Source organism: Pseudomonas sp. MWU13-2517, assembly GCF_023242545.1.
GTDB lineage: Bacteria > Pseudomonadota > Gammaproteobacteria > Pseudomonadales > Pseudomonadaceae > Aquipseudomonas.
Genome location: NZ_JALMFA010000004.1, coordinates 229,445 through 287,115, shown reverse-complemented (window position 1 = coordinate 287,115; position 57,671 = coordinate 229,445). Strand labels below are relative to the sequence as shown.

Genomic DNA, 57,671 nt, shown 5'->3' with positions numbered 1-57,671 from the left:
GGTGACCTCACCAGTGAACCCAAGGGCATGTTGCGCATGACCTGCGCGGTGGCTTACGGCGAGCGGTTCATCGTGCCGCTGGTGACACGGTTCATGGCGCTGTATCCGCAATTGCGCGTGGATATCGAACTGACCAACCGCCAACTGGACCTGGTGCACGAAGGGCTCGACCTGGCAATTCGACTGGGGCGTCTGCAAGACTCGCGCATGGTCGCCAGCCGGCTGGCACCCCGCCGCATGTACCTGTGCGCGTCGCCGTCCTACCTTGCCAGGTATGGCAGGCCACATAGTTTGTCGGAATTGAGTCGGCATAACTGCCTGATCGGCAGCTCGGATATCTGGCAACTGGCTCAGGACGGGCGGGAATTTTCTCAACGTGTACAGGGTAACTGGCGTTGCAACAGTGGCCAGGCGGTGCTGGATGCGGCACTGCAAGGGGTTGGGTTATGCCAGTTGCCGGATTACTACGTGCTTGAGCATTTGCACAATGGCGCGCTGGTGTCGTTGCTGGAGGCGCATCAGCCGCCGAACACAGCGGTGTGGGCGTTGTATCCGCAGCAGCGGCATTTGTCGCCAAAGGTCAGGAAGCTGGTGGATTTCTTGAAGGCGGGGCTGGCCGAAAGGCTGGAGTACATCAGTTGATGGAGCAGCGGTTGAATCTACCGCTATCGAGAGCAAGTTCCCGATAGCGTCGATGCGTTGTCATTGGCTACCTGCGATTCGCCCAGCGCAACCGCAACCACTCCAAATCCTCTGGACGGGTTACCTTGATATTGTCCGAACGCCCTTCAATCAAGCGTGGCGCCTGGCCGGACCATTCCATGGCCGAGGCTTCGTCGGTGATCACAGCGTCGGCCACCAGGCTGTCGGCCAGGGCACGGTGCAACGCCCCCAGGCGAAACATCTGCGGCGTGTAGGCCTGCCAGATCAGGCTGCGGTCGACGGTTTCCATCACCCGGCCATGCTTGTCGACACGCTTGAGGGTGTCCCGGGCCGGTACGGCCAGCAGGCCGCCAACCGGGTCATCCGCCAGTTCAATCAAGAGTTTGTCGAGGTCGTCACGGCTCAGGTTGGGACGCGCGGCATCGTGCACCAACACCCAATCGTCGTCGCCGGCGCCCAGGGCATTGAGTTGCAACAGTGCATTGAGCACCGAACCCGAACGCTCCAGGCCACCGTCCGCACGATGGATACGAGCGTCAGCAGCACACGCCAGCTCGGGCCAATAAGGATCATCAGAAGCAAGACTGACCACCAGGCCCTTGAGCGATGGATGGTCGAGAAAACAGCCAAGGCTGTGTTCGAGAATTGTGCGCCCGCCCAGTTGCAGGTATTGCTTCGGACGGTCAGCGGCCATACGGGCACCGACGCCCGCGGCAGGAATCACGGCCCAGAAGGCCGGTAAACAGTAACTCATTGGGCCAACTGGTAGAGGGTTTCACCCTCCTTGACCATGCCCAACTCATGACGAGCCCGTTCTTCAACGGTCTCCGTACCTTTTTTCAGCTCAAGCACTTCGGCATCCAGGACGCGATTACGCTCCAGCAGACGTTCGTTTTCGGCGTGCTGGTCGGCAATCTGCTGGGTCAGTTCTTCTACCTGTGCAAAGCTGCCATTACCCACCCATAGGCGGTACTGCAGGCCAGCCAGCAACAAGAGCAAGACGAGGAACAACCAATTGGGACTGCGCATCGAAATCCGGGTATCCAGTGAAAAAAGCCAGCCATGTAGAACTTTTGCAGCAACTGATAGCACGAAGCCTGGAAGAACCAGGCTTGTGCTAGATAGCCATCAGATTAGCGTCGAAATACACACTGTCGTATTTTTTCCGACGCAACCCGACGACTTTTTACCATGCTTTAGCATCAAGTAGCGATCAGCCGCGAAACTCACCGCGACCGTTGTACTTGGCTTTACCTGCCAGTTGCTCTTCGATACGCAGCAATTGGTTGTACTTGGAAACACGGTCGGAGCGGCACAGGGAACCGGTCTTGATCTGGCCCGCCGAGGTGCCCACAGCCAGGTCGGCAATGGTCGAATCTTCGGTTTCGCCGGAGCGGTGGGAGATCACGGCGGTATAGCCTGCCGCCTTGGCCATCTGGATGGCTTCCAGGGTTTCGGTCAGGGTGCCGATCTGGTTGAACTTGATCAGGATCGAGTTGGCGATCTTTTTGTCGATGCCTTCTTTGAGGATCTTGGTGTTGGTCACGAACAGGTCGTCGCCCACCAGTTGGATTTTCTCGCCGATCTTGTCGGTGAGGACTTTCCAGCCAGCCCAGTCGGACTCATCCAGGCCGTCTTCGATCGAGATGATCGGATAGCGCTCGGTCAGGCCTTTGAGGTAGTCGGCAAAACCTTCGGAAGTGAATACGTGACCTTCGCCGGACAGGTTGTATTTACCGTCCTCATAGAACTCGCTGGCCGCGCAGTCCAGGGCCAGGGTCACGTCGGTGCCCAGTTTGTAGCCAGCGTTGGCCACGGCTTCGGAGATCACTTTCAGTGCATCTTCGTTGGACGCCAGGTTCGGTGCGAAACCACCTTCGTCACCCACGGCAGTGCTCAGGCCACGGGCCTTCAGTACAGCTTTCAGGTGATGAAAAATCTCGGTGCCCATGCGCAGGCCTTCGGAGAACGTCTTGGCGCCAACCGGCTGAACCATGAACTCCTGAATATCGACGTTGTTATCGGCATGCTCACCACCGTTGATGATGTTCATCATCGGCACTGGCATCGAATACACGCCCGGCGTGCCATTCAGGTTGGCGATATGGGCGTACAGCGGAAGATCCTGGTCCTGGGCGGCAGCCTTGGCAGCAGCCAGGGACACGGCGAGGATGGCGTTGGCGCCCAGGCTGCCTTTGTTTTCAGTGCCGTCGAGCTTGATCATCGCGTGGTCCAGGGCTTTCTGGTCCAGCGGATCCTTACCCAGCAACAGGTCACGGATCGGGCCGTTGATGTTGGCTACAGCCTTCAGTACACCTTTGCCCAGGTAACGGCTCTTGTCGCCATCACGCAGTTCCAGCGCTTCGCGCGAACCGGTGGAAGCACCGGACGGCGCGCAGGCGCTACCGATGATGCCGTTATCGAGAAGCACGTCGGCCTCGACGGTGGGGTTGCCACGGGAGTCGAGAACTTCACGACCTTTGATGTCGACGATTTTTGCCATTGTTGTAAACACTCCAAAGTTGACGAAAACGACGCAGCTGAAGGAAAACTTTTGACCGACCGCAAGGGTGGAACAACGGGGCAGGCTTGCAGACGACAAGGCTCAGGCCCGCAGGCCTGAGCATAAAACGAGGGAAAGTCTACCGGAGAAACGACGCTTACGCGGTTTCTACTGTCGGAAAACTCTTGACCAGTTCGTCCAATTGCTTGAGCTGGGCCAGAAACGGCTCCAGTTTGTCCAGGCGCAGGGCGCAAGGACCATCGCACTTGGCGTTGTCCGGGTCCGGGTGGGCTTCCAGGAACAGGCCGGCCAGGGACTGGCTCATGCCCGCCTTGGCCAGGTCGGTGACCTGGGCACGACGCCCACCGGCGGAGTCGGAGCGCCCACCAGGCATTTGCAGCGCGTGGGTCACGTCGAAGAACACCGGGTATTCGAACTGCTTCATGATGCCGAAACCCAGCATGTCCACCACGAGGTTGTTGTAGCCGAAGCTCGAACCACGCTCGCAGAGGATTAACTGGTCGTTACCCGCTTCCACGCACTTGCTCAGGATGTGTTTCATTTCCTGGGGCGCGAGGAACTGGGCTTTCTTGATGTTGATCACGGCACCGGTCTTCGCCATCGCGACGACCAGGTCGGTCTGGCGCGACAGGAAGGCCGGCAACTGGATGATGTCGCACACTTCGGCGACCACGGCAGCCTGTTCAGGCTCGTGGACGTCGGTGATGATCGGCACGCCGAAGGCTTGCTTGATGTCCTGGAAGATCCGCATGCCTTCTTCAAGGCCCGGGCCGCGGTAGGAGGTCACGGACGAACGGTTGGCCTTGTCGAAGCTGGCCTTGAACACATAGGGGATACCCAGTTTCTGGGTGACCCGCACATACTCTTCACAAACCTGCATCGCCATGTCGCGGCTTTCCAGCACGTTCATGCCGCCAAACAACACCATGGGCTTGTCGTTGGCAATCTCGATGTCGCCTACGCGAATGATCTTCTGGGCCATCAGGGTTACGCCTTCTTCTGATGTTGCGTCAGTGCCGCCTTGACGAAACCGCTGAACAACGGGTGACCGTCGCGCGGGGTCGACGTGAACTCAGGGTGGAACTGGCAAGCGACGAACCATGGATGATCCGGAGCTTCCACCACTTCAACCAGCGCGCCGTCACCGGAACGACCGGAGATTTTCAGGCCGGCTTCCTTGATCTGCGGCAGCAGGTTGTTGTTCACCTCGTAGCGGTGACGGTGACGCTCGACGATCACGTCCTTGCCATAGCAGTCGTGAACCAGGGAACCCGGCTCCAGCAGGCAGTCTTGCGCGCCAAGGCGCATGGTGCCGCCCAGGTCGGACGTTTCGGTACGGGTTTCAACGGCGCCGGTGGCATCCGCCCACTCGGTGATCAGGCCGACAACCGGATGGCCGCTGGTGTGATCGAACTCGGTGGAGTTAGCGTCTTTCCAGCCCAGCACGTTACGGGCGAACTCGATAACGGCCACTTGCATGCCCAGGCAGATGCCCAGGTACGGCACCTTGTTCTCACGAGCATATTGCACGGCGGTGATCTTGCCTTCCACGCCACGCAGGCCGAAACCGCCTGGAACGAGGATCGCATCAACACCTTCGAGCAGCGCGGTGCCCTGATTCTCGATGTCTTCGGAATCGATGTAGCGCAGGTTGACCTTGGTACGGTTGCTGATACCGGCGTGGCTCATCGCTTCGATCAGCGACTTGTACGCGTCCAGCAGTTCCATGTACTTGCCGACCATCGCGATGGTGACTTCGTGCTCAGGGTTGAGCTTGGCGTCAACCACCGCGTCCCACTCGGACAGGTCCGCGCCGCCGCACTGCAAGCCGAAACGCTCGACCACAAAGTCATCCAGGCCTTGCGAATGCAGGATGCCCGGGATCTTGTAGATGGTGTCGGCGTCTTCCAGGGCAATCACCGCACGTTCTTCAACGTTGGTGAATTGCGCGATCTTGCGACGCGAGGAAATGTCGATCGGGTGATCGGAACGGCATACCAGCACGTCCGGCTGCAGGCCGATGGAGCGCAGTTCCTTGACCGAATGCTGGGTAGGCTTGGTTTTGGTTTCGCCGGCAGTGGCGATGTACGGCACCAGGGTGAGGTGCATCAGCATCGCACGCTTGGCGCCGACTTCGAAACGCAGCTGGCGGATGGCTTCGAGGAACGGCTGGGATTCGATGTCACCCACGGTGCCACCGATCTCGACCATCGCCACGTCGGCATCGCCTGCACCCTTGATGATGCGGCGCTTGATTTCGTCGGTGATGTGCGGGATCACCTGGATGGTTGCACCCAGGTAGTCACCACGGCGCTCCTTGCGCAGCACGTGCTCGTAGACACGGCCGGTGGTGAAGTTGTTGTTCTGGGTCATGGTCGTGCGGATGAACCGCTCGTAGTGGCCCAGGTCCAGGTCGGTCTCGGCGCCGTCGTGGGTAACGAACACTTCACCGTGCTGGAACGGGCTCATGGTGCCCGGGTCAACGTTGATGTACGGGTCCAGCTTGAGCATGGTGACCTTAAGTCCCCGCGCCTCCAGGATGGCCGCCAATGAAGCGGAGGCAATGCCTTTCCCCAATGAAGAAACAACACCGCCCGTGACGAATATGTAGCGCGTCATGAAAAACCCTAGAAGTCTGCGTTAAAGCGGTCCGAGCCGCCGGGGAAAGCGAAGGAAGGCCGAAGCCCCCGATCACCTGCATTAATCACAGTGCACCTTTCAAAAAAACCGCCGCGTGGTGACAGACCAGTAATGAAACACCGGTACGTTGATCGCTACACATTTTTTGGAATCGCCCAGCAAAGACTGCTTGGTAATCGGCAACTCCTGCGATTCAGGCGAATCCACAGAAGTTGTATCAAGAAGGGAGCGTAGTCTACCGGAAAGGCTCTATCAGCTCAAACCTTGATCGCAGTTCTGTGGCAACCAATGTAATTGCCAGCCGTCCACCGGGCTGGACCATAGCCCCGCAAGGGTTGGGACAGCCAGCAATTGCTCACCCCGATACAGCAGCGGCAATCTGCCACGCACGAACTCCGGCAAACCACTTTCGTTAAGCAGGCGCTTCAGGTCACGCCGACCGCGACCTGGCACTTCCATGATTTCACCGCCGCGCCGATAGCGGACCTCCAACAGGCCTTCAGGCACCGCGCCAATAAATGTCAGCTGACCGTTGCCGGGTAACTCTAGTGGGTTTTGCGGGTGTGACCACCTCACCGTTGCATCGGAAAAAGCCTGCCAAGCGACGGGCAACCACCAGACGCGTTCACCACAGCGGCGAAGTTGGCCGTCGGCCAGGCGCCACAACGGCTGTGCGTCGCCCTTGGCATCGCGCAAGGAGCACCAGCCGGCCCAATGATCGCTATCGGGCAAGCGGGTCAGCGGCGCCAGCCAGTGGCGCAGGGCGTTGCGTTGACGAGCGTCGGACAGCTCACGAAGTGGCGCCAGGGCCAGTGATGGCAAGGGCAGCCAGGGAAATGCCGAAGGCTGGTCGGCAGCCTGCAGGTCCATCTGCGCCAACTCATCCAGCAAGCCTTGCGCTTCATCAAGATGCTCGGCGGTGCGGGCCAAGCTTGAAACGGCTTGCGGCCAACGCTCTGTCAGCGTCGGAAATACGCGGTGGCGCAGGTAATTACGGGAAAACCGCGAATCCGCATTGGAGGGATCGTCGATCCACTTGAGCTGCTGATCATGGGCATAGGCTTCCAACGTCTCACGCGAAACACCCAGCAGCGGCCGTAACAAATACCCCTTCGCCAATGGACGCTGGACGGGCATGGCCGCCAACCCTCGCACCCCGGCCCCACGCAACAGGCGAAACAACAGGGTTTCAGCCTGGTCGTCGCGGTGCTGCCCCGTGAGCAGCACCTCCCCTGCCCCAGTCACTTCGGCAAACGCCTGGTAACGCGCATCGCGGGCGGCACGCTCAAGGCTCGCGCCGGGCTGGACGTGCACGCGCATGACACGCAAGGGTACGCCAAGGCTGTCACACACCGATTGGCAATGGCTGGGCCAGGTGTCGGCGGCAGCCTGCAAGCCGTGGTGGACATGGATGGCATGGAGCGGCGGGAACGTTTCGGTTTTTGCCAGAGCGGCCAAAAGGTGCAGCAGAACGGTGGAATCAAGCCCACCTGAGAAGGCGACGTGCCAGGCCGGGGCGTTGCGCCATGGGGCCAGGATTTGCAGAAGTTCAGCGGCCAGCGTTGCTTTCATCACAGGTTACCGCCGCACATCTGGAATACGTTCGGCAAGAATACACAAAGCAAAAGTGGGAGGGGCGTGCTCCCGATTGCCGAGTATCGGTCAACGCATCGGGTGACCGACCCACCGCTATCGGGAGCAAGCTCCCTCCCACATTTTCAGTATTACGGCGACTTTTAGAGACCGTAGCTCATCAGACGCTCATAACGACGGGTCAGCAGCGCTTCGTTATCCAGCTTCTTGAGCATCGCCAGTTGCGAACCCAGTTCGGCGCGGATGGTCGCAGCGGCGGCAGCCGGGTCGCGGTGAGCGCCGCCCAATGGCTCGGCGATCACTTTATCCACGATCCCCAGACCTTTGAGGCGATCGGCGGTAATGCCCATGGCTTCGGCAGCGTCCGGCGCCTTTTCTGCAGTTTTCCACAGGATCGAGGCGCAACCTTCCGGCGAGATCACCGCGTAGGTCGAATACTGCAGCATGTTCAGTTGGTCGCAGACACCAATGGCCAGTGCGCCGCCGGAACCGCCTTCGCCAATCACGGTAGCGATGATCGGGGTTTTCAGGCGAGCCATGACACGCAGGTTCCACGCAATCGCTTCGCTCTGGTTGCGCTCTTCAGCGTCGATACCCGGATAGGCGCCCGGTGTGTCGATGAAGGTCAGGATCGGCATTTTGAAGCGCTCGGCCATTTCCATCAGGCGGCAAGCCTTGCGGTAGCCTTCCGGACGCGGCATGCCGAAGTTGCGGCGTACTTTCTCGCGCACTTCACGGCCTTTCTGGTGACCGATCACCATGACCGGCTGATCGTCCAGGCGAGCGATACCGCCAACAATCGCGGCGTCATCCGAGAAGTGGCGGTCGCCATGCAGCTCGTCGAACTCGGTGAAGATGTGCTGGATGTAGTCCAGGGTATACGGGCGGCGCGGATGGCGAGCCAGGCGCGCGATCTGCCAGCTGGTCAGCTTGCCGAAGATGTCTTCGGTCAGCGTCTTGCTCTTGTCTTGCAGGCGGGAGATCTCATCGCCGATATTCAGCGAATTGTCATTGCCGACCAGGCGCAGTTCTTCAATCTTGGCTTGCAGGTCAGCGATCGGCTGTTCGAAATCAAGAAAATTCGGGTTCATAAGCGTCCGTCTTGGGTCGACGGCCAAGGAGTGCCTGGCCAGCCGGTTGTCTATTCGCGCCCTACCTTAAGGGAGAGGCGCGTTTAGGTCGAGATTAAATGTTCAGCCGAGGTCAGGTGTTCTGACCGTCAGCGGTATTGGAGGAAGACGTTGTCTCGCCCGAACTGGTCACGCAAAGCTTGAATCAAGCCATCCGCGGGATCAATTCGCCACGTCTCGCCGAATTGCAACATCGCCTTGGCGTCATTGCCGGTGTATTCCATGGTCACAGGGCAAGCGCCACGGTGACGCTTGAGCAGGTCCCCCAACCAGCGTAGCTGATCACCCTTGAGCGCCTCGGTCTTGACCTTCAAACGCAGGCTTTCCGCCAGGTTGGTGCGGGCATCTTCCATACTCATGACCCGTTTGATCCGCAAGCGCAGGCCACCGGAGAAGTCATCGTTGCTGACCTCCCCTTCCACCACCACCATGGCATCGGTCTGCAGCAGCGATTGCGCAGAGTGGAACGCATCGGCAAACAGCGACGCCTCGATCCGCCCCGAACGGTCGTCGAGGGTGATGAAGCCCATCTTGTCACCCTTCTTATTCTTCATCACCCGCAGGGCGATGATCATGCCGGCAACGGTCTGGGTGTCGCGCGCCGGCTTCAGGTCGATGATGCGCTGACGGGCAAAACGACGGATTTCCCCTTCGTATTCGTCAATCGGGTGACCGGTAAGGTACAAGCCCAACGTGTCTTTCTCACCCTTGAGACGTTCCTTGAGGGTCAACTCTTTGGCCTTGCGATGGTTCGCGTACACATCCGCGTCCGCTTCGACGAACAGCCCACCAAACAGGTCCGCGTGCCCGCTGTCGTGCGTGCGGGCCGTCTGTTCGGCGGCTTTGATCGCCTCTTCCATGGCGGCCAGCAGCACCGCACGGTTACGGTCGATATTGGCCTGGTAAGCCTTCGGCTCATCATGGAAATACGGGCCGAGACGGTCAAGTGCGCCACTGCGGATCAGGCCGTCGAGGGTGCGTTTGTTGATGCGCTTGAGGTCAACCCGGGCGCAGAAGTCGAACAGGTCCTTGAATGGCCCATCCTGACGCGCTTCGGTGATCGCTTCCACCGGGCCTTCGCCGACTCCCTTGATCGCGCCCAGGCCATAGATGATGCGCCCTTCGTCGTTTACCGTGAACTTGAACTCCGAAGCGTTCACGTCCGGTGCGTCGAGGCGCAGCTTCATGGTGCGCACTTCCTCGATCAAGGTCACGACCTTGTCGGTGTTGTGCATGTCCGCCGAGAGTACCGCAGCCATGAACGGCGCCGGGTAGTGGGCTTTCAGCCAGGCGGTCTGGTACGACACCAGGCCGTAGGCAGCGGAGTGGGATTTGTTGAAACCATAACCGGCGAATTTTTCCACCAGGTCGAAAATGTTACCGGCCAGGTCGGCATCGATATTGTTGGTGGCGCAACCTTCAATGAAACCACCGCGCTGCTTGGCCATTTCCTCGGGCTTTTTCTTACCCATGGCCCGACGCAGCATATCCGCACCACCGAGGGTGTAACCGGCCATTACCTGAGCAATCTGCATCACCTGTTCCTGATACAGGATGATGCCGTAGGTCGGTGCCAGTACTGGCTTGAGGCCCTCGTACTGATAATCGGAGTGCGGGTATGCCAGCTCGGCACGCCCGTGCTTGCGGTTGATGAAGTCATCCACCATGCCCGATTGCAACGGGCCCGGGCGGAACAGGGCCACCAGTGCGATCAAGTCTTCCAGGCAGTCGGGCTTGAGCTTTTTGATCAGCTCTTTCATGCCCCGGGATTCAAGCTGGAATACCGCCGTGGTTTCGGCTTTTTGCAGCAACGAATAGGTCGGTTTGTCATCCAGCGGGATGAACGCGATATCCAGCGGCTCTTCGCCAGCCTTGGCGCGGTCGCGGTTGATCGTCTTGAGCGCCCAATCGATGATCGTCAGGGTCCGCAGGCCCAGGAAGTCGAACTTCACAAGGCCGGCCGCTTCCACGTCATCCTTGTCGAACTGAGTAACCAGGCCGTCGCCTTCTTCATCGCAGTAGATCGGCGAAAAGTCGGTGAGCTTGGTCGGCGCGATAACCACGCCACCGGCATGTTTACCAACGTTACGCACCACACCTTCGAGCTTGCGGGCCATGTCCCAGATTTCGGCGGCTTCTTCGTCGACCTTGATAAAGTCGCGCAGGATTTCTTCCTGCTCGTAGGCTTTTTCCAGGGTCATGCCGACTTCGAACGGGATCATCTTCGACAGGCGATCCGCCAGGCCATAGGACTTGCCCTGAACCCGCGCCACGTCGCGGATTACAGCCTTTGCCGCCATGGAACCGAAAGTGATGATCTGGCTTACCGCGTTGCGGCCATATTTCTCGGCCACGTACTCGATCACGCGGTCTCGGCCGTCCATGCAGAAGTCGACGTCGAAGTCGGGCATGGAGACCCGTTCCGGGTTCAGGAACCGCTCGAACAGCAGGTCATATTCCAACGGGTCAAGGTCGGTGATCTTCTGTACATAGGCTACCAGCGAGCCGGCACCCGACCCCCGGCCAGGGCCAACCGGTACGCCGTTGTTTTTGGCCCACTGGATAAAGTCCATCACGATCAGGAAGTAGCCCGGGAACCCCATCTGGATAATGATATCCAGCTCGAAATTCAGCCGATCCACGTAGACCTGACGCTTGGCGTCGTAATCCTCGGTGGTGTCCTTGGGCAGCAGAACAGCCAATCGCTCCTCAAGGCCATCGAACGACACCTTGCGGAAATACTCATCGATGGTCATGCCATCGGGAATCGGGAAGTTGGGCAGGAAGTGCTTGCCCAGTTTCACTTCAATGTTGCAGCGCTTGGCGATCTCGACGGAGTTTTCCAGGGCCTCGGGCAGGTCGCTGAACAGCTCGGCCATCTCCTCGGCGCTTTTGAGGTATTGCTCTTCGCTGTAGTTTTTCGAGCGGCGCGGGTCATCCAGGGCCCGGCCTTCGCCGATGCACACGCGCGTTTCGTGGGCCTCGAAATCTTCTTTCTTGATGAAGCGCACATCATTGGTCGCCACCAAAGGTGCGCCCAACTTGTCGGCCAGTGCCACTGCGGCGTGCAGATGCTCTTCGTCGTTTGCTCGATTGGTACGCTGGACTTCCAGGTAAAAACGGTCAGGAAAGACCTTCATCCACTCACTGGCCAGCACTTCGGCTTCCTGGGGATTGCCCCCCAACAACGCAATGCCGATCTCGCCTTCTTTGGCGGCCGACAGCATTATCAGCCCTTCGCTGGCCTCCGCCACCCACTCGCGCTCGATAATGATCGAGCCATTGCGCTGGCCGTCGATAAAACCACGGGAAATCAGTTCGGTGAGGTTGCGATAGCCCACGCCGTTCATCGCCAACAGGCTGATGCGGCTCAGGGGATTATCCGGGTCCTTGTTGGCCAGCCACAGGTCGGCACCGCAGATCGGCTTGATGCCGGCGCCCATGGCGTTCTTGTAGAACTTGACCAGGGAACACATGTTGTTCTGGTCGGTAACCGCCACCGCAGGCATGTTCATGCCTACCAGGGTTTTGACCAGCGGTTTGATCCGTACCAGGCCGTCGACCAGGGAGTATTCAGTGTGCAGGCGTAGGTGAACGAATGAAGCCGGCATAGTGATCCTGTCTAGATACGTGGAAACAACAAGGCCCGGATTGTACCGGGCCTTGAGCAAAACATCAGCCTCACGACTACACCTCGGTGAGGCTCTCCCGTGCCTCGTAAGCCAGGCGCACCGGGGCGAACGAGCGACGGTGGATCGGCGTGGGGCCGAGACGGGCCAAGGCTTCCAGATGAACGGGGGTGGGGTAGCCCTTGTGACCACCCATGCCGTAGCCGGGGTAGATCAATTCGAAGGCCGCCATTTCACGGTCGCGACTGACCTTGGCCAGGATTGAAGCCGCTGCAATAGCAGGCACCTTGCTATCACCCTTCACCACCGCTTCCGACGGCATCGCCAATTTCGGGCAGCGATTACCATCAATCATCGCCATCTTGGGCGTGATGTGCAGGCCTTCTACCGCACGCTGCATGGCGAGCATGGTGGCGTGCAGGATGTTCAGCTCGTCGATTTCTTCGACCTCGGCACGGGCGATATACCAGCTCAGGGCTTTCTCACAGATCTCGTCGTAGAGTTTTTCGCGGCGCGCTTCGGTCAGTTTCTTCGAGTCATCAAGCCCGAGAATCGGACGGTTCGGGTCAAGAATGACTGCCGCCGTAACGACTGCGCCGCACAGCGGCCCGCGTCCTACTTCATCAACACCGGCCACCAGCTCATGAGCTTGGGCAACCAGGCTGAAGTCCAGACCCATCTGTGTGGTCATAGGTTTTCCTGTTTGTGGCCGATCAAGGAGAGTACGGCATCAGCCGCCTGGTTCGACGCATCACGGCGCAACGTGCGGTGAATATCGTCAAAGCCACGGGTCTGCTCTTCGCCGCCATCGATCAAGGGCAGCAAGGTTTGCGCCAGGGCTTCAGGGGTCGCATCGTCCTGTAACAACTCCGGCACCAACAGACGCTGGGCCAGCAGATTGGGCAAGGAGATGTAGGGGCTTTTGACCATGCGCTTGAGAATCCAGAACGTCAGCGGCGCAAGACGATAGGCCACGACCATTGGTCGCTTGTACAGCAAGGCTTCAAGAGTCGCTGTGCCCGAGGCAATCAGCACCGCATCACAGGCCGCGAGCGCCAGGTGCGACTGGCCATCCAGCAGCGTCACCGGCAAGTTACGGCCGACAAGCAGTGCCTCGACCTGAGCACGACGTTGCGGGCTGGCGCACGGCAGTACGAAACGCACACCGGGTTTCAGGACCATCAAACGCTCGGCGGCATCAAAAAACAGCGCGCCCAACCGCCCGACTTCACCGCCGCGGCTGCCTGGCATCAATGCCACCAGCGGGCCATCGGCCAGGCCCAACTCGGCACGCGCCGCTGCGCGATCGGCTTGCAGAGGGATGGTGTCGGCCAATGTGTGACCCACAAAGCGTACCGGCACGCCCTTCTCTTCATAGAATCGGGCTTCGAATGGCAGCAAGGTCAGCATCAAGTCGCAGCCTTCGCGGATCTTCAGCACGCGCTTCTGCCGCCACGCCCACACGGACGGGCTGACGTAGTGCACGGTCTTGATGCCGGCCTGACGCAATTTGAGTTCGATGTTGAGGGTGAAGTCCGGAGCGTCGATGCCGATAAAGACGTCGGGCTTTTCTTCAATAAGTGTCTGGATCAGCAGTTTGCGGCGAGCCAGCAGCTCTCGAAGTCGCCCCAGCACTTCCACCAACCCCATGACGGACAAACGCTCCATGGGGAAATAGGACGTGAGGCCCTCGGCCTGCATCAACGGCCCACCCACTCCAATAAACTCCACGGCAGGGTGCCGGACCTTGAGCGCACGCATCAGGCCAGCCCCCAGAATATCGCCGGAAGCTTCTCCGGCCACCAGCGCTACACGCAGATTGGCCATGATTAACGGGTGATGCCGCGAGTCGACGCCTGGATCGAGTCCCGGAACACCGCCACTTCCGGAAACTGGGCAGCCGACTCGGCCAGTTCGATCAACGCCTGTTCAACCGTCAGCCCTTGGCGGTATACCACTTTGTAGGCGCGACGCAGGGCATGAATCTGGTCTTCGCTGAAACCACGACGGCGCATGCCTTCGAAGTTCATGCTGCGAGCCTCGGCCGGGTTGCCGAATACCGTGACGAATGCCGGAACGTCCTTGCCGATCGCAGTACCCATGCCGGAAAAGCTATGGGCGCCGATGTGGCAGTACTGATGGACCAGTGTGAATCCGGACAGAATCGCCCAGTCGCCAACATGCACATGGCCCGCCAACGCAGTGTTGTTGACCAGGATGCAGTGGTTGCCGATCACACTGTCATGGCCGATGTGCGCATAGGCCATGATCAGATTGTGATCACCCAACGTGGTCTCGGCACGATCCTGCACGGTGCCACGGTGAATGGTCACACCTTCACGGATGATGTTGTGGTCACCGATTACCAGGCGTGTCTCTTCACCCTTGTACTTCATGTCAGGGGTGTCTTCGCCTACCGAAGAAAACTGGTAGATACGATTGTGCTTACCAATGCGGGTCGGACCTTTAAGGATCACGTGCGGCCCGATGACAGTCCCCTCGCCGATTTCAACACCTGCGCCGACGATCGACCAAGGGCCAACCTCAACGTCGGCGGCCAGGACGGCCGACGGATCGATGATTGCGCGAGGGTCAATCAAACTCATAGTTTGCGTTCCGCACAGATGATCTCAGCCGAGCACACCGGCTTGCCATCCACCGAGGCCTGGCATTCGAACTTCCAGATCTGGCGCTTGCAGCTGATGAACTTGGCTTCCAGGATCAACTGGTCGCCCGGCGTGACCGGATTGCGGAAACGCAGTTTGTCGGAGCCCACGAAATAGTAGAGCGTGCCATCGGCAGGCTTGAGGTCGAGCATTTTGAAACCAAGGATACCGGCAGCCTGGGCCATAGCTTCAATGATCAGCACGCCTGGCATGATTGGATGCGCGGGAAAGTGGCCGTTGAAGAAAGGTTCGTTGATGCTGACATTCTTGTAGGCACGAATGCGCTTTTCCTCGACATTGAGGTCCACTACGCGATCCACCAGCAGGAACGGGTAACGGTGAGGCAGGTATTCGCGAATCTCGTTGATGTCCATCATTTCGGGGGGAAGCCTGTAATAAAGATTGGGGGCGGGCGAACTAAAAGCACGCCCCGCTAGCAAATCAAGGAGGCCGTCCAACGGCTGCGCACACTTGATATGGAAATGGTATCAGCCTTCTGATGAAGCATTACCGTCAGGGGTCACGTCCCCAACACGCTTTTCAAGCTGTTTGAGGCGTCGGGCCATGTCGTCAAGCTGCCTCAAGCGCGCTGCACTTTTACGCCACTCAGCCGCCGGCTGCATGGCGGTACCGGAAGAGTAGGCACCTGGCTCGGTAATCGAGTGGGTAACCATGGTCATGCCGGTGATGAAAACGTTGTCGCAAATGTCGATATGCCCGACCAGCCCTACGCCACCGGCGAGCATGCAATGCTTGCCGATCCTGGTGCTACCGGAGATACCGACGCACGCCGCCATGGCGGTGTGATCACCAATCTGCACGTTGTGGGCAATCTGGATCTGGTTGTCGAGCTTCACCCCGTTACCGATCACGGTATCGGCGAGCGCCCCGCGGTCCACGGCGGTATTGACGCCGATTTCCACGTCATCACCAATCAAAACGCCGCCAACCTGGGCGATCTTGTGCCAAACACCCTTGGAATTGGCAAAGCCAAAACCTTCACCGCCGAGCACGGCACCCGATTGAATAACCACGCGCTCACCGATGCGCACGTCGTGGTAAAGGGTGACACGCGGAGCCAGCCATCCATCGGCACCGATTTCACTGCGCGCACCGATAAAGCAATGGGCGCCCACGGTGACGCCCGCGGCAATGCGCGCGCCACTCTCGATCACGGCAAAAGCACCAATGTTGGCCGCGGGGTCAACCCGGGCATCATCGGCAATCACGGCGGTGGGATGAATACCACCGGCCGCCTTGGGTTTTGGATCGAACAGGTGCGACGCCTTCGCATACGACAGGTACGGGTCGGCCACTACCAGCGCATCCCCGGCGTAACCCTCAGCATCAGCAGCCTTCAGCAACACTGCTGCGGCCTGGCAACCGACCAGGTATTTACGGTATTGAGGATTTGCGAGGAAGCTCAACTGAGCTGGGCCAGCCTCCTGCAAGGTGGCTAGCCCAGTGATTTCCTTCTCCGGGGAGCCGTGCAAGACGGCCCCCAGGAACTCGGCCAACTCGCCGAGCTTGATAGTCGCGGTCATGGCTTACTTCAGCTGGTTCATGCGCTCGATCACCTGGCGGGTGATGTCGTATTGAGGCTTGACGTCGATTACAGCGCCACGCTCGAACACCAGGTCAAAGGCACCTTTCTTGATGACTTCTTCCACAGCGCTGTCGAGTTTCGGCTTGAGCTGCTTGAGCATTTCACGGTCAGCAACGGCCTTGGCTTCGTTCAATTCCTTGGACTGGAACTGGTAGTCACGGGCCTTTTGCTTGAACTCAAGCTCCAGGCGCTCGCGCTCGCCCTGCTGCATCTTGTCGCCACCGGCTACCAGACGATCCTGAATGCCCTTGGCACTGCTTTCCAGGGTCTTGAGCTTGGTCAGTTGCGGACCGAATTTTTTCTCGGCATCCACTGCGTACTTCTTGGCCGCATCGGATTCCAACAGGGCCATCTGATAGTTCAGGACGGCGATTTTCATTTCGGCGAAGGCCGGGGTGGTTACCAGCACAGTTGCCAGCAGGACCAATTGAGTCAACTTACGCACGATGCACTCCTACAGAATCCGTTGTCGTTATCTTGGGTCAGACGCTTAGAACGTCTGGCCGAGGGAGAATTGGAAAATCTGGGTTTCAGCGTTATCCGGTTTCTTGACCGGCATGGCCAGAGCAAAGCTCAACGGGCCCAGTGCAGTCACCCATGTCACGCCAACACCAACGGAGCTCGCCAGGTTGCTGAAGCTCACGTCGTTACACTGCGTATTGGACTTCGAACCATTCGGGTTGGAGACCTGCTCGCACTTGGAGTCGAACACGTTACCCACATCCCAGAAAACCGAGGTACGCAGGGAACGCTGGTCCTTGACGAACGGCAGCGGGAACAGAATCTCCGCACCACCCTGGATCAGTACGTTACCACCGAATGGCAGCGCCTTAGTGTCCGTGTCGGCGATAGTGCCCTGGTTACCCGTAAACGCTTCACCGCGGCTCGGCGTACCACGCGGACCCAAGGTACTGTCCTTGAAGCCGCGAACCGAGTTGAAACCACCTGCATAGTAGTTCTCGTAGAACGGCAGACCACTGGTGGAACCATAACCATCGCCATAACCCAGCTCAGTGTGCAGGCGCATGGTGTAGTTATCGCTCAGCGGCTGGAACAACTGGCCACGGTAGTCGAGCTTGAAGAACGACAGGTCGCTGCCCGGTGTAGTGGCTTCCAGCGTCAAGCTCTGGGAGTGACCACGGGTCGCCAGCACGCCTTTGTTCAGGGTCGACTCGGACCAGCCGGCCGACGCCTTGAAGTTCAGGAACTGGTCGCCTTCGTTACGCACGAAGTTGAAGATTTCGTCCACGGTGTACACACCGGTCTTGATCTTGTCCTGTTGCGCGGTCAGGCCGAATGTCAGACGCGAAGTCTCACTGATCGGGTAGCCAATGTTGGCACCAACACCCATGCTGTCGATTGCATAGCTTGCAACGTCGACGTCGAGGTCTTTGTAGTCGGTGGTACGGTAGAAGGCGTTGTAGCCCAGGCTCACACCATCAGCGGTCCAGTAGGGGTCGGTATAACTGAAGTTATAACGGCTCTGGTATTCGCTTCGGGTCAGGCCGACAGACACACGGTTACCCGTACCGAGGAAGTTGTTCTGCGTGATCGAGCCACCCAGGATCAGACCGGCGCTCTGTGCAAAACCGACGCTGGCGGTAATCGAACCCGAAGCTTGCTCTTCAACGGCGTAGTTCACGTCAACCTGGTCGTCCACACCTGGGACAGCCGGGGTTTCGACGTTGACTTCCTTGAAAAAGCCCAGACGTTCAAGACGGGTCTTGGACTGGTCGATCAGGTAGGTCGACGCCCAGCCACCTTCCATCTGACGCATTTCACGACGTAGCACTTCGTCCGCAGACTTGGTGTTGCCGCGGAAGTTGATGCGGTTCACGTAGGCGCGCTTACCCGGGTCGACCACGAAGGTAATGTCCACGGTATGGTCATCATCATGCGGGGTCGGTACGCCGTTGACGTTGGCAAAGGTATAGCCTTCGTTACCCAGGCGACGGGTAATCAGTTCGGAAGTGGTGGTCATCAGCTTGCGCGAGAACACCTGGTCTTTCTGCACCAGCAACAGGGACTTCACCTGGTCTTCAGGCACTTTCAGGTCGCCGCTGAGCTTGACGTCGCGAACCTTGTATTTTTCGCCTTCGTTGACGTTGACGGTGATGTAGACGTGCTTCTTGTCCGGGGTGATGGACACCTGGGTGGAAGCGATGTCCATGTTGATATAGCCACGGTCCAGGTAGTAGGAACGCAGACGCTCCAGGTCACCGGACAGTTTTTCACGGGCGTATTTGTCATCGTTCTTGAAGAACGACAACCAGTTGGTGGTTTTGAGTTCGAACAGGTCGATCAGGTCGTCGTCAGCAAACTTGGTGTTGCCCACCACGTTGATGTGCTGAATGGCCGCCACCGTGCCTTCGTTGATGTTGACCTTCAGGCCGACACGGTTACGAGGCTGGGGGATGACTTCGGTTTCCACGGTCGCGGAGTAGCGGCCCTGGGCAACGTACTGACGTTGCAGTTCGTTACGCACACCCTCGAGGGTTGCGCGCTGGAAGATCTCGCCCTCGGCCAGGCCGGACTGCTTGAGGCCTTTCATCAGGTCTTCAGTGGAAATCGCCTTGTTACCCTCGATCGCGATGCTGGCGACGGAAGGTCGTTCGACGACCGTGATAACCAGGACGTTGCCTTCGCGACCCAGCTGGATATCTTGAAAGAACCCGGTTTTGAACAGCGCACGAGTGGATTCCACCAGGCGACGATCATCAGCCTGTTCCCCGACGTTCAACGGCAAGGCACCAAAGACGCTACCTGCGGAAACCCGCTGGAGGCCGTTGACGCGAATATCGGAGATAGTGAAGGACTCGGCGTGAACTTCGGCGATCATCAATACGGTGAGAACCGCAGTTAGCAGCAGACGTTTCATGAAGTCCTTTCTTATTCCAACTGGCAATAAACAAACTGCCGCAAAATGCGGCAGATTCGCAATTCAGCGAAGCGTTACAGACGTCCCAGATCGTTGACCAGAGCTAACAACATCACTCCAACCACCAAGCTGATACCGATCTGTATCCCCCAACCCTGCACCCGATCCGACAAGGGGCGACCACGCACCCACTCGACCAGATAAAACAACAGATGCCCCCCATCCAATACAGGAATAGGCAGCAAATTCAGAACCCCAAGGCTAATACTCAGATAAGCCAGGAAATTCAGGAAATCCGCGACACCCGACTGGGCAGAAGCGCCCGCCACTTTAGCAATGGTTATCGGTCCACTCAAGTTTTTTACCGAGAGCTCGCCGAACAACATTTTCTTGAGGGATTCGAGGGTCAGCACGCTCATGGTCCAGGTGCGTTTCGCGCCTTCGCCGATTGCGGCCAGCGGCCCGAAGCTGACCTCTCGCACCATCGATGCTGGCCACTCGACACCCTTGACCCCAGCCCCCAGATAACCCCCGGCGGCTTTGGCCTCCCCGCGAACCGACAAGGTTACGGGGACGTCGATTTGAGCACCATCACGTTCAATTTTCAGCACAATTTTGGTATCGGGCCGCACACGAACCAGATCGACTACTTGCTGCCAGTCACCGAGTGGCTGGCCATCCAGGGCCAACAGGCGATCTCCGGCTTTCAGGCCTGCGGCCTGGGCCGGACCTTTCGGATCCAGCTCCGCCAGCACCGGCGGCAACGCCGGCCGCCACGGGCGAATCCCCAGGGACTTGATCGGGTCAGGCTCATCCGCACCCTTGAGCCAATGATCCAGGGCCAGTTCACGCGCCGTCTCAATAGTGGAGTCCTGATCGCGGACCCCAACACTGACGGTACCGCTCTCCCCCAGACGCCGCACCAGTTGCAAATTGACCGCGCCCCAACCGGTGGTTGGTTCGCCATCAATGGAAACAATTTCCTGACCTGCGACCAGGCCAGCCTTGGCCGCCATGCTATCCGCTTCGACCGCACCGATAACCGGACGCACCTGCTGGCTGCCCAGCATGGCGAGAACCCAGAAGAACACCATCGCCAACAGGAAGTTGGCAATCGGACCGGCGGCGACAATTGCGATACGCTGACGAACGGTCTTGCGATTGAAAGACTGGTCCAACTGGTCCGCAGGCACTTCCCCTTCGCGCTCGTCGAGCATTTTGACGTAGCCACCCAGTGGTATGGCTGCAATCACGAACTCAGTGCCACGACGATCATGCCAGCGCAGCAAGGGCATGCCGAAACCGACTGAAAAGCGCAGTACCTTGACGCCGCAACGACGCGCCACCCAAAAGTGGCCGAATTCGTGGAAGGTCACCAACACACCCAGAGCAACCAGGGTGCCGACAATCATGTAGAGCGCACTCATCTAATTTCTCCGCCTTTCAATCCAGTGCCTGAGGACTCAACCCCACCTGCAGGCTAACGCGCGTTGCGGTTCAACCATTGCTCGGCCAGGCCTCGGGCCTTCATATCCGCGTCAAACACAGCGCCCAAGTCGTTAACAGCGACCACAGGCTCCAGACTCAGGACATCCTCGATAATACTCGCGATCTGCGGATAGCGGATGCGCCGCTCAAGAAACGCCGCTACCGCCACCTCATTGGCTGCATTGAGCATCGCCGGCGCACTGTTACCCGCCTGCGCCGCCTGACGCGCCAGGCGCAGACAAGGAAAGCGCTGCTCATCCGGCGCTTCGAAGTCCAGACGGGCAATTGCAAACAGGTCCAACGGCGCCACACCGGAATCAATACGTTCCGGCCAAGCCAGGGCATTGGCGATGGGCGTACGCATGTCCGGGTTGCCCAACTGCGCCAGCACCGAACCATCCACGTAATCGACCAGGGAATGAATCACACTTTGCGGATGAACCACCACCTCGACCTGATCCGGCCGGGCATCAAACAGCCAGCAAGCCTCAATCAGTTCCAGGCCCTTGTTCATCATGCTCGCCGAATCCACGGAGATTTTGCGCCCCATGGACCAGTTCGGGTGCGCACAGGCCTGATCCGGAGAAACATGTTCGAGCTCAGCCAGAGGCGTCTGCCGGAACGGCCCACCGGAGGCCGTCAACAGAATCCGGCGCACACCGACCTGGCTCAAGCCACGCGCAAAGTCACCCGGCATGCACTGGAAAATCGCGTTATGTTCGCTGTCGAGGGGCAGCAGTACCGCGCCACTCTTGCGCACCGCATGCATAAAGAGCGCGCCAGACATGACCAACGCTTCTTTATTGGCCAGCAGAATCTTCTTGCCCGCATCGACCGCCGCCAGCGTCGGGCGCAAACCCGCCGCACCGACAATTGCAGCCACGACGGTGTCCACCTCGGCATCGGCCGCCACCTGGCACAACCCCGCCTCGCCCACCAACACCTGAGTGGCCAGGCCGGCAGCCCGCAGGTCGTCCTGCAGACCACGCGCCACCGCCGCCTCGGGCACCACAGCAAAACGTGGCGAGTGGCGCACGCACAGCGCCAGCAACTCGCTCAGCCGCGTAAAACCGGTCAGGGCAAATACTTGATAGCGATCAGGATGACGAGCAATCACATCCAAGGTGCTCAGCCCCACTGAACCGGTCGCGCCCAGTACGGTGACTTGCTGCAGACGGCTCACGAGGCAGTCATCCACAACAACACGGCAAAGATCGGAATCGCCGCCGTGAGGCTGTCGATACGATCCAATACACCACCATGACCTGGAAGCAGGTTACTGCTGTCCTTGATACCGGCCTGGCGCTTGAACATGCTTTCAGTGAGGTCACCCACCACCGAAACGAACACGACAATAGCGGTGCCCAGCAGCGCCAGGAAGATTTCCTTCACCGACCAGTTGCGCACAATGCCGACCACCAGCGTAATCACCAGGGTCAATGCCAGGCCGCCGTAAACACCTTCCCAGCTCTTGCCCGGACTGACAGCCGGCGCCAGCTTGCGCTTGCCGAACGCCCGACCGGAGAAGTAGGCACCAATATCAGCACCCCAGACCAACACCATCACGGCCATGATCAACCAGTTACCCATGGACGAATTCTTGATCTCCACCAGGCCTTGCCAGGCGGGCAGCAGGATCAACAAGCCAATCACCAGCTTGCACGCCACACTGGACCACTGGCCGCTGGTACGTGGATAGCTGAGCACCAGGAATGTCGCCAGCGCCCACCACAGCACCGCAGCCCCCAACACCCAAGGCACGATGATGCTCGACAGGGTATGCATCAGGAACAGTGACAGCGCCACGAATGCCGCATACACCACTCGCGGCATTTGGGCATTGAAACCCGCCAGGCGCGCCCATTCCCAGGCTCCCAGCGTCACGACCACGCCGATGAACAGCGCAAAGCCGGAACCGTCGAGCAGGAAAAAACCGCACAAGGCGATTGGCAGCAGGATCAGTGCCGTGATGATTCGTTGTTTAAGCATTTAAACCCGGGCTCCAGCTTCGATCTGCTCGCTCGTTTTACCAAAGCGACGCTGACGGGAAGCGAAATCGGCCAGTGCATTACGCATGGCATCGTGTTTGAAGTCCGGCCAGAACAGGTCGGAGAAGTACAATTCGGTGTAGGCCAACTGCCACAGCAGAAAATTGCTGATGCGGTGCTCGCCACCGGTGCGGATGCACAAGTCCGGCAACGGCAGGTCGCCGGTCACCAGGCAGGTTTGCAACAGTTCGGGCGTAATGTCGTCCGGCCGCAGATGGCCGGCCTGCACTTCGCGGGCCAGGCGTTGCGCAGCCTGGGCAATATCCCACTGACCACCGTAGTTGGCTGCAATCTGCAGCACAAAACGGTTGGCACCGGCAGTCATCGCCTCGGCTTCGCGCATGGCCGCTTGCAGCTCCGGATGGAACCGCGAGCGATCACCAATGATGCGCAGACTGATGTTGTTATCGTTGAGGCGCTTGGCCTCACGCCGCAGCGCCTTGAAGAACAGGTCCATCAGGGCCGTGACTTCATCGGCGGGCCGCTGCCAGTTCTCACTGGAGAAGGCAAACAGCGTCAACACTTCAACCTTGGCCTCGGCGCACACCTCAATGACGGCGCGCACCGCATCGACACCCGCTTTATGCCCGGCAACACCCGGCATAAAGCGTTTTTTCGCCCAGCGATTATTCCCATCCATGATGATCGCGACATGGCGCGGTACCACGGAGGGCACAGTCTGCTTGGTCTTTTCCATGAAGGCGTCCTGACCCCTTATACGGCCATCAGGTCCTTTTCTTTTTCGTCAGTCGCCTTGGTGATCTGAGCCTCGGCGTCTTTGGTCAACTTGTCGATATCGGCGACGGCGCGACGCTCTTCGTCTTCGCTGATTTCTTTGTCCTTGACCAGTTTCTTCAGATCACCCAGCGCATCGCGACGGATGTTGCGCACGGCAACACGCGCGTCCTCAGCTGCGCTACGAGCCTGCTTGGTGAAGCCCTTACGGGTTTCTTCAGTCAGGGCAGGCATGGAGATCAACAGCAACTCGCCCAGGTTGGTCGGGTTGAGGTTCAAGCCGGCGCTCTGGATGGCTTTGTCGACGGCGGCGAGCATGTTGCGCTCGAATGCCACGACTTGCAGGGTACGCGAGTCCTTGACCGTCACGTTGGCCACGCTGCTCAGCGGGGTGTCGGCGCCGTAGTAAGGCACCATGACGCTGCCCAGGATGCTCGGGTGCGCCTTGCCAGTACGAATCTGGCCAAATGCGTGGCTCAGAGACTCCAGGGATTTCTGCATACGCGCTTGGGCGTCTTTCTTGATTTCGTTGATCATTGTTGGCCTTCCTCGATCAAAGTCCCTTCCGCGCCGCCGTGTACGATATTCAGCAGGGCGCCGGGCTTGTTCATGTTAAATACGCGCAGCGGCATCTGGTGGTCGCGGCACAGGCAGATTGCTGTCAGGTCCATCACGCCCAGCTTGCGATCCAGCACTTCATCGTAGGTCAGATGATCGAACTTCTCGGCATGCGGGTCTTTGAATGGGTCCGCGGTGTATACACCGTCCACTTTGGTTGCCTTGAGCACCACGTCGGCATCGATTTCGATAGCGCGCAGGCACGCAGCCGAATCGGTCGTGAAGAACGGGTTACCCGTGCCGGCAGCAAAGATCACCACTTCCTTGGCATTCAGGTGACGCATGGCTTTGCGACGATCATAGTGATCGGTCACGCCGACCATGGAAATAGCCGACATCACGATAGCCGAGATATTGGCACGCTCCAGGGCATCACGCATGGCCAGGGCGTTCATCACAGTGGCCAGCATGCCCATGTGGTCGCCAGTGACCCGATCCATGCCGGCCGCACTCAGCGCCGCACCACGGAACAGGTTGCCACCTCCAATCACCAGGCCGACCTGGACACCGATACCGACCAATTGGCCGACTTCAAGCGCCATGCGATCGAGCACCTTGGGATCGATCCCGAACTCTTCCGAGCCCATCAGGGCCTCGCCGCTAAGCTTGAGTAGAATGCGTTTATAGCGAGCCTGATAACCACTGCCCTGCTGAGCCATTGCGAATCTCTCCTGCGGCGTATTTTAAAAAATTCTTGGCGAGCCGTTTACGGCTTGCGTTCACTCTAGCTGGACGCTATCACAGCGCCATCGGAACACGGCTTTGTAAGCCAGTTCCGATAGGAAACCAAATAAAATTGGCCTTCCCATTTGAAAAGAGGCTGCGCGCGTGAGCGGGCAGCCTCTTTCGGGCGACAGTTGAAAACTGTCTTATTGCTTGGCGGCAGCCAGCTGGGCAGCAACTTCTTCAGCGAAGTTGTCGACCGGCTTCTCGATGCCTTCGCCTACTTTGAAGTAAGTGAAGGAAACGATTTCAGCACCGGCTTTCTTGGCCAGTTCGCCAACCTTGATTTCAGGGTTCTTGACGAACGCTTGCTCAACCAGGCTCGCTTCAGCCAGGAACTTGCTGATACGGCCTTTGACCATGTTCTCAACAATGTTTTCTGGCTTGCCGGCGATTTTGTCGGCGTTCAGGGTCAGGAACACACCCTTCTCACGTTCGATCGCTTCAGCGGAAACTTCCGATGGCAGCAGGAATTCAGGGTTGGTCGCCGCTACGTGCATAGCGATGTCTTTGGCCAGCTCAACGTCGCCGCCCTTCAGAACAACAGCTACACCGATCTTGTTGCCGTGCAGGTAACCACCAACAACATCACCTTCCACGCGGGTCAGGCGACGGATATTGACGTTTTCGCCAACTTTGCCGACCAGTACCAGGCGATCAGCTTCTTGAGCTTCGATCAGAGGCTCAACGGTGGTCAGCTTGTCGTCAAATGCTTTCTTGACGCTGGCAGCAACGAATGCCTTGAAGTCATCTTGCAGAGCCAGGAAGTCGGTCTGCGAGTTCACTTCCAGCAGAACTGCGGCTTTACCGTCTTCAACCAGAGCGATTGCGCCTTCAGCAGCGACGTTGCCTGCTTTCTTGGCAGCCTTGATGGCGCCGGAAGCACGCATGTCGTCGATGGCTTTTTCGATGTCGCCGCCAGCCTTGGTCAAGGCCTTTTTGCAATCCATCATGCCTTCGCCAGTACGCTCACGCAGTTCTTTAACCAACGCTGCAGTAATCTCTGCCATTTCAAAATCCTCTTGGATAGGTTTTCAACCATTCCACCCGATCAAACGGGCGTTCAATTCTTCCCGAATCTTCCTTGTAGGCTGCCGCACGTTACAGAGCAATGATGCGCTGCCACAAGTGAGCGCCAACAAATGGTTTTCGAGGTGGCAAAAAGGGGGCCAAGCCCCCTTTTTGCTTACTGAGTCAACGCCAGGGCGTCAATTACTCAGCGGCAGCTACCGGAGCTTCTTCAGCGAACTGCTCGGTACCACCAGCAACGTGGTTGCGACCACGGATTACAGCGTCAGCCATCGAACCCATGTACAGCTGGATAGCGCGGATTGCGTCATCGTTGCCTGGGATGATGTAGTCAACGCCTTCCGGGCTGCTGTTGGTATCGACTACGCCGATAACAGGGATGCCCAGCTTGTTGGCTTCGGTGATCGCGATGCGCTCGTGATCAACGTCGATTACGAACAGTGCGTCAGGCAGACCGCCCATGTCCTTGATACCACCCAGGGAACGATCGAGCTTTTCCAGGTCACGGGAGCGCATCAGCGCTTCTTTCTTGGTCAGCTTGGCGAAAGTACCGTCTTCAGCTTGCACTTCAAGGTCACGCAGACGCTTGATGGAAGCACGGATGGTTTTGAAGTTGGTCAGCATGCCGCCCAACCAGCGGTGATCGACGTACGGCGAACCGCAACGTGCTGCTTCTTCAGCAACGATCTTGCCAGCGGAACGCTTGGTGCCGACGAACAGGATCTTGTTTTTGCCCTGGGCCAGACGCTCTACGAAAGTCAGAGCTTCGTTGAACATTGGCAGGGTTTTTTCAAGGTTGATAATGTGGATCTTGTTACGCGCGCCGAAAATGTACTTGCCCATTTTCGGGTTCCAGTAACGGGTCTGGTGACCGAAGTGCACACCGGCCTTCAGCATATCGCGCATGTTGACTTGGGACATGATAGTTCCTTAATAAGTCGGGTTTGGCCTCCACGTATCCCAATGACCAACCAGCGGCATCAAGGCCTCCGGCACCCAGGTCATCGTGTCGACACGTGTGTGGATTTAAGCTTCACGGGGCATCCCCGGAAAGCGGCGCATTTTATACCACAAGAAGTCAAAAAACGAAACCCGCAATGACATTTGCCGCCCGCTGCCTTTGCCTGAGCCTTTGAATAGCGCCAACATGGCCCAACCTTATAGAGAGAAGCGATCATCAGAGGCTCATGATTTGACGCCATCGTCTGCTAGAATCGCGTTTTTTGGGGTTTGTGCGTTTTTTGTAACCTTTATTGCCGCACACCGTGAACCGTATTGATTTCAGCGCATCGCGCTAGAGAGAGCCTGTATGACCGTTACCTTGAAAACCGCCGAAGACATCGCAGGCATGCGCGTTGCCGGCAAACTGGCTGCCGACGTGCTGGAAATGATCGCCGAACACGTAAAGCCCGGCGTTACCACCGAGGCGCTGGACCGTATCTGCCACGACTATATTGTCAACGTCCAAAAGGCCATCCCTGCCCCGCTCAACTACAAGGGCTTCCCCAAGTCGATCTGCACCTCGATCAACCACGTGGTCTGCCATGGCATTCCAGGCGACAAACCGTTGAAGGACGGCGACACCCTGAACATCGACGTCACCGTGATCAAAGACGGCTACCACGGTGACACCAGCCGTATGTTCCACGTCGGCAACGTGCCGGTCTGGGCCGAGCGCCTGTCCCAGGTCACCCAGGAATGCATGTACAAGGCCATTGAGATCGTAAAACCCGGCTGCCGCCTGGGCGACATCGGCGAAGTGATCCAGAAGCACGCCGAAAAGAACGGTTTCTCGGTTGTCCGCGAGTTCTGCGGCCACGGCATCGGCAAGGTGTTCCACGAAGAGCCACAGATATTGCACTACGGCCGCGCCGGTACCGGCATGGAGCTCAAGGCAGGCATGACCTTCACCATCGAACCGATGATCAACCAGGGCAAGGCCGATACCAAGGTCCTGGGCGACGGATGGACGGCTATCACCAAGGACCGCAAGCTTTCCGCCCAGTGGGAACACACCTTGCTGGTCACCGAAACCGGTTACGAGATCTTCACCCTGCGCTCGGATGACACGATTCCGCGCCTTTCGGCATAAAGCCGGTTTGGTTTTCCCAAACGCTGTTGTGACTGACTGATAGATAGAAAGGAAAGCCAATCGATGCCCCAGGTGGACCCCGAACTCTTCGACCGTGGCCAGTTCCAGGCTGAACTGGCATTGAAGGCAAGCCCCATCGCCGCCTTCAAAAAGGCTATCCGCCAGGCCCGCGAGGTGCTCGATGAGCGCTTTCGCAACGGCCGGGATATCCGTCGACTGATCGAGGACCGCGCCTGGTTCGTCGACAATATCCTGCAGAAGGCCTGGGAGCAGTTCAGCTGGAGTAAAGATGCCGATATCGCCCTGGTGGCGGTCGGCGGCTACGGTCGTGGCGAACTGCACCCCTACTCCGACATCGACCTGTTGATCCTGCTGGACAGCGCCGACCACGAGACCTTTCGCGATTCCATCGAGCGTTTTCTGACGTTGCTGTGGGACATCGGCCTGGAAGTTGGCCAGAGCGTGCGCTCGGTCGACGAATGCGCCGAAGAGGCCCGCGCCGACCTGACGGTGATCACCAACCTGATGGAAAGCCGCACCATCGCCGGTCCCGAACGCCTGCGCCAGCGCATGCTGGAAGTCACCAGCACCGAACACATGTGGCCGAGCAAGGACTTCTTCCTGGCCAAGCGTGCCGAGCAAAAGGCCCGGCACCACAAGTACAACGACACCGAGTACAACCTGGAGCCCAATGTCAAAGGCTCGCCGGGCGGCTTGCGTGATATCCAGACGATTCTGTGGGTCGCCCGCCGCCAATACGGCACCCTCAACCTGAGGGCACTGGCTGGCGAAGGCTTTCTCGTAGAGAGTGAAAATGCACTGCTGGCTTCGTCCCAGGAATTCCTGTGGAAAGTGCGCTACGCCGTGCACATGCTCGCCGGACGCTCTGAAGACCGCCTGCTGTTCGACTATCAGCGCTCCATCGCCACCCTGTTGGGTTTTGAGGGCGAAGACGCGAAGACCAGCATTGAAAGCTTCATGCAGCAGTACTACCGGGTAGTCATGAGCATTGCCCAGCTCAGCGACCTGATCATCCAGCACTTCGAAGAAGTGATCCTGGCTCCCGAAGATGAAGCGCCGCCGCAACCGATCAATGCACGCTTCCAACTGCATGACGGCTATATCGAAGCACGCAACGACAACGTATTTCGCCGCACCCCGTTCGCCATGCTGGAAATCTTCGTGCTGATGGCCCAGCAGCCGGAAATCAAAGGCGTACGCGCCGACACCATTCGTCTGCTGCGCGAAAACCGTCACCTGATCGACGATAATTTTCGCAACGACATCCGCAACACCAGCCTGTTTATCGAGCTGTTCAAGTGCAAGATCGGCATCCACCGCAACCTGCGCCGGATGAACCGTTACGGCATTCTCGGGCGCTATCTGCCGGAGTTCGGTTTTATCGTCGGGCAGATGCAGCACGACCTGTTCCACATTTACACGGTGGACGCCCACACCCTGAACCTGATCAAGCATCTGCGTAAATTGCAGTACACCCAGGTATCCGAGAAATTCCCGCTGGCCAGCAAGCTCATGGCCAAGCTGCCCAAGCCAGAGCTGATCTACCTGGCCGGCCTGTACCACGACATCGGCAAGGGCCGGCATGGCGATCACTCGGAAATCGGCGCAGTGGATGCCGAGGCCTTTTGCCAGCGTCACCAGTTGCCGCTGTGGGACAGCCGCCTGATCGTCTGGCTGGTGCAGAACCACCTGGTGATGTCGACCACCGCCCAACGCAAGGACTTGTCCGACCCACAGGTGATCCACGACTTCGCTGGGATCGTTGGCGATGAAACTCACCTCGACTACCTGTACGTGCTGACCGTCTCCGACATCAACGCGACCAACCCCACGCTGTGGAACTCGTGGCGCGCCAGCCTGCTGCGCCAGCTGTACACCGAGACCAAGCGCGCTCTGCGCCGCGGCCTGGAAAACCCGGTGGATCGCGAAGAACAGATCCGCCGCACCCAAAGCGCGGCGCTGGATATCCTGGTGCGTGGCGGCAACGACCCCGACGATGTCGAGCAGCTCTGGTCGCAACTGGGCGATGATTATTTCCTGCGCCACACTGCCGGCGATGTGGCCTGGCACACCGATGCCATCCTGCAGCAGCCGGCCGACGGCGGCCCGCTGGTGCTGATCAAGGAAACCACCCAGCGCGAATTCGAAGGCGGTACGCAAATCTTCATTTACGCACCCGACCAGCACGATTTCTTCGCCGTGACGGTGGCCGCCATGGACCAGCTCAACCTGAACATCCATGACGCCCGGGTCATCACCTCCAGCAGCCAGTTCACCCTCGACACCTACATCGTGCTCGACACCGACGGCGACTCGATTGGCGATAACCCGGCGCGGGTGAAAAAGATCCGCGAAGGCCTGACCGAAGCCCTGCGCAATCCCGACGACTACCCGACGATCATCCAACGCCGGGTGCCGCGTCAGCTCAAGCATTTTGCCTTCGCGCCCCAGGTCACTATCTCCAACGACGCCCAGCGCCCGGTTACCGTACTGGAGCTCAGCGCACCGGACCGGCCCGGCCTGCTGGCACGTATCGGCGGGATTTTCCTGGAGTTCGACCTGTCACTGCAGAACGCCAAGATTGCAACCCTCGGCGAACGCGTGGAAGACGTGTTCTTCATCACTGACGCCGACAACCACCCACTGTCCGACCCTGAACTGTGCCTGCGCTTGCAGGAAGCGATCGTCCAGCAGTTGAGCGTGACCCAGGAGCCCGGTGTCGAGCTGACACGCCTGACGATTTGAACGGGGCTTATGCGCGGGGGGCGGTGCGACGATTCGCACTTGCCCCTCCCACACTTGGTTCTGCTGCCCCGGCAGACCGCGTTACCAACGAATTGAACGAGATACCCATGAACAACGCCCTGAACCAGTTGCAGCCCTACCCGTTCGAGAAACTGCGCGCCCTGCTGGGCAGCGTCACGCCGAACCCGGACAAGCGCCCGATTGCGTTGTCCATTGGTGAACCCAAGCACAAATCCCCGGAATTTGTGGCCAAGGCCCTGGCTGACAACCTCGACCAGATGGCGGTCTACCCGACCACCCTGGGCATCCCGGCCCTGCGCGAGGCCATCGGCGCCTGGTGCGAGCGTCGCTTCAACGTGCCCAAGGGCTGGCTGGACCCGGCGCGCAATATCCTGCCGGTGAACGGCACCCGTGAAGCGCTGTTCGCCTTCACTCAAACCGTGGTCAACCGTGGCGACGACGCCTTGGTAGTCAGCCCGAACCCGTTCTACCAGATCTACGAAGGCGCGGCGTTCCTGGCCGGTGCCAAGCCGCATTACCTGCCGTGCCTGGACGCCAACGGTTTCAACCCGGACTTCGATGCCGTAACGCCGGACATCTGGAAGCGCTGCCAGATCCTGTTCCTGTGCTCGCCCGGTAACCCAACAGGGGCGCTGATCCCCGTCGACACCCTGAAGAAACTCATCGCACTGGCCGACGAATACGACTTCGTCATCGCCGCCGACGAGTGCTACAGCGAGCTGTACTTCGATGAACAAACCCCGCCGCCGGGCCTGTTGAGCGCCTGCGTCGAACTGGGCCGCCAGGATTTCAAGCGGTGCGTGGTGTTCCATAGCCTGTCCAAGCGCTCCAACCTGCCGGGCCTGCGCTCCGGTTTCGTGGCCGGCGACGCCGACATTCTCAAGGCCTTCCTGCTGTACCGCACTTACCACGGTTGCGCGATGCCGGTACAAACCCAGTTGGCGAGCATTGCCGCCTGGCAGGACGAAGCCCACGTGCAGGCCAACCGCGACCTGTATCGTGAGAAATTCGATGCCGTGCTTGCGATTCTCAAGCCGGTGCTGGATGTGCAAAGCCCGGATGGTGGTTTCTATCTGTGGCCGAACGTGAACGGCGACGATGCTGCGTTTTGCCGTGACCTGTTCGCAGAAGAACACGTGACCGTGGTGCCGGGTTCGTACCTGTCGCGGGAAGTGGAAGGCTTGAACCCCGGCGCCGGCCGTGTGCGCATGGCGCTGGTTGCGCCGCTGGCGGAGTGCGTGGAAGCCGCTGAACGGATTCGTGCGTTCATCCAGCGTCGACGCTAAGCGTTGCCCGGGTCATTTCACATGGCCCAGGTTCGCCTCACTCATATCCAGATCCGCCAGTACCTCTCTCAATACGTCATCACCTATCTGGTGATGCCGGCTCAAGCTGTAAAGCTCCAGGCGTTGCGCCCGCAATGCCTTGAGCCGCAACTTGCGTTCCAGCAAGTCCATCTGCTGCGCCAACGCCTGGGCTTCGGCTGAGTCGTTGAAGACCTCCAACTGGTGGCGATACTCCGACATCAACCGCGCCTTGAGCTCCGTCGCCAGTGCCGCCTGGGCAGCGTCGGGGGCCACGGCGTCTAAGGGCTCCTCGGCTTCCAGCGCGTGAATCGCCGCCACGGCGGTCTTCTTCCAAGCCTCGCGGACCTCGCGGTGGCGCTTTTCATCGGGGCTCTGCTCGATGCCGCGCAGCAACAACGGCAAGGCAATGCAGGCTGCCACCAGTGAGAGCAGGATCACTCCGGCGGCGATGAAGATCAGCAGGTCCCGCTCAGGGAAGTCCTGCCCCGGCGCCAGCAGTAAAGGCACCGACATCACACCGGCCAAGGTCACGGCTCCGCGCACACCGCCGACGGTCAGCAACCAGCAGGAGCGGGCCGTAGGCACCAGGGTCAGTTCGCTTTTCCCACGCAGCCTGCGCAACAAGCCCGACAACCGCCAGATGCTCTGCACCCAGATAAATCGCAGTACCACCAACACCAGAAAGATCGCAACCACATCCAGGCAGCGATACAGCAAGGTCGGCCACAGCGTCGGCTCATGGCTCACCACCGCCTTGATGATGTCCGGCAGCTGCAGGCCCAGCAGCAGAAAGATCAAGCCGTTGAAGGCAAACTCCAGCAACGACCAAACACTGCGATTGAGCAAGCGGGTGCTGGTCTGACGCGGCAACAGGTCGAGCCAGCTTTGCATCATGCCCGCCGCCACCGCCGACAGAATGCCCGACGCGCCCAGTCGCTCGGCCAGCACATAGGCAGCAAATGGCAGCAACAACATGAACACCACGTGGGTAGCCGGGTCATCCCAACCGCGCGCGATCATCCAGGCCCGCAGGCGCCCCACCAGCCAGCTCAACGCGACACCTATCGCCAGGCCACCCACGGCCACCAGGACGAACGTCAGGCTGGCATCCGCCAGGGAAAAAACCCCAGTCAACGCGGCCGCCAAGGCGAATTTGAACGTCACCAGACCCGAAGCATCATTCATCAAGGCTTCACCCTGGAGCATGTGCATCAATGGCTTGGGTAAACGGTTCTGGGAAATGGCCGACACCGCCACGGCATCCGTCGGCGACAACACGGCCGCCAAGGCGAAGGCCACCGGCAGCGGGATCGTAGGTAATATCCAATGAATGAAGTAGCCGGCACCGACCACGGTAAACAGCACCAGCCCCACCGCCAACGTGAGGATCGGGCCGCGCAGCTGCCACAACTCACGCTTGGGCATGCGCCAGCCATCGGAAAACAACAACGGCGGCAGGAACAGAAACAGGAACAACTCGGGGTCCAGTGCCACGTGCAACCCAAGCGTAGGCCAGGCGAGCAGGGCTCCCGCGGCAATTTGCACCAAGGGTAACGGCAGAGGAATGACACGTCCGACAAGACGCGAAACGCTGACCAGCATCAGCAGGATAAGAACGGTGTAGGCGGTTTGCATAACGCGGGGTTCCCGGACAATCGACTTGCAACGACACACATCAGGCAACAACTCGCCGTTGAAGTGCCATATTAGCTGCCTATGCTGCCCGCTGGCATTGACACCTAAGTCGCACTTAGTCGCATGCCGTCACGACGAGCGGCACCCTTGCCTGCTGGTCGTGGCATAATCCCGACCTTTGGTTTTTCATCGGCACACGACATCGGATCAGAGGGGGGCAATTCCTTGACCGTTTCAAGCAAAACGTTGCACCTTTTCGGCATCAAAGCCTGCGACACCATGAAAAAAGCCCGCACCTGGCTCGACGAGCACGGGGTGAGCTATGAGTTCCACGATTACAAAACGGCCGGTATCGACCGCGAACACTTGACCCAATGGTGCAACGAGCACGGTTGGCAGGTGGTTTTGAACCGTGCGGGCACCACCTTTCGCAAACTCGAAGACGAACGCAAAGCCGATCTCGATCAGTCGAAAGCCATTGAATTGATGCTCGCACAACCCTCGATGATCAAGCGCCCGGTGCTGGATCTCGGAGACAGAACCCTGATTGGCTTCAAGCCAGATAGTTATTCGGCGGCCCTGAAGTAGGCCAGCCCTTCCATTTTTGTAGAGGTAACAGCATGTCCAATTCCCTGTTCAGCCTGGGCTTCGGCGTCGGCACCCAGAACCGTCAAGGCGCCTGGCTGGAAGTGTTTTACGCACAGCCGCTGCTCAACCCATCGGCCGAAATCGTCGCCGCCATCGCGCCGATCCTGGGTTACACCGAAGGCAACCAGGCCATCCCCTTCACCATCAACCAGGCGCTGCAGCTGGCTGATGCGCTCAAGAATGTCGACGCTGCCCAAGCCGCGCTGCTCAACCGCCTGGCGGAAAGCCACACGCCGCTGGTCGCCACCCTGCTGGCCGAAGACGCTGCGCTGACATCGACGCCTGAGGCTTACCTCAAGCTGCACCTGCTGTCCCACCGCCTGGTCAAGCCCCATGGTCTGAACCTGGCGGGCGTGTTCCCACAGTTGCCGAACGTGGCCTGGACCAGCCAGGGCGCCATCGACATCAACGAACTGGCCGAACGCCAACTGGAAGCGCGCCTGCGTGGCGAGCTGCTGGAAGTATTCTCGGTGGACAAGTTCCCGAAAATGACCGACTACGTGGTGCCGAGCGGCGTGCGTATCGCTGACGCGGCACGTCTGCGCCTGGGCGCCTACGTGGGCGAAGGCACCACCGTGATGCACGAAGGTTTCGTCAACTTCAACGCCGGCACCGAAGGCCCGGGCATGATCGAAGGCCGTGTTTCGGCAGGCGTATTCGTCGGCAAAGGCTCGGACCTGGGCGGCGGTTGCTCGACCATGGGTACCCTGTCGGGTGGCGGCAACATCGTGATCAAGGTCGGCGAAGGTTGCCTGATCGGCGCCAACGCCGGTATCGGTATCCCGTTGGGCGACCGCAACACCGTGGAATCGGGCCTGTACGTGACCGCTGGTACCAAGGTTGCCCTGTTGGACGAGCAGAACCAACTGGTCAAGGTGGTCAAGGCACGTGAACTGGCCGGCCAGTCGGACCTGCTGTTCCGCCGCAATTCCGAGACCGGTGCAGTGGAGTGCAAAACCCACAAGTCGGCCGTCGAACTGAACGAAGCGCTGCACGCTCACAACTAAGCAGCCACTCGATGCCCCTAGCGGGCCGCACCTGCGGGTTGCGGCTCGCTTATACGAGTCTTGAACACCATGCTTGTGCCCTCTCCCTGGCGCGCCGATTTCCCGGCCATCGCCGCCCTGCAACGGCAAGACCAGACCTATCTGGACAACGCCGCCACGACACAAAAACCCCAGGCCTTGCTGGATGCCATCAGCCATTACTACGCCAACGGCGCAGCCAATGTGCACCGCGCCCAGCATTTGCCGGGCGCCCATGCGACCCAGGCTTTCGAAGACAGTCGCAGCAAAGTCGCGCAGTGGTTGAACGCAGGTGACAGCGGGCAAATCGTGTTTACCCATGGCGCGACGTCTGCGCTGAACCTCCTGGCCTATGGCCTTGAGCATTTATTCACTGCGGGCGATGAGATTGTCATCAGCGCCCTGGAACACCACGCCAACCTGCTGCCCTGGCAGCAACTGGCCAAACGCCGCGCACTCACGCTGGTGGTGTTGCCGCTGGGCGATGATGGCGTCATCGACCTGCAAGCCGCCGCCGAACTGATCGGCCCACGTACGCGACTGCTGGCGGTGAGCCAACTGTCCAACGTGCTCGGCGCCTGGCAACCGCTGCAATCCTTGCTGGCACTCGCCAACACGCACGGCGCGTTGACCGTGGTGGATGGCGCCCAAGGTATCGTCCATGGCCGCCATGACGTGCAGGCGCTGGGCTGCGACTTTTACGTATTTTCCAGCCACAAGCTGTACGGTCCGGACGGTGTCGGCGTGTTGTTTGGCCGCAACGAAGCCCTGCACCACCTGCGTCACTGGCAGTTCGGTGGCGAGATGGTGCAACAGGCGGACTACCACAGCGCCAGCTTTCGCAGCGCGCCCCTGGGCTTTGAAGCAGGCACGCCACCGATTGCCGGCGTGATCGGCCTGGGCGCCAGCCTGGATTACCTGAGTTCGTTGGATCAACAGGCAGTGCTCGCCCATGAAGCCGCGTTGCATGACTACCTGTTGCGCGGGTTGAAAGCGCGAAACGGCGTGCGAGTGCTCGGTTCGCCGCAGGTGGCGCTGGTGAGCTTTGTGGTGGACGGCGTCCATAACGCCGACCTGGCTCACCTGCTGACCGAGCAAGGTATCGCCGTGCGCGCCGGGCATCATTGCGCGATGCCGCTGCTCAAGGCGATGCACTTATCCGGGGCGATCCGTGTGTCCCTGGCGCTGTACAACGACTCTGACGATCTGGAGCGCTTTTTTGACGCGTTGGACCAGGCACTGGATATGTTGCGATGAGCGTGCCGACCGATGCGCTTGCAGCGCTGCAAGCCTTCCAGTCAGTAGGCAGTTGGGAACAGCGCGCCCGCATGCTGATGCAATGGGGCGAACGGCTGCCCGCATTGGCAGATGAGGATAAGGTCGACGCCAACCTGGTGCAGGGCTGTGAGAGTCTGGTGTGGCTGGTGGGCCGTTTGGAGGACGGCCATTGGCAATTTGCCGCGAGCAGCGATGCGCGGATGATTCGTGGCTTGGTGGCATTGCTGCTGGTGCGGGTCAATGGGCTGCCGGCTGCTCAATTGCAGACGGTCGACTTGCCTGACTGGTTCAATCAGCTCGGGCTTTCCCGACAGTTGTCGCCCTCTCGTAGCAACGGCCTCAATGCCGTCTTACAGCGCATGCGCGAATTGAGCCGAACACAAAACTGAATGTGGGAGTGGGTTTGCCCTAATACTCTTCAATTAAGCGTAAGCCACCGCCTGTAGGAGCAAGCTTGCTCGCTCCTACAAAGGTTCTGAGATTCAGGTGGGCTTGACCCGCTCGGAAGGCCTGCGCACCCCGGCTACAATCTTATCCACCGCCTTGGTCGCCGCCACCATGCCGAACGTGGCGGTGACCATCATCACCGCGCCAAACCCACCGGCGCAGTCCAGCTTTACCCCATCCCCCACGAAACTCTTCTGCAGACAGATGCTCCCATCCGGCTTGGGATAGCGCAGTTGCTCGGTGGAAAACACGCAGGGCACGCTGTAATGGCGAGTCACGGTACGCGAGAAACCATAGTCGCGACGCAAGGTGGAGCGTACTTTCGAGGCCAGCGGATCGTTGAATGTACGGTTCAAATCGCACACCTGGATCAACGTCGGGTCGATCTGTCCGCCGGCGCCACCGGTGGTGATGATCTGGATCTTGCGGCGCTTGCACCAGGCAATCAGCGCTGCCTTGGCGTTGACGGCGTCGATGCAGTCGATCACGCAATCGATATCCGCTGTGATGTATTCGGCCATGGTGTCGCGAGTCACGAAGTCGGCCACCGCATGCACCGTGCAGTCGGGGTTGATACCGCGCAGACGCTCGGCCATCACTTCGACCTTGGGCTTGCCCACAGTGCTGTCCAAGGCATGCAACTGGCGGTTGCTGTTACTCACGCAGACGTCGTCCAGGTCAAACAGCGATATTTCGCCCACCCCGCAGCGGGCCATGGCTTCCGCCGCCCAGGAGCCCACGCCGCCGACGCCGACGATTGCCACATGGGCCGCCTTCAAGCGCTCCAGGCCCTCAATGCCATACAAGCGGGCGACGCCTGCAAACCGCGGATCTTCTGTACTCATGACCATTACCCCAAAAACCGGCGCGCATTATGGACTACGAAGCGACAAGTTCGAAGCGACAAGCTACAAGTAAAGAACTTAGAGGGTCTTTCGCTGACTAATGTCCGGCTTTTCTCTGTCTGCTATACGCTCAGGGAAGTGCCAGTGTAGGATGCGCGCCGTTCGGCGTTGGCCGACACCTCTTTTCGTTCCACACCCTTTGGAACCCGAAACCGCCATGTCATCGCGTAAATTTGGACTCAACCTGGTGGTAGTGCTGGCAATTGCCGCGCTGTTCACCGGCTTCTGGGCGCTGATCAACCGCCCGGTCACTACCCCCAACTGGCCTGAACAGATCTCAGGGTTCTCTTACTCGCCGTTCCAGCAAGGCCAGTTCCCACAGAAAGACCAGTATCCGACCGACGACCAGATGCGTCAGGACCTGGCGATCATGAGCAAGCTGACGGACAACATCCGTACTTACTCGGTCGATGGCACGTTGGGGGACATCCCCAAGCTGGCCGAAGAGTTCGGCCTGCGCGTGACACTGGGGATCTGGATCAGCCCGGACCTGGAGCGTAACGAACGCGAAATCCAGCGCGCCATCGAGATCGCCAATAGCTCACGCAGTGTCGTGCGCGTAGTGGTCGGTAACGAGGCATTGTTCCGCGAAGAGATCACCCCGCAAGCACTGATTGCGTTGCTGGACCGGGTACGCGCCGCCGTGAAAGTGCCGGTGACGACCTCCGAGCAGTGGCACATCTGGGAAAAGAACCCGCAACTGGCCAAGCACGTCGACCTGATCGCCGCGCACATCCTGCCGTTCTGGGAATTTATTCCGATGGACAAGGCCGGCCAGTACGTACTCGACCGTGCCCGGGACCTGAAGAAACTGTTCCCGAAAAAACCGCTGCTGCTGTCGGAGGTTGGCTGGCCGAGTAACGGACGCATGCGCGGTGGCAACGAAACGTCCCCGGCAGACCAGGCCATCTACCTGCGCACACTGGTGAACAAGCTGAACCGCCAAGGCTACAACTACTTCGTGATCGAGGCATTCGATCAGCCGTGGAAAGTCAGCGACGAAGGTTCGGCGGGCGCCTATTGGGGCGTTTATAACGCCGCACGCCAGCAAAAATTCAACTTTGAAGGCCCCGTCGTCGCAATCCCGCAATGGCGCGTACTGGCTATCGGCTCGGTGGTGCTTGCGCTGCTGTCCCTCACCCTGCTGATGATCGATGGCTCGGCCCTGCGCCAGCGCGGCCGTACCTTCCTGACCTTTATCGCGTTCCTGTGCGGTTCGGTGCTGGTATGGATCGGCTACGACTACAGCCAGCAATACAGCACCTGGTTCAGCGTGACCGTCGGTATCTTGCTGGCACTCGGCGCCCTCGGCGTGTTTATCGTGTTGCTGACCGAGGCCCACGAACTGGCGGAAGCGGTATGGACCCACAAGCGTCGGCGTGAATTTCTGCCGGTGGAGGGGGATTCGGACTACCGCCCGAAAGTATCGATCCATGTGCCTTGCTACAACGAGCCACCGGAGATGGTCAAACAGACCCTCGACGCCCTGGCCGCCCTCGATTACCCGGACTACGAAGTCCTGATCATCGACAACAACACCAAAGACCCGGCCGTATGGGAGCCGGTGCGCGACTACTGCGAAACCCTCGGCCCGCGCTTCAAGTTCTTCCATGTCTCGCCCCTGGCCGGTTTCAAGGGCGGTGCACTGAACTACCTGATCCCGCACACCGCCAAGGATGCCGAAGTGATCGCGGTGATCGACTCGGACTACTGCGTGTCGCCGAACTGGCTCAAGCACATGGTGCCGCACTTCGCCGACCCGAAAATCGCCGTGGTGCAATCGCCACAGGATTACCGCGACCAGAACGAAAGCACCTTCAAGAAGCTCTGCTATGCGGAATACAAGGGCTTCTTCCATATCGGCATGGTTACCCGTAACGACCGTGACGCGATCATCCAGCACGGCACCATGACCATGACCCGCCGCTCGGTGCTCGAAGAGCTGGGCTGGGCCGACTGGTGCATCTGTGAAGACGCGGAACTTGGCTTGCGCGTGTTCGAGAAAGGACTGTCGGCGGCGTATTACCACGACAGCTACGGCAAGGGCCTGATGCCGGACACCTTCATCGACTTCAAGAAACAGCGTTTCCGCTGGGCCTATGGCGCGATCCAGATCATCAAGCGCCACACCGCCAGCCTGTTGCGCGGCAAGGACACCGAGCTGACCCGTGGCCAGCGCTACCACTTCCTCGCGGGCTGGTTGCCGTGGGTGGCGGACGGCATGAACATCTTCTTCACCGTCGGCGCGCTGCTGTGGTCCGCAGCGATGATCATCGTACCAACGCGGGTCGACCCACCGTTGCTGATTTTCGCGATCCCGCCGTTGGCGTTGTTCGTGTTCAAGGTCGGCAAGATCATCTTCCTCTACCGCCGTGCGGTGGGTGTGAACCTCAAGGACGCGTTCTGCGCCGCCCTCGCTGGCCTGGCGCTGTCCCACACCATCGCCAAGGCGGTGCTGTATGGTTTCTTCACCACCAGTATTCCGTTCTTTCGCACACCGAAAAACGCGGATAACCACGGCTTCTGGGTCGCGATCTCGGAAGCACGCGAAGAGATGTTCATCATGCTGCTGTTGTGGGGCGCGGCGCTGGGGATCTACCTGGTGCAGGGCCTGCCGAGCAATGACATGCGCTTCTGGGTGGTGATGCTGCTGGTGCAGTCGCTGCCGTATGTGGCGGCCTTGATCATGGCGTTCCTGTCTTCGTTGCCAAAACCTGCGCCGGAACCGGAACCCGCGCCTGCCGCGTAAAAACTTGCGCAAAGCACTAAACGGCGGCCTCTGGCCGCCGTTTTGCTATAAGATAACGGCCATTTTGTTGGACCAGGCAAGCTCGCCGCCAGATTGGATCTGCGCCGTTTCAAGATTTGTATTCCACATTCGCCCAGCACCCATTACATGCTTTCCGGAGTTTTCCCATGACGGCCCATGCCGACCTTTCGCCGACCCTTCAACTCGCTATCGACCTGATCCGTCGCCCCTCGGTCACGCCGGTCGATGCCGACTGTCAGAAGCTGATGATGCAGCGCCTGGGCGACGCCGGTTTCAAGCTTGAGCCGATGCGTATTGAAGACGTGGACAACTTCTGGGCCACCCATGGCAAGCACGACGGCCCGGTACTGTGTTTTGCCGGCCATACCGATGTGGTGCCGACCGGTCCGGTGCAGGCCTGGCAGAATGATCCGTTCGATGCACTGATCGACGAAAACGGCATGCTGTGCGGCCGTGGCGCGGCGGACATGAAAGGCAGCCTGGCGGCCATGCTGGTGGCATCAGAGCGTTTCGTCGCCGACTACCCGGACCACAAGGGCTCGGTGGCCTTCCTGATCACCAGTGACGAAGAAGGCCCGGCGCACCACGGCACCAAAGCCGTGATCGAACGCCTGGCGGCACGCAAGGAGCGCCTGGACTGGTGCATCGTCGGCGAGCCGTCGAGCACCACGCTGGTGGGCGATGTGGTCAAGAACGGTCGTCGTGGCTCCCTCGGCGCAACCCTCACGGTACGCGGTGTGCAAGGTCACGTGGCGTACCCGCACCTGGCGAAGAACCCGATTCACCTGGCGGCTTCGGCCCTGGCCGAATTGGCCGCCGAGCATTGGGATGACGGCAACGCATTTTTCCCACCGACCAGCTTCCAGATTTCCAACCTCAATTCCGGCACCGGTGCCACCAACGTGATCCCAGGTGAGCTGACGGCGGTGTTCAACTTCCGCTTCTCCACCGAGTCCACCGTCGAAGGCTTGCAACAGCGCGTTGCGGCAATCCTCGACAAGCACGCTCTGGACTGGCATGTGGACTGGGCCTTGTCGGGCCTGCCGTTCCTGACCGAACCGGGTGCACTGCTGGATGCGGTGTCCGCCAGCATCAAAGCGATTACCGGGCGCGAAACCAAGGCGTCCACCAGTGGTGGCACTTCGGACGGTCGCTTTATTGCGACGCTCGGCACGCAAGTCGTCGAACTGGGTCCGGTCAACGCCACCATCCACCAGGTCAACGAGCGCATCCTGGCCAGTGACCTCGATGTGCTGACCGAAATCTATTACCAGACCCTGATCAAGTTGCTCGCCTGATGCTCGCCTGCCCCATTTGCAGCGCACCGCTCAACGCGGTGGACAATGGTGTGGTATGCCCGGCCGGGCACCGCTTCGACCGCGCGCGCCAGGGTTACCTGAACCTGCTGCCCGTGCAGCACAAGAACAGCCGCGACCCCGGTGACAACCTGGCGATGGTCGAGGCGCGCCGCGACTTCCTCAATGCCGGGCACTATGCGCCGGTGGCCAGGCGCCTGGCCGAGCTGGCTGCCGAACGTGCTCCACAGCGCTGGGTGGACATCGGTTGCGGCGAGGGTTACTACACCGCGCAAATGGCTGAGGCCCTGCCCCATGCCGACGGTTATGCGCTGGATATCTCCAAGGAAGCGGTCAAGCGCGCCTGCAAGCGCAACCCGGCGCTGACCTGGTTGATCGCCAGCATGGCCCGCGTGCCGCTGGCCGACGCCAGTTGCCAGTTCCTCGCCAGCGTGTTCAGCCCGTTGGACTGGCAGGAAGCCAAACGCTTGCTCAGCCCTGGCGGTGGCCTGATGAAAGTCGGCCCGACCAGCGGCCACTTGATGGAGCTGCGCGAGCGCCTGTACGACGAAGTGCGCGAGTACACCGACGACAAGCATCTGGCCCTGGTGCCGGAGGGCATGAGCCTGGCACACAGCGAAACCCTGACGTACAGCCTGAGCCTGGCCGAGCCGAGGGACCGCGCCAATCTGCTGGCCATGACGCCCCACGGCTGGCGCGCCAGCGCCGAGCGCCGCGCACAGGTGATCGAGGCGGCCGAGCCGCTGCTGGTAACCGTGTCGATGCGCTACGATTATTTCGTGCTTCAATAACCGACTTTTAAGTATCCGCGAATGGATTTTCGAATCCCGCAACGAGGAACATCCATGCGCCAACCTGATATCGAGATTTACCTGAAGGACGCCGACGTCGACCACAAGGCCATCGCCGCCTGGCTGGGCGCCGCCCTGGGCCCGTGCACCGACTGGGTCCAGAAAGGCCAGACCTACAAGTGCAAAGCCGGCAATGTACCCGTTACCTGGCTGCCCAAGGCCGTGGGCAAGTGGAACAGCCTGTACCTGGAGAGCGACCAGACGCCATGGGACGACGACATCGCCTGCGCCCGCGCAGCCTTTGCCGCGCTGAACGTGGAAGTGCGCTGTGCACCGGGTACCTGGGTCGAAGAGGAAGGTGAAGAAAGCGCCGACACCTGGATTCGCATCAGCGCGGACGGTGAAGAGCAGATCACCTGGAGGACGGCTTAAAGACAGCTGCAAGCTTCGAACGGCAAGCGGCAAGTCAAAGCACTTGCAGCTTGCCGCTCCAAACTTGCAGCTCGGCCTACAGGCCGACCACATCCTCCGCCTGCAAACCTTTCTCGCCGCTCACCACCGCATATTCCACCTGCTGGCCTTCAGCCAGGGAGCGGTGGCCTTCACCACGAATAGCGCGGTAGTGCACAAACACATCCTTGCCATCTTCGCGTTGGATAAAACCATAGCCCTTTGCATCGTTGAACCACTTCACATTGCCGGTTTCGCGCGTTGTCATCTGTTTTTCTCCCACATGCTTTTTATTGTTGAGTCAGCCGCATGGAACTGCCGAGTATATGGCAGGTTCAAAAAGCTTCAACTCAAGTTTATTTAGCCGCTTTTTGCCGATTTTCGGCGAATACGGCACACTACCCGCCCGAGCAACTGCTCGGTTTTTTCCACTTGAAGCAGCACGCCTATGACCCGCTCCCCGTTCCGCCGTCTGGTGTTTGGCACCTTGCGCCGACTGTTGTACCTCTGGGTTCGCTCGGAGACGATCAACCAGTCGTCCCTAACCCTCAACCTCGACCGCAGCCGGCCGGTGTTCTACGTCCTGCAATCGCCTTCCCTCACCGAATTGGCCGTGGTTGACGCCGAGTGCACCAAAGCCGGTCTGCCGCGTCCGGTGCTGCCGGTATCGGTAGGCCCACTGATGGAACCTGCCGCGTTCTTCTACCTGACGCCGGACCCCGACTGGCTTGGCCGCCAGGACAAGCGCGGCGCGCCGCCGACCCTGACCCGCCTGGTCAATACCCTGAGCGAACACGCCGAAGAGAATGCACAAATCATTCCGGTCAGCGTGTTCTGGGGCCAATCGCCCGAGAGCGAGTCCAGCCCGTGGAAACTGCTGTTTGCCGACAGTTGGGCAGTCACCGGGCGTCTGCGCCGGTTGTTGAGCATCCTGATCCTCGGTCGCAAGACCCGTGTGCAATTCTCTGCGCCAATCAACCTGCGTGAATTGATCGAGCACAATAAAGGCCACGAACGTACCGTGCGCATGGCTCAACGCATCCTGCGTGTGCACTTTCGTAACCTGAAGACCGCCGTGATCGGCCCCGACCTGTCCCACCGCCGCAACCTGGTGAAGGGCCTGGTCAATATGCCCTTGGTACGCCAAGCCATTGCCGAAGAAGCCGAACGGGAAAAAATCTCCCCGGAAAAAGCCAAGGCGCAAGCCCTGCGCTACGGCAACGAAATCGCCTCGGACTACACCTACACCGCGATCCGCTTCCTCGAAGTGGTGCTCAGCTGGTTCTGGAACAAGATCTACGACGGCATCAAGGTCAACAACATCGAGGGCGTGCAAAAGGTTGCCCAGGGCTACGAGGTCATCTACGTACCTTGCCACCGCAGCCATATCGACTACCTGCTGCTGTCGTACCTGCTGTTCAAGAACGGCCTGACCCCGCCGCACATCGCCGCCGGTATCAACCTGAACATGCCGGTGATCGGCAGCCTGTTGCGCCGTGGCGGTGCGTTTTTCATGCGCCGCACCTTCAAGGGCAACCCGCTGTACACCTCGGTGTTCAACGAATACCTGCACACCTTGTTCACCAAAGGCTTCCCGGTGGAGTACTTCGTTGAAGGCGGACGCTCGCGCACCGGACGCATGCTGCAACCGAAGACCGGGATGCTGGCGATCACCCTGCGCAGCTTCTTGCGCTCTTCACGCATGCCGATCGTGTTCGTGCCGGTGTACATCGGCTATGAGCGCGTGCTCGAAGGCCGCACCTACCTCGGTGAATTGCGCGGTGCAAGCAAGAAGAAAGAATCGATCTTCGATATTTTCAAAGTGGTCGGCGCGCTCAAGCAGCGCTTTGGCCAGGTCGCCGTCAACTTCGGCGAGCCGATCAAGCTGGCCGAGTTTCTCGACGCCGAGCAACCGGACTGGCGCGCCCAGGAATTGGGCCCGAACTACAAACCGGCGTGGCTCAATGAGACCACCAACCGCCTCGGCGAACAGGTGGCGCGCCACTTGAACGAAGCCGCGGCGGTGAATCCGGTAAACCTGGTAGCCCTGGCACTGCTGTCCACCACGCGCCTGGCCCTGGACGAACAAGCCATGGCACGCCAGTTGGACCTGTACCTGGCGCTGCTGCGCCGCGTGCCCTACTCGCCTCATACCACCTTGCCCGAAGGCGACGGACTGGCGCTGATCAAGCACGTCAAGGACATGGACCTGCTGTCGGAACAAAGCGACGCTCTGGGTAAGATCCTGTACCTGGATGAGCAGAACGCCGTCCTGATGACCTACTACCGCAACAACGTGCTGCACATTTTTGCCCTGCCGGCGCTGCTGGCGAGTTTCTTCCAGAGCAGCTCGCGGATGAACCGCGAGCAGATCCTGCGCTACACCCGCGCGCTCTACCCCTACCTGCAATCGGAGCTGTTTATCCGCTGGTCGCTGGAAGAGCTGGACACGGTCGTCGACCAATGGCTGCAAGCATTTGTGGAACAGGGCCTGCTGCGCTTCGAGAACGATGTGTACCTGCGCCCGGCCCCGAGTTCACGGCACTTTGTATTGCTTACGCTGCTGTCCAAGAGCATTGCCCAGACCCTGCAGCGTTTCTACATGGCCATCTCGCTGCTGCTCAACAGCGGCCAGAACAGCATCAGCGCCGAAGAACTGGAAGACCTGTGCACGATCATGGCCCAGCGCCTGTCGATCCTGCATGGCCTGAACGCTCCGGAATTCTTCGACAAGAGCCTTTTCCGACATTTCATCCAGACATTGCTGGAGCAAGATGTGCTGCGCCGTGACGAGGCCGGTAAATTGAGTTACCACGACCTGCTTGGCGAGTTGGCCGAAGGCGCAGCGAAACGCGTGCTGCCGGCAGAGATTCGCTTGTCGATCCGGCAAGTGGCGCTGCATCGGGTTGATGGCGCGGCCGAGGCAGCGGTCGAACCTCAAGAAACCCGCTAGATTGAATCAGGCGCCGGGCGGTTTCCGGCGCCGTTGAAAAGGAGCTGCACCGTGAAAAAAATCATCCTCCTGGGCCTGACCGCCCTGCTCGGAGCTTGCCAGTCCATGACCCCAGCCCCCAAGGCCAGCCTCGACGGCGAAGTGTTCTACCTGCAACGCATTGCCCTGCCGCCTGCGGCCACTTTGAGCGTGAGCCTGCAAGACGTGTCCCTGATGGACGCCCCGGCCGTGACGCTCGCCGAACAGAAAGGCCCGGTCAAAGGCCAGGTACCGCTGCCCTTTCACCTGAGCTACGACCCTGCGCAAGTCAAGCCGGGTCACAGTTACTCGGTCAGCGCTCGCATCGAACTGGATGGCAAGTTACTGTTTGTCACCACCGAACGGCACTCCGTACAGCTCAACGGCCAGGCTCAACCACCGCTGCGCCTGCGTGTTGATGCGGTCGCCCACTGATTCACGAACTCAAGGAAGCGTCCATGCTCCGTAACTCCCTTCGCCTTACCGCCCTGTGTGCCGGCCTCCTGCTCGGTGCCAACGCCATGGCGCTCGACCTTGGCAGCCTATCCCAGGGCGACGCCAACGGCGGCCTCAAGGACGCACTGACCCAAGGCGCACAGATCGCCGTGAAACAGCTGGGCGTGCCCGGCGGTTTTAGCAACAACCCCGAAGTGAAGATCGGCCTGCCGGGCAAACTCGGCAAAGTCGCCGACAAGCTGAAAATGTTCGGCATGGGTGACCAGGTCACCCAACTGGAAGACAGCATGAACAAAGCGGCTGAAACGGCCGTGACCCAGGCGCAACCGATCTTGGTCAATGCGGTGAAGAACATGAGCGTGACCGACGCCAAAGGCATCCTCACCGGCGGCCAGGATTCGGCGACTCAATACCTGAACAAAAGCAGCCGTGACCAGATCCGCGCCAAGTTCCTGCCGATCGTCAAGGCCGCTACCGACAAGGTGGGCGTAGCCCAGCAGTACAACGCCCTGGCCGGCAAGGCCGCAGCCTTCGGCGCGCTCGATGCCAAAAGTGCCAACGTTGAAAGCTATGTGACCGAACAGGCGCTGGACGGGTTGTTCAAGATGATCGCGCAGCAGGAAGAAACCATCCGCAAGAACCCGGCGGCGGCGGCCACCAGTTTGGCGAAGAAGGTCTTCGGCGCACTGTAAAGCCTGGACGGATCGCTCCCTGCAATGGGGAGCGATCTAATGAATGACCGAATCAGCCAGGCGGCCCAACATCAGCGTGGAAAAGCAGCCAACGGCGATTGAAGTAACACGGTTGATCCTCAGCGGCGTCAGCCAGGTCTTGTTTACCCCGGTAATCCGGCTACCGAACAGAATCCACGCCGACCCCACCGGAATGATGACCAACGCCAGCGTACTCATGAAGGCCGCATACCCCTGCAAGGTAACGAAGGCATCCATCGGCGCGATAAATGAAACGATCAACAAGCCCTTGGGGTTCATCACTGTCAGCAAAAAGAAAGACCGTCCCGAAAAACGGTCGGGGCTTGGGCCGACCACGCTGTTCTTGCGCTGCCACAAGGTGCAGGAAAGAAACAACAGGTAGCAGGCAGCAGCCAGTTGCGTCGCTTTAATCGCCCACGGCGACCAGGTTGACAGGTAAAGCAGCGCACCGCCCCACACCGATACCTGAAGCAGATAAGCCACGCATTCGATATACGCCAGGCGCCAGGAAGCGGCAAAGCCAAACAACACTCCGGCGCGCAACAACAGGGTGTTGGTCGGGCCAGGCACTACCAGCAACAACACCAATGCAGAAACGGTCCCAAACATGAGTTTATCCCCGGTCGGAAATGATCAAGCGCCTTTCCACCGATAGCCCTACTGCGTCAGCGTGAATGACCAGGCGACCGTCGCTATCATCAAAATCGCAAAGCTTACGTTAAGTACCCGGCTCCAAGTGGGATGGATGAACCAGCGGCGCAATTTGCTGCCCGCAAACAACCACAGGAAGTCGAACACCACGCAGACCAACAGACAGATCAGCGCCTTCGTCGCTTGTTCCCAGGCTGGCGCCGTACCCAGGGTGAAACTGCCCAGTAGCGCGGCAAACGCGGCATACGCCTTGATGTTCGCGGCGCCCAGCAGGAACCCTGCGCTCCAGCCGGGAGTGACGATTGGCTGCTCATCCTTGATCGGCGGCGCAGTGCCGATGCGATAAGCCAACGACAAAATATAAAGGATGGAAATGACCGCCAGCACCGTCGCCACTATCGGAAAGCTGTGCAGCACTACATACAGCCCCGTGGCTACCAATGTCATGGCAATCACCAGGCCCAACGTAATGCCGATGAAAAACTCAACTGAACGTTTCAGGCCATAAGCGGCGCCGCTCGCCGCCAGTGCCAGGGTCGCAGGACCCGGACTGGCAAGCAACGCGATGGCGGCGACGGCAAACGTCAGTGTCGCCTGGTAAACGGAAACGACGGTATCGGGCATAGGGGTCTCCTTTGAGAATGACTTAGCGAGGCAGCCCATTTTCATGGCAGTAATAGACAGTTCTGTAGTTCTTCATGAAATCGATCACACCGTTGGCGATCGCCATTGGGTCCTCTTTATGCAGCAGCACCTTGGCAATCTGATCGGCTATCCACGCCATTTCCCGCTCTTTCATGCCCAACCTGGTGACTTCGACCGTCCCCAGTCGAATGCCCGATTCCTTGTAAGGGTCCGTATCCCACGGCAGCGGCATTTCGTTGGCGATGATGTTGGCCGCTTCCAGGCGCTGAGCCGCCTCACGGCCGCTGGCAAAGGGTTTTGAATCGATGACAATCTGATGGGTGCGGGTGTAGCCCTGCTCCCTGTAAAAGGCGGTCACGCCCCTGCGGTCCAGATGCATGGCCAGCGTCTGCGCGTTACTCACGACCTGCTTCATGTAGGTCTGCCCGTACTCCAGCATCTCGGTGGCGGCCACTGCGAGTGCCGCCACCCGGTTGATTTGGTGGCTACCGGTCAGGGTAGGGAAAATCGCTTCATGCACAGGTGCCGTCAACGCAGCATCGTTCCACAGGATCACACCGCCCTGGGGACCGCTGAACGTCTTTCCGGAAGAGCCGGTCATCAGGTCCGCCCCTTCCGCCAGCGGGTCCTGGAACAGCCCTGCACTGATCAGGCCCAATTGGTGGGCGGCGTCGAAGTAGACCTTTCCGCCCCAGGGTGAAACGATGCCTTTGATATCCGCCACCGGCAGAGGAAACAGGGTCAGTGTCATGCCCAGGCCAATCACGGCAGGCTTCAGGGTTTGGGCAACTTCGCCAAAGCGCGTGAGATCGATGTCCGCCGTCTTATGCACGAAGGGAATGTCCCAGACCTTGAGCCCACGCACACCGGGCGGGCCATTGGTTCGATTGCTGGTGTCGCCTCCCCTGATCACCGGTACGGTCATGACATTATCCTGGGGGCGGGTCAACGCCGTGTACGCCGCCAGTACGGCTGCCATGCCGCCCATCAGGCGATGATCGGCTTGCTGGGCGCGCAAGGTGATTTTCAATAATTCCACGCAGAGCGATTCCAGCTCGTCGATGTTCTTCATGCCGGAGAAAAACCGGTTGTCGCGCCCGATATGCCCACCCGAAGCACGCATGCCGACCTCGCTGGACAGCAGAGCGCGCACGGACGGGCTGGTGGGTGACTCGGCGGCCACAAGGTTGATGCACTGCTGCCCGCGCCACTGTTCGTTACGAACCACCGCCGCCCGAACCAGATCAGCCATGGCAGCGTGCGATTGCGCCTGTTTGAGTAATGTATTGGCATGCTGCAAGCAGTGAATATCGTGCATAGCTATCATCCCGTGGGTGCATTTGCGGTGTTCTATGCCAGGTTTTTTGCGGCCTCTGCGTGCTGGTCTTCCCACCAACGGTCATTGCCGTGCAGGTTTCTGGACAGATCTTTTTCAGCCGCCCACGTCATGTTGAGGATGATGCGCGTGGCGTCTTCATTCAGTGGGATCGTGCGGTGCAGGGTGGTGTCCGTGCGCAGGAAATAGATATCTCCTGTCTTGAAGCCATAGGTGGCAATCGGATTACTGCACAGCAATTCATGAATCCTGGGGTTGGATTTATCCCATGAGGTATGCGGCACACATTGCAACATGCCGCCCTTGGCGATAGGAGGCGTCTCGATAATCCAGATCAACGCGAAACTGTAGTCACCCCAATGCCAACCATGGGTATCGCCTTTGCGTTCCTGCCTGGTAATCAGGTATTCCTCGTCCTGGGACACGGAGGCGACGATCTGCGTGTCGGCGATCAACGACAAGGTGCCGAGCAGCACTTCGGATTTGGACAGCGCACCGATCAATGGGCTGTTTTCAGCAATAAACTCACTGCGCACCACACTCATATAGCGCGGTGTGTTGTCGGTCGTCGCCAAGTGCAGATCGCGGCGTTCGAGTTGACGGTCGATCAAGCTGTGGACATCTGCCGTGATTACTTCGCGCAATGAATCATCGACAATATCGCGCAACTTTATAAAACCATTACGCGAAAACTCATTACGCAGCGCGAACACTCTTTTTTCGGGAAAGTTATCAGCATGGTGTTGTTGCAGGCGTGCTTCATCAAGTACGTAGTTCATTTCAATCCCTCGACAATAGAACAATTTAAAACAACAGCACAGTACTGCGTATGACTGCACGCAAAAACCATAGACAAGATATTTTAAAAAAACCATTCTTTTCTTAAGGATCTATGGTATGTAAGATTCTTCACGCTATTCTTCACTATTCGTAAGGTCAAACTAATGAAAAAGCTTACAAAGAGCGGCCAGACGTTAGACCCTATTGATAGCGCTCTGATTGTTGCTCTTCATCAGAACGCACGTACGTCCATACGCGCGCTGGCCCGCCAGGTAGGCCTGTCTGCACCGGGTTGCAGCGAGCGCATGAAGCGCCTGGAGCAGGCAGGCATCATTGTCGGGTTCAGTGTAGAGCTCGGTGCCGAGGCATTGGGGTATGCGTTGCAGGCGTTAGTCAGAGTTAAACCATTGCCGGGGAAGTTTCAAGAAGTGGAACAGCTACTCGCAAACATGACTGAATGCGTGGTGTGCTACAAAATAACCGGAGAAGACAGTTTTGTTTGCCATCTTTATACCGAGTCGGTAGGCCATTTGGACCTGACATTGCAGAAAATCACACCACTGGCCGACACAAATACATCAATTATTAAAACTGTCGTCAGGAAGCTCCCCACTCTCTAAATAAAGCGGGTGACATTCAGGCTTTGCAGGCAACTAGCGAATTTCAGACATCCACCACTCTTCCCAACCGTCATCAGGCGCATGTTTATTACATACGCCCAATAACCGCCGCCCTCTCGTTATTGCCGGGCTTCGTTCTTGATACGAAACCATGCCGCATACAGCGCTGGCAGAAACAATAAGGTCAACGCCGTCGCCACAATCAACCCGCCCATGATCGCCACCGCCATCGGCCCGAAGAACACGCTGCGCGACAGCGGGATCATCGCCAGTACCGCCGCGAGTGCCGTAAGGACAATCGGGCGGAAGCGTCGGACGGTGGCTTCGATAATGGCTTGCCACGGTGCCAGGCCGGCCTTGATGTCTTGTTCGATCTGGTCCACCAGGATCACCGAGTTACGCATGATCATGCCCGACAAGGCGATAGTGCCGAGCATCGCCACAAAGCCGAAGGGCTGGCGGAACACCAGCAGGAACAGCGTCACACCGATCAAGCCCAGCGGAGCCGTCAGAAACACCATGGCGGTGCGTGAGAAGCTGCGCAGTTGCAACATCAGCAAGGTCAGCACCACCACGATGAACAACGGCACACCGGCCTTCACCGAGTTCTGGCCACGGGCGGAGTCTTCGACGGTGCCGCCCACTTCGAGCAGGTAGCCATCCGGCAGTTCGGCGCGTACTCCCTCGAGGGTCGGCAGGATCTGCTGGACCAGGGTCGCCGGTTGTTCCTTGCCATAGATGTCGGCGCGAATGGTCACGGTCGGCAGGCGGTTACGGTGCCAGATAACGCCCTCTTCAAAGCCGTATTCAAGGGTGGCGATCTGTGACAACGCGACACTTTTGCCGTTGTCGGTCGGTACCGCCAGGCTTGGCAACAGCGACAGCTCGGTGCGCTCATGCACGGTGCCGCGCAGGAGGATTTCGATCAACTCGTTGTCCTCGCGATATTGGCTGACGGTGGAGCCGGTCAGTGAGCTCTGCAAGAACTTCGACAGGTTGGCGGTGCTTACGCCGAGCGCGCGGGCGCGGTCCTGGTCGATGTTGAGGTAGACGATCTTGCTCGGTTCTTCCCAGTCCAGGTGCACGTTGACCACGTGGGTATTTTCACGAACCTTGGCGGCGACTTTGCGCGCCAGCGCACGCACTTCCTCGATGTGCTCGCCCGTCACGCGGAACTGTACCGGGTACCCCACGGGCGGGCCGTTCTCCAGGCGCGTGACCCGCGAGCGCAGCTCGGGGAATTGCTCGTTGAGGGTTTCGATCAGCCACGTGCGCAGGCTTTCGCGCTCTTCAATGGTGTTGGCCAGCACTACAAATTGCGCAAAGCTGGCCGCCGGCAATTGCTGGTCCAGCGGCAGGTAGAAACGCGGCGAGCCGGTGCCGATATAAGCCACATAGTTGTCGATACCCGCGTGGTCCTTGAGCAAGGCTTCCAAGCGTTTGACCTGGTCGGCGGTGTTGCTCAGGGACGCGCCTTCGGCCAGTTTCAAGTCAACCATCAACTCCAGACGACCCGAAGCCGGAAAGAACTGCTGCGGCACAAAGCGGAACAGCGCGACCGAGCCGATGAACAACAGCAACGTCAGCACGATCACGGTTTTGCGCCGACGCACACACCATTCGACCAAACCTCTTACACGCTGGTAGAAGGGCGTGCCGTAGGGATCCGGACCATCGGCGCCGTGTTTGGCTGCATGAATCTTCGCCAGGTCCGGCAGGAGCTTTTCCCCCAGGTACGGCACAAACACCACGGCGGCCACCCATGAGGCCAACAGTGCGATGGTCACCACCTGGAAGATCGAGCGGGTGTATTCCCCTGTGCTCGACTGCGCCGTGGCAATCGGCAGGAAGCCGGCCGCCGTGATCAGCGTGCCGGTAAGCATCGGAAACGCAGTGCTGGTCCAGGCGAAGCTCGCCGCCTTGAGCCGGTCGTAGCCCTGCTCCATTTTGATCGCCATCATTTCCACGGCGATGATCGCGTCGTCCACCAGCAAGCCCAGGGCCAGTACCAAAGCACCAAGGGAAATCTTGTGCAGGCCGATACCCAGGTAGTACATGGTGGCAAACGTCATCGCGAGCACCAGCGGAATCGCCAGGGCCACCACCATGCCGGTACGCACACCCAGGGAGAAGAAGCTCACCAACAAGACGATGGCCAATGCCTCAGCCAGCACCTGGACGAATTCGCCGACGCTGGTTTTCACCGCAGCCGGTTGATCCGACACTTTGCGCAGTTCCATACCCGCCGGAAGGTTCTTCTGCAGACGTGCGAACTCCCCTTCAAGGGCCTTACCCAGTACCAAAATGTCGCCGCCGTCACGCATGGCCACGGCCAGGCCGATAGCATCGGCGCCCATGTAGCGCATGCGCGGCGCCGGTGGATCGTTGAAGCCGCGGTGGATGTCGGCTACATCACTGATGCGCAAAGTCCGGTCACCGACGCGAATCGGGAAGTTGCGGATCTCCTCCACGGTTTTGAAGTTACCCGACACCCGCAGTTGCACGCGCTCGGTCGGGGTTTCAAAGAAGCCTGCGGTGGAAACGGCGTTCTGCTCCTGCAAGGCTTGCTGCACGGCCGCCAAGGGCACGCCGAGGGTGGCGAGCTTGAGGTTGGACAGCTCGATCCAGACTTTCTCGTCCTGCAGGCCCAGCAGCTCGACTTTGCCCACGTCCGGCACGCGCTGCAGTTGAATCTGGATACGGTCGGCGTAGTCCTTGAGCACGGCATAGTCAAAGCCGTCGCCGGTGAGGGCGTAGATGTTGCCGAAGGTGGTGCCGAATTCGTCGTTGAAAAACGGCCCCTGGATATCCGGCGGCAAGGTCTGGCGAATGTCGCTGATCTTCTTGCGCACCTGGTACCACAAGTCAGGAATTTGCGCAGAGTGCATCGAGTCGCGGGCCATGAAGGTGACCTGGGATTCGCCGGGGCGCGAGAACGAGACAATGCGCTCGTAGTCGCCGGTCTCCATCAGTTTTTTCTCGATGCGCTCGGTCACTTGCCGCGAAACTTCCTGGGCCGTGGCCCCAGGCCAATTGGTCTTGATCACCATGGCCTTGAAGGTAAACGGCGGGTCTTCGCTTTGCCCCAGTTTGGTGTAAGACAAAGTGCCGACCACTGCCAGCAGGATCATCAGGAACAGTACGATCTGGCGATTACGCAACGCCCATTCGGAAAGATTGAAACGCATCGGGGACTACTCCTTGGCCGCCAGATTTACAACGCGGTTGGAGCGGTCCACCGGGCGCACTTGCTGGCCCTCATGGAGGACATGCACACCCGCTGCAATTACCCAATCGGTAGGGGCCAAGCCTTCCAGCACGGGCACGGTTTTTTCGCCGAAGGCACCGATACGCACCGGGGTACGCTTAAGGGAGTTATCAGGTTGCACGCGCCAGACGTAGGCGGCGCCGTTCTCCGCACTGAGGGCCGACAGCGGCACCGACAGCGCAATCACACCTTCGGTCTGTATGAAAACGCGGGCGCTCTGGCCCAGTTCAGCCGGGACTTTGCCGCCGGTGAAGGCAACGCGGGCGGCGAAGGTACGCGACTTGGGGTCTGCGGCGGGGGACAGTTCGCGGATGTGCCCGGTAAAGCGCTGGTCCGGCTGGCTCCATAACTCGACCGACACCGGCTGACCGACCTTGAACCGACCGAAGCCCTGCTCAGGCAGGCTGATCAACACTTCCCGCTCGCCGTCGGCGGCCAAGGTGAACACGGTTTGCCCGGCTGCCACCACTTGCCCGACTTCCACCGCACGCTTGGCAACCACACCGTCCTGGGGCGCGCGCAGCACGGCATAACCGGCCTGGTTACTGGACACATCGAACTCGGCCTTAATCTGCTTGAGGCGCGCTTCACCGGATCGGTAGAGGTTTTCAGAATTGTCGTACTGCGAGCGGCTGACCATCTGACGATCCATCAGGGTCTTGTAGCGATCACGCTCGGCGCGCACCAGGTTCAGGTTCGCCTCGGCGGCGGCCACTTGGGCGCGGGTGGCTTCCAGTTGCAGGCGCACATCCTGGGGGTCAAGTTCAGCCAGGGGTTGATTGGCCTTGACTCGATCACCCTCCTCCACCAGACGTTTACTGACTTTACCGCCGATGCGAAAGGCCAGGTCCGGCTCATAACGGGCGCGCACTTCGCCAGGATAACTGTCCATCGCCTGCGCCGACGGTTGTGGTTGCACCACCATGGCCGGGCGGATGGTGGTTTGGGCCGCTTCCTCATGGCCGCAGGCGGCCAGGAGGAAGACCAGGCTGGCAGGCAACGCAAGGGGCAGGAAAGTGCTGCGCATGCTGAAGGACCTTTCGCAAATGGAGCTAGGAATAATTATACTGGCCAGTATGTTATTAATACCAAACTCACCAGTCCAGTATTAAAGGTGAAAATGTCCGACAATCTTGTGAACACCAATAGCCCCGGGCGTCCCAAGGACATGGCAAAACGCCAGGCAATCCTCGAAGCAGCGAAAACCCTGTTTTTGAGCAATGGCTACGCCAGCACCAGCATGGATGCCGTGGCCCTTGAGGCAGGCGTGTCGAAATTGACCGTGTACAGCCACTTCACCGACAAAGAGACCCTGTTCACCGCTGCCGTAGTGGCCAAGTGCGAAGAACAGTTGCCGGTGATGTATTTCGAGCTGCCTGAAGGTGTGCCCGTGGAAACCGTACTGCTGAATATCGCACGGGGCTTTCATCGGCTTATCAACAGCACGGAATCGGTGAACCTGCACCGCCTGATGATGACCACCGGCAATCAGGACGTGAAACTCTCACAGATCTTCTTCGAAGCCGGCCCCATGCGCATGCTCCAGGGGATGGAGCGCCTGCTCGGCAAGATCGATCAGAGCGGCGCCCTGAGCATCGACAAACCGTTTACGGCAGCCGAACATTTCTTCTGCCTGCTCAAGGGCACGGCAAACTTCTGTTTGCTCTATGGCTGCGGTGGGCAACTGACCGAGGAAGACGCCGAAGCCCACGTGCAGGAGGTGGTGGGGTTGTTTATGCGGGCTTATCGGCCTTGAGCGCTTTCTTGGGATAGATGTCATACCGGCTGGACTTGCCATCCAACGCGTGGCTCGGCTTTGGCCCTTCGATGCACGGCGCCTTGCGCGGGCGCTTCACCACCACGCGGTGGCTGGCCAGGGCCAGGGCCGCTGCGAGCAACGCCGGGGCGTCCGGATCGTCGCCCACCAATGGACGGAACAGGCGCATTTCCTTCTTTACCAGGGCGGTTTTCTCACGATGAGGAAACATCGGGTCCAGGTAGATCACCTGGGGCGGCTCGCCTTCCCAGTTGAGCATCACGTCGATGGAGTTGCCCTTGAGCAACTTCATGCGCGCCACAATCGGCGCCACCTCGAAATCATCCGCACCGCGTGCCAGGCCGTCTTCGAGCAACGCGCCGATCAGCGGTTGGCGCTCGATCAGGCTCATCTCGCAGCCCAGGCTGGCCAGTACGAACGCGTCCTTGCCCAGGCCTGCCGTGGCATCCAGCACACGTGGGCGCACGCCCTGGGCAATGCCCACGGCCTTGGCAATCATCTGCCCGCTGCCACCGCCGTATAAGCGCCGGTGCGCCGCGCCGCCTTCGACAAAATCCACGCGCACCGGCCCCGGTGCGTCAGGCCCAAGCTGTTGCAGTTGTAGCCCTTGTTCCCCTACTTGCAGGGAAAAGTCCGCCGCCTCCAGCTGTAACGGCAGCCCAAGCTGTTCAGCCCATTGCTCGGCACGCGCCTGGAAACCTTCGGCCAAGGCCTCGACCCGAATGCGGCTGGCCGCTGGTTGTTCGCTCATCAATTGCTACGCTCAAAAATATTAAGGATCGGCCAACAGTGGCCGATAAAAACAACAGTCAGGTATTTTGCCAGAGCTGAGCGTCGACCGAGAAAAATGTCAGACATTCTTCCCCTAACCATCGGTGTACTGCCGACCCACAACCATTACGGCCTGCGCAATACTCAAGCGCTGGCCGGGGTGAGTCATGTGTGGCAGGACTTCTTCGCCCGTGCGTTGGCCGAACAGCTCGGCGATTCGCCGGACGCGCTCGCAGCCAAGGCGCCTGCACTGCTGGACCCA

At 59.5% G+C, this 57,671-nt stretch carries 51 protein-coding genes (2 of these 51 running past the window's edge); 18 read left to right on the top strand and 33 right to left on the bottom strand.

What is annotated here, in order from left to right; translation table 11 throughout:
* Positions 1 to 642: the 3' portion of a LysR substrate-binding domain-containing protein gene (locus M5B97_RS08185; RefSeq protein ID WP_248731218.1), read on the top strand. Its footprint begins 255 nt before the window's first position; the window shows 642 of its 897 coding nt (coding positions 256-897); its start codon lies beyond the left edge, outside the window; it ends in the stop codon at positions 640 to 642.
* A 67-nt stretch (positions 643 to 709) separates the two neighbouring features.
* On the opposite strand, the gene ispD is transcribed toward M5B97_RS08185, so the two are convergent.
* The 23 genes from ispD to rpsB all read right to left on the bottom strand — a co-directional run bounded on the left by ispD (position 710) and on the right by rpsB (position 26,891).
* Positions 710 to 1,417 carry a 2-C-methyl-D-erythritol 4-phosphate cytidylyltransferase gene (gene ispD / locus M5B97_RS08180; RefSeq protein ID WP_248731217.1) on the bottom strand — a complete coding sequence of 236 codons (708 nt, stop codon included), beginning with the start codon at positions 1,415 to 1,417 and terminating at the stop codon, positions 710 to 712.
* Complete coding sequence (gene ftsB, locus M5B97_RS08175) at positions 1,414 to 1,692, bottom strand: cell division protein FtsB (protein ID WP_057723188.1); 279 nt, start codon at positions 1,690 to 1,692, stop codon at positions 1,414 to 1,416. The genes ispD and ftsB overlap by 4 nt, the downstream gene beginning before the upstream one ends.
* Before the next feature lie 184 nt (positions 1,693 to 1,876).
* On the bottom strand, positions 1,877 to 3,166 hold the full coding sequence (gene eno, locus M5B97_RS08170) for a phosphopyruvate hydratase (RefSeq protein WP_123714904.1): 1,290 nt from the start codon (positions 3,164 to 3,166) through the stop codon (positions 1,877 to 1,879).
* Positions 3,167 to 3,323: 157 nt separating this feature from the next.
* Positions 3,324 to 4,169, bottom strand: a complete 846-nt coding sequence (gene kdsA, locus M5B97_RS08165; RefSeq protein WP_003189190.1) for a 3-deoxy-8-phosphooctulonate synthase — start codon at positions 4,167 to 4,169, stop codon at positions 3,324 to 3,326.
* Positions 4,170 to 4,174: 5 nt separating this feature from the next.
* Positions 4,175 to 5,806, bottom strand: coding sequence for a CTP synthase (locus tag M5B97_RS08160; RefSeq protein WP_123714903.1), 1,632 nt, complete (start codon positions 5,804 to 5,806; stop codon positions 4,175 to 4,177).
* Positions 5,807 to 6,079: 273 nt separating this feature from the next.
* Positions 6,080 to 7,399, bottom strand: a complete 1,320-nt coding sequence (tilS, locus tag M5B97_RS08155) for a tRNA lysidine(34) synthetase TilS (RefSeq protein WP_248731216.1) — start codon at positions 7,397 to 7,399, stop codon at positions 6,080 to 6,082.
* 164 nt (positions 7,400 to 7,563) lie between these two features.
* Positions 7,564 to 8,511: an acetyl-CoA carboxylase carboxyltransferase subunit alpha gene (locus M5B97_RS08150; RefSeq protein ID WP_060754049.1), complete on the bottom strand. Its 948-nt coding sequence runs from the start codon at positions 8,509 to 8,511 to the stop codon at positions 7,564 to 7,566.
* A 128-nt stretch (positions 8,512 to 8,639) separates the two neighbouring features.
* Complete coding sequence (gene dnaE / locus M5B97_RS08145) at positions 8,640 to 12,161, bottom strand: DNA polymerase III subunit alpha (RefSeq protein ID WP_123714901.1); 3,522 nt, start codon at positions 12,159 to 12,161, stop codon at positions 8,640 to 8,642.
* A 76-nt stretch (positions 12,162 to 12,237) separates the two neighbouring features.
* Positions 12,238 to 12,870, bottom strand: a complete 633-nt coding sequence (rnhB, locus tag M5B97_RS08140) for a ribonuclease HII (RefSeq protein WP_134658111.1) — start codon at positions 12,868 to 12,870, stop codon at positions 12,238 to 12,240.
* On the bottom strand, positions 12,867 to 14,006 hold the full coding sequence (gene lpxB / locus M5B97_RS08135) for a lipid-A-disaccharide synthase (protein WP_248731215.1): 1,140 nt from the start codon (positions 14,004 to 14,006) through the stop codon (positions 12,867 to 12,869). The genes rnhB and lpxB overlap by 4 nt, the downstream gene beginning before the upstream one ends.
* Before the next feature lie 2 nt (positions 14,007 to 14,008).
* Positions 14,009 to 14,785, bottom strand: coding sequence for an acyl-ACP--UDP-N-acetylglucosamine O-acyltransferase (lpxA, locus tag M5B97_RS08130; protein WP_134658115.1), 777 nt, complete (start codon positions 14,783 to 14,785; stop codon positions 14,009 to 14,011).
* Positions 14,782 to 15,222 carry a 3-hydroxyacyl-ACP dehydratase FabZ gene (fabZ, locus tag M5B97_RS08125; protein ID WP_003172281.1) on the bottom strand — a complete coding sequence of 147 codons (441 nt, stop codon included), beginning with the start codon at positions 15,220 to 15,222 and terminating at the stop codon, positions 14,782 to 14,784. Before fabZ ends, lpxA begins: the two co-directional genes overlap by 4 nt.
* Positions 15,223 to 15,333: 111 nt before the next feature.
* Entirely contained in the window at positions 15,334 to 16,389 is a 1,056-nt protein-coding gene (gene lpxD / locus M5B97_RS08120; protein ID WP_248731214.1) for a UDP-3-O-(3-hydroxymyristoyl)glucosamine N-acyltransferase, read from the bottom strand.
* A 3-nt stretch (positions 16,390 to 16,392) separates the two neighbouring features.
* Positions 16,393 to 16,896: an OmpH family outer membrane protein gene (locus M5B97_RS08115; RefSeq protein WP_003172279.1), complete on the bottom strand. Its 504-nt coding sequence runs from the start codon at positions 16,894 to 16,896 to the stop codon at positions 16,393 to 16,395.
* A gap of 45 nt (positions 16,897 to 16,941) precedes the next feature.
* Positions 16,942 to 19,329, bottom strand: coding sequence for an outer membrane protein assembly factor BamA (bamA, locus tag M5B97_RS08110; protein ID WP_248731213.1), 2,388 nt, complete (start codon positions 19,327 to 19,329; stop codon positions 16,942 to 16,944).
* A gap of 74 nt (positions 19,330 to 19,403) precedes the next feature.
* Positions 19,404 to 20,756: a sigma E protease regulator RseP gene (rseP, locus tag M5B97_RS08105; protein WP_248731212.1), complete on the bottom strand. Its 1,353-nt coding sequence runs from the start codon at positions 20,754 to 20,756 to the stop codon at positions 19,404 to 19,406.
* Between the two features lie 53 nt (positions 20,757 to 20,809).
* The gene (ispC, locus tag M5B97_RS08100) at positions 20,810 to 22,000 is read right to left on the bottom strand and encodes a 1-deoxy-D-xylulose-5-phosphate reductoisomerase (protein ID WP_248731211.1); all 1,191 of its coding nucleotides are present in this window, start codon (positions 21,998 to 22,000) and stop codon (positions 20,810 to 20,812) included.
* Entirely contained in the window at positions 21,997 to 22,806 is an 810-nt protein-coding gene (locus tag M5B97_RS08095; protein WP_134658123.1) for a phosphatidate cytidylyltransferase, read from the bottom strand. The genes ispC and M5B97_RS08095 overlap by 4 nt, the downstream gene beginning before the upstream one ends.
* The gene (gene uppS / locus M5B97_RS08090) at positions 22,807 to 23,562 is read right to left on the bottom strand and encodes a polyprenyl diphosphate synthase (protein WP_134658125.1); all 756 of its coding nucleotides are present in this window, start codon (positions 23,560 to 23,562) and stop codon (positions 22,807 to 22,809) included. It lies immediately after the preceding gene.
* 17 nt (positions 23,563 to 23,579) lie between these two features.
* The gene (gene frr / locus M5B97_RS08085; protein ID WP_123714891.1) at positions 23,580 to 24,137 is read right to left on the bottom strand and encodes a ribosome recycling factor; all 558 of its coding nucleotides are present in this window, start codon (positions 24,135 to 24,137) and stop codon (positions 23,580 to 23,582) included.
* On the bottom strand, positions 24,134 to 24,877 hold the full coding sequence (gene pyrH / locus M5B97_RS08080; RefSeq protein ID WP_047277210.1) for a UMP kinase: 744 nt from the start codon (positions 24,875 to 24,877) through the stop codon (positions 24,134 to 24,136). The genes frr and pyrH overlap by 4 nt, the downstream gene beginning before the upstream one ends.
* A gap of 210 nt (positions 24,878 to 25,087) precedes the next feature.
* Positions 25,088 to 25,951, bottom strand: coding sequence for a translation elongation factor Ts (gene tsf, locus M5B97_RS08075; RefSeq protein WP_123714890.1), 864 nt, complete (start codon positions 25,949 to 25,951; stop codon positions 25,088 to 25,090).
* Positions 25,952 to 26,153: 202 nt separating this feature from the next.
* Positions 26,154 to 26,891, bottom strand: coding sequence for a 30S ribosomal protein S2 (gene rpsB / locus M5B97_RS08070; RefSeq protein WP_003172263.1), 738 nt, complete (start codon positions 26,889 to 26,891; stop codon positions 26,154 to 26,156).
* A 388-nt stretch (positions 26,892 to 27,279) separates the two neighbouring features.
* On the opposite strand from rpsB, the gene map reads away from it, so the two are divergent.
* The 3 genes from map to dapC all read left to right on the top strand — a co-directional run bounded on the left by map (position 27,280) and on the right by dapC (position 32,135).
* Positions 27,280 to 28,062 carry a type I methionyl aminopeptidase gene (gene map / locus M5B97_RS08065; RefSeq protein WP_060754035.1) on the top strand — a complete coding sequence of 261 codons (783 nt, stop codon included), beginning with the start codon at positions 27,280 to 27,282 and terminating at the stop codon, positions 28,060 to 28,062.
* Positions 28,063 to 28,125: 63 nt separating this feature from the next.
* Positions 28,126 to 30,828: a [protein-PII] uridylyltransferase gene (locus M5B97_RS08060; protein WP_248731210.1), complete on the top strand. Its 2,703-nt coding sequence runs from the start codon at positions 28,126 to 28,128 to the stop codon at positions 30,826 to 30,828.
* A 107-nt stretch (positions 30,829 to 30,935) separates the two neighbouring features.
* Complete coding sequence (gene dapC, locus M5B97_RS08055) at positions 30,936 to 32,135, top strand: succinyldiaminopimelate transaminase (protein ID WP_134658129.1); 1,200 nt, start codon at positions 30,936 to 30,938, stop codon at positions 32,133 to 32,135.
* 12 nt (positions 32,136 to 32,147) lie between these two features.
* On the opposite strand, the gene M5B97_RS08050 is transcribed toward dapC, so the two are convergent.
* Entirely contained in the window at positions 32,148 to 33,791 is a 1,644-nt protein-coding gene (locus M5B97_RS08050; protein WP_123714888.1) for a Na+/H+ antiporter, read from the bottom strand.
* Between the two features lie 225 nt (positions 33,792 to 34,016).
* On the opposite strand from M5B97_RS08050, the gene M5B97_RS08045 reads away from it, so the two are divergent.
* The 4 genes from M5B97_RS08045 (at position 34,017) to M5B97_RS08030 (ending at position 37,131) form a co-directional block, all read left to right on the top strand.
* Positions 34,017 to 34,379 (top strand): ArsC family reductase, encoded by a 363-nt coding sequence (locus M5B97_RS08045; RefSeq protein WP_065903097.1) that lies wholly within the window; start codon positions 34,017 to 34,019, stop codon positions 34,377 to 34,379.
* Between the two features lie 32 nt (positions 34,380 to 34,411).
* A complete protein-coding gene (gene dapD, locus M5B97_RS08040) occupies positions 34,412 to 35,446 on the top strand; it encodes a 2,3,4,5-tetrahydropyridine-2,6-dicarboxylate N-succinyltransferase (RefSeq protein ID WP_123714887.1) in 1,035 nt (344 codons plus the stop codon).
* A 69-nt stretch (positions 35,447 to 35,515) separates the two neighbouring features.
* Entirely contained in the window at positions 35,516 to 36,721 is a 1,206-nt protein-coding gene (locus M5B97_RS08035; protein WP_248731209.1) for a cysteine desulfurase, read from the top strand.
* Positions 36,718 to 37,131, top strand: a complete 414-nt coding sequence (locus tag M5B97_RS08030; RefSeq protein ID WP_248731208.1) for a SufE family protein — start codon at positions 36,718 to 36,720, stop codon at positions 37,129 to 37,131. Before M5B97_RS08035 ends, M5B97_RS08030 begins: the two co-directional genes overlap by 4 nt.
* 93 nt (positions 37,132 to 37,224) lie before the next feature.
* On the opposite strand, the gene tcdA is transcribed toward M5B97_RS08030, so the two are convergent.
* Positions 37,225 to 38,040 carry a tRNA cyclic N6-threonylcarbamoyladenosine(37) synthase TcdA gene (gene tcdA, locus M5B97_RS08025; RefSeq protein ID WP_248731207.1) on the bottom strand — a complete coding sequence of 272 codons (816 nt, stop codon included), beginning with the start codon at positions 38,038 to 38,040 and terminating at the stop codon, positions 37,225 to 37,227.
* Between the two features lie 211 nt (positions 38,041 to 38,251).
* On the opposite strand from tcdA, the gene M5B97_RS08020 reads away from it, so the two are divergent.
* From M5B97_RS08020 to M5B97_RS08005, 4 genes are all read left to right on the top strand, one after another.
* Entirely contained in the window at positions 38,252 to 40,843 is a 2,592-nt protein-coding gene (locus tag M5B97_RS08020; protein ID WP_123714883.1) for a glycosyltransferase, read from the top strand.
* A gap of 167 nt (positions 40,844 to 41,010) precedes the next feature.
* Positions 41,011 to 42,162: a succinyl-diaminopimelate desuccinylase gene (dapE, locus tag M5B97_RS08015; RefSeq protein ID WP_248731206.1), complete on the top strand. Its 1,152-nt coding sequence runs from the start codon at positions 41,011 to 41,013 to the stop codon at positions 42,160 to 42,162.
* Positions 42,162 to 42,971 carry a putative RNA methyltransferase gene (locus M5B97_RS08010; protein ID WP_248731205.1) on the top strand — a complete coding sequence of 270 codons (810 nt, stop codon included), beginning with the start codon at positions 42,162 to 42,164 and terminating at the stop codon, positions 42,969 to 42,971. The genes dapE and M5B97_RS08010 overlap by 1 nt, the downstream gene beginning before the upstream one ends.
* A 54-nt stretch (positions 42,972 to 43,025) precedes the next feature.
* Positions 43,026 to 43,403: a hypothetical protein gene (locus M5B97_RS08005; RefSeq protein WP_123714880.1), complete on the top strand. Its 378-nt coding sequence runs from the start codon at positions 43,026 to 43,028 to the stop codon at positions 43,401 to 43,403.
* A 76-nt stretch (positions 43,404 to 43,479) separates the two neighbouring features.
* On the opposite strand, the gene M5B97_RS08000 is transcribed toward M5B97_RS08005, so the two are convergent.
* Complete coding sequence (locus tag M5B97_RS08000; RefSeq protein WP_017844724.1) at positions 43,480 to 43,689, bottom strand: cold-shock protein; 210 nt, start codon at positions 43,687 to 43,689, stop codon at positions 43,480 to 43,482.
* Positions 43,690 to 43,869: 180 nt separating this feature from the next.
* Between M5B97_RS08000 and plsB the strand changes: the two genes are divergently transcribed.
* Genes plsB through M5B97_RS07985 form a run of 3 tightly spaced genes read left to right on the top strand, consistent with a single transcriptional unit; the run spans position 43,870 to position 47,540 of the window.
* The gene (gene plsB / locus M5B97_RS07995; RefSeq protein WP_123714879.1) at positions 43,870 to 46,374 is read left to right on the top strand and encodes a glycerol-3-phosphate 1-O-acyltransferase PlsB; all 2,505 of its coding nucleotides are present in this window, start codon (positions 43,870 to 43,872) and stop codon (positions 46,372 to 46,374) included.
* A gap of 51 nt (positions 46,375 to 46,425) precedes the next feature.
* The gene (locus M5B97_RS07990) at positions 46,426 to 46,827 is read left to right on the top strand and encodes a YbaY family lipoprotein (RefSeq protein ID WP_134658244.1); all 402 of its coding nucleotides are present in this window, start codon (positions 46,426 to 46,428) and stop codon (positions 46,825 to 46,827) included.
* Between the two features lie 23 nt (positions 46,828 to 46,850).
* Entirely contained in the window at positions 46,851 to 47,540 is a 690-nt protein-coding gene (locus M5B97_RS07985) for a DUF4197 domain-containing protein (protein WP_134658246.1), read from the top strand.
* Between the two features lie 36 nt (positions 47,541 to 47,576).
* Here the strand turns inward: M5B97_RS07985 and M5B97_RS07980 are convergent, their stop codons facing one another.
* From M5B97_RS07980 to M5B97_RS07965, 4 genes are read right to left on the bottom strand one after another with little or no spacing between them, the layout of a single operon-like run.
* Positions 47,577 to 48,170 (bottom strand): threonine transporter RhtB, encoded by a 594-nt coding sequence (locus tag M5B97_RS07980; RefSeq protein WP_248731204.1) that lies wholly within the window; start codon positions 48,168 to 48,170, stop codon positions 47,577 to 47,579.
* Between the two features lie 48 nt (positions 48,171 to 48,218).
* Positions 48,219 to 48,836, bottom strand: coding sequence for a LysE family translocator (locus M5B97_RS07975; RefSeq protein ID WP_248731203.1), 618 nt, complete (start codon positions 48,834 to 48,836; stop codon positions 48,219 to 48,221).
* Positions 48,837 to 48,858: 22 nt separating this feature from the next.
* Positions 48,859 to 50,175, bottom strand: a complete 1,317-nt coding sequence (locus tag M5B97_RS07970; protein ID WP_248731202.1) for a serine hydroxymethyltransferase — start codon at positions 50,173 to 50,175, stop codon at positions 48,859 to 48,861.
* Between the two features lie 32 nt (positions 50,176 to 50,207).
* Positions 50,208 to 50,972, bottom strand: a complete 765-nt coding sequence (locus M5B97_RS07965; protein ID WP_123714873.1) for an ArpA protein — start codon at positions 50,970 to 50,972, stop codon at positions 50,208 to 50,210.
* A gap of 165 nt (positions 50,973 to 51,137) precedes the next feature.
* Between M5B97_RS07965 and M5B97_RS07960 the strand changes: the two genes are divergently transcribed.
* Complete coding sequence (locus tag M5B97_RS07960; RefSeq protein ID WP_123715212.1) at positions 51,138 to 51,593, top strand: Lrp/AsnC family transcriptional regulator; 456 nt, start codon at positions 51,138 to 51,140, stop codon at positions 51,591 to 51,593.
* A 119-nt stretch (positions 51,594 to 51,712) separates the two neighbouring features.
* Here M5B97_RS07960 and M5B97_RS07955 read toward each other — a convergent pair whose 3' ends face one another.
* Both M5B97_RS07955 and M5B97_RS07950 read right to left on the bottom strand, forming a co-directional pair.
* Entirely contained in the window at positions 51,713 to 54,781 is a 3,069-nt protein-coding gene (locus M5B97_RS07955; RefSeq protein ID WP_248731201.1) for an efflux RND transporter permease subunit, read from the bottom strand.
* A gap of 6 nt (positions 54,782 to 54,787) precedes the next feature.
* Positions 54,788 to 55,888 carry an efflux RND transporter periplasmic adaptor subunit gene (locus M5B97_RS07950; RefSeq protein WP_248731200.1) on the bottom strand — a complete coding sequence of 367 codons (1,101 nt, stop codon included), beginning with the start codon at positions 55,886 to 55,888 and terminating at the stop codon, positions 54,788 to 54,790.
* A 93-nt stretch (positions 55,889 to 55,981) separates the two neighbouring features.
* Here M5B97_RS07950 and M5B97_RS07945 point away from each other — a divergent pair, with 93 nt between their 5' ends.
* Positions 55,982 to 56,617 (top strand): TetR/AcrR family transcriptional regulator, encoded by a 636-nt coding sequence (locus M5B97_RS07945; protein ID WP_123714871.1) that lies wholly within the window; start codon positions 55,982 to 55,984, stop codon positions 56,615 to 56,617.
* Here M5B97_RS07945 and M5B97_RS07940 read toward each other — a convergent pair.
* A complete protein-coding gene (locus M5B97_RS07940; protein ID WP_134658262.1) occupies positions 56,595 to 57,389 on the bottom strand; it encodes a class I SAM-dependent methyltransferase in 795 nt (264 codons plus the stop codon). The two genes, M5B97_RS07945 and M5B97_RS07940, sit on opposite strands and share 23 nt — an antisense overlap.
* Before the next feature lie 96 nt (positions 57,390 to 57,485).
* Between M5B97_RS07940 and M5B97_RS07935 the strand changes: the two genes are divergently transcribed.
* Positions 57,486 to 57,671, top strand: partial view of an energy transducer TonB gene (locus M5B97_RS07935; protein WP_123714869.1) — the beginning only. 435 nt of this gene lie beyond the right edge of the window; 186 of the gene's 621 nt are visible here — the first part of the coding sequence; the start codon lies at positions 57,486 to 57,488; its stop codon lies off the right edge, out of view.

Bases quoted from the DNA above. Each gene is read 5' to 3' on its own strand.
- M5B97_RS08000 (WP_017844724.1), bottom strand. From the start codon at position 43,689: ATGACAACGCGCGAAACCGGCAATGTGAAGTGGTTCAACGATGCAAAG.
- M5B97_RS07955 (WP_248731201.1), bottom strand. From the start codon at position 54,781: ATGCGTTTCAATCTTTCCGAATGGGCGTTGCGTAATCGCCAGATCGTA.
- uppS (WP_134658125.1), bottom strand. From the start codon at position 23,562: ATGGAAAAGACCAAGCAGACTGTGCCCTCCGTGGTACCGCGCCATGTC.
- frr (WP_123714891.1), bottom strand. From the start codon at position 24,137: ATGATCAACGAAATCAAGAAAGACGCCCAAGCGCGTATGCAGAAATCC.
- rseP (WP_248731212.1), bottom strand. From the start codon at position 20,756: ATGAGTGCGCTCTACATGATTGTCGGCACCCTGGTTGCTCTGGGTGTG.
- pyrH (WP_047277210.1), bottom strand. From the start codon at position 24,877: ATGGCTCAGCAGGGCAGTGGTTATCAGGCTCGCTATAAACGCATTCTA.
- M5B97_RS08060 (WP_248731210.1), top strand. From the start codon at position 28,126: ATGCCCCAGGTGGACCCCGAACTCTTCGACCGTGGCCAGTTCCAGGCT.
- ispD (WP_248731217.1), bottom strand. From the start codon at position 1,417: ATGAGTTACTGTTTACCGGCCTTCTGGGCCGTGATTCCTGCCGCGGGC.
- bamA (WP_248731213.1), bottom strand. From the start codon at position 19,329: ATGAAACGTCTGCTGCTAACTGCGGTTCTCACCGTATTGATGATCGCC.
- M5B97_RS08035 (WP_248731209.1), top strand. From the start codon at position 35,516: ATGCTTGTGCCCTCTCCCTGGCGCGCCGATTTCCCGGCCATCGCCGCC.
- M5B97_RS07965 (WP_123714873.1), bottom strand. From the start codon at position 50,972: ATGAACTACGTACTTGATGAAGCACGCCTGCAACAACACCATGCTGAT.
- ftsB (WP_057723188.1), bottom strand. From the start codon at position 1,692: ATGCGCAGTCCCAATTGGTTGTTCCTCGTCTTGCTCTTGTTGCTGGCT.
- tsf (WP_123714890.1), bottom strand. From the start codon at position 25,951: ATGGCAGAGATTACTGCAGCGTTGGTTAAAGAACTGCGTGAGCGTACT.
- kdsA (WP_003189190.1), bottom strand. From the start codon at position 4,169: ATGGCCCAGAAGATCATTCGCGTAGGCGACATCGAGATTGCCAACGAC.
- M5B97_RS07980 (WP_248731204.1), bottom strand. From the start codon at position 48,170: ATGTTTGGGACCGTTTCTGCATTGGTGTTGTTGCTGGTAGTGCCTGGC.
- M5B97_RS08150 (WP_060754049.1), bottom strand. From the start codon at position 8,511: ATGAACCCGAATTTTCTTGATTTCGAACAGCCGATCGCTGACCTGCAA.
- rpsB (WP_003172263.1), bottom strand. From the start codon at position 26,891: ATGTCCCAAGTCAACATGCGCGATATGCTGAAGGCCGGTGTGCACTTC.
- fabZ (WP_003172281.1), bottom strand. From the start codon at position 15,222: ATGATGGACATCAACGAGATTCGCGAATACCTGCCTCACCGTTACCCG.
- M5B97_RS08050 (WP_123714888.1), bottom strand. From the start codon at position 33,791: ATGCAAACCGCCTACACCGTTCTTATCCTGCTGATGCTGGTCAGCGTT.
- M5B97_RS07970 (WP_248731202.1), bottom strand. From the start codon at position 50,175: ATGCACGATATTCACTGCTTGCAGCATGCCAATACATTACTCAAACAG.
- tcdA (WP_248731207.1), bottom strand. From the start codon at position 38,040: ATGGTCATGAGTACAGAAGATCCGCGGTTTGCAGGCGTCGCCCGCTTG.
- lpxA (WP_134658115.1), bottom strand. From the start codon at position 14,785: ATGAGTTTGATTGACCCTCGCGCAATCATCGATCCGTCGGCCGTCCTG.
- eno (WP_123714904.1), bottom strand. From the start codon at position 3,166: ATGGCAAAAATCGTCGACATCAAAGGTCGTGAAGTTCTCGACTCCCGT.
- plsB (WP_123714879.1), top strand. From the start codon at position 43,870: ATGACCCGCTCCCCGTTCCGCCGTCTGGTGTTTGGCACCTTGCGCCGA.
- rnhB (WP_134658111.1), bottom strand. From the start codon at position 12,870: ATGACCACACAGATGGGTCTGGACTTCAGCCTGGTTGCCCAAGCTCAT.
- dnaE (WP_123714901.1), bottom strand. From the start codon at position 12,161: ATGCCGGCTTCATTCGTTCACCTACGCCTGCACACTGAATACTCCCTG.
- M5B97_RS08005 (WP_123714880.1), top strand. From the start codon at position 43,026: ATGCGCCAACCTGATATCGAGATTTACCTGAAGGACGCCGACGTCGAC.
- M5B97_RS07960 (WP_123715212.1), top strand. From the start codon at position 51,138: ATGAAAAAGCTTACAAAGAGCGGCCAGACGTTAGACCCTATTGATAGC.
- tilS (WP_248731216.1), bottom strand. From the start codon at position 7,399: ATGAAAGCAACGCTGGCCGCTGAACTTCTGCAAATCCTGGCCCCATGG.
- M5B97_RS08020 (WP_123714883.1), top strand. From the start codon at position 38,252: ATGTCATCGCGTAAATTTGGACTCAACCTGGTGGTAGTGCTGGCAATT.
- M5B97_RS07950 (WP_248731200.1), bottom strand. From the start codon at position 55,888: ATGCGCAGCACTTTCCTGCCCCTTGCGTTGCCTGCCAGCCTGGTCTTC.
- M5B97_RS07975 (WP_248731203.1), bottom strand. From the start codon at position 48,836: ATGCCCGATACCGTCGTTTCCGTTTACCAGGCGACACTGACGTTTGCC.
- lpxB (WP_248731215.1), bottom strand. From the start codon at position 14,006: ATGGCCAATCTGCGTGTAGCGCTGGTGGCCGGAGAAGCTTCCGGCGAT.
- M5B97_RS07985 (WP_134658246.1), top strand. From the start codon at position 46,851: ATGCTCCGTAACTCCCTTCGCCTTACCGCCCTGTGTGCCGGCCTCCTG.
- M5B97_RS07940 (WP_134658262.1), bottom strand. From the start codon at position 57,389: ATGAGCGAACAACCAGCGGCCAGCCGCATTCGGGTCGAGGCCTTGGCC.
- M5B97_RS08160 (WP_123714903.1), bottom strand. From the start codon at position 5,806: ATGACGCGCTACATATTCGTCACGGGCGGTGTTGTTTCTTCATTGGGG.
- M5B97_RS08010 (WP_248731205.1), top strand. From the start codon at position 42,162: ATGCTCGCCTGCCCCATTTGCAGCGCACCGCTCAACGCGGTGGACAAT.
- M5B97_RS07945 (WP_123714871.1), top strand. From the start codon at position 55,982: ATGTCCGACAATCTTGTGAACACCAATAGCCCCGGGCGTCCCAAGGAC.
- M5B97_RS08095 (WP_134658123.1), bottom strand. From the start codon at position 22,806: ATGCTTAAACAACGAATCATCACGGCACTGATCCTGCTGCCAATCGCC.
- dapD (WP_123714887.1), top strand. From the start codon at position 34,412: ATGTCCAATTCCCTGTTCAGCCTGGGCTTCGGCGTCGGCACCCAGAAC.
- lpxD (WP_248731214.1), bottom strand. From the start codon at position 16,389: ATGACCGCGACTATCAAGCTCGGCGAGTTGGCCGAGTTCCTGGGGGCC.
- dapC (WP_134658129.1), top strand. From the start codon at position 30,936: ATGAACAACGCCCTGAACCAGTTGCAGCCCTACCCGTTCGAGAAACTG.
- map (WP_060754035.1), top strand. From the start codon at position 27,280: ATGACCGTTACCTTGAAAACCGCCGAAGACATCGCAGGCATGCGCGTT.
- dapE (WP_248731206.1), top strand. From the start codon at position 41,011: ATGACGGCCCATGCCGACCTTTCGCCGACCCTTCAACTCGCTATCGAC.
- M5B97_RS08030 (WP_248731208.1), top strand. From the start codon at position 36,718: ATGAGCGTGCCGACCGATGCGCTTGCAGCGCTGCAAGCCTTCCAGTCA.